At 64.4% G+C, this 55118-nt stretch carries 60 protein-coding genes (2 of these 60 cut by a window edge); 29 read left to right on the top strand and 31 right to left on the bottom strand.

From position 1 onward, the window contains the following. Positions 1-751, bottom strand: the 5' portion of a protein-coding gene (locus X739_RS158775; protein WP_023793501.1) for an amidohydrolase/deacetylase family metallohydrolase. 485 nt of this gene lie to the left of the window's left edge; only the first 751 of its 1236 coding nucleotides appear in the window; its start codon is at positions 749-751; its stop codon lies beyond the left edge, outside the window. A gap of 33 nt (positions 752-784) precedes the next feature. Then, positions 785-1150, bottom strand: a complete 366-nt coding sequence (locus X739_RS158780; RefSeq protein ID WP_023793499.1) for a RidA family protein — start codon at positions 1148-1150, stop codon at positions 785-787. A 220-nt stretch (positions 1151-1370) separates the two neighbouring features. Here X739_RS158780 and X739_RS158785 point away from each other — a divergent pair, with 220 nt between their 5' ends. Then, entirely contained in the window at positions 1371-1856 is a 486-nt protein-coding gene (locus X739_RS158785; protein WP_023793497.1) for a hypothetical protein, read from the top strand. Positions 1857-1928: 72 nt separating this feature from the next. Here the strand turns inward: X739_RS158785 and X739_RS158790 are convergent, their stop codons facing one another. Continuing rightward, on the bottom strand, positions 1929-2564 hold the full coding sequence (locus tag X739_RS158790; RefSeq protein ID WP_023782055.1) for an isoprenylcysteine carboxylmethyltransferase family protein: 636 nt from the start codon (positions 2562-2564) through the stop codon (positions 1929-1931). A 249-nt stretch (positions 2565-2813) separates the two neighbouring features. Here X739_RS158790 and X739_RS158795 point away from each other — a divergent pair, with 249 nt between their 5' ends. From X739_RS158795 to X739_RS158810, 4 genes are all read left to right on the top strand, one after another. Next, positions 2814-3071: a hypothetical protein gene (locus X739_RS158795; protein WP_023793495.1), complete on the top strand. Its 258-nt coding sequence runs from the start codon at positions 2814-2816 to the stop codon at positions 3069-3071. A 28-nt stretch (positions 3072-3099) separates the two neighbouring features. After that, a complete protein-coding gene (locus X739_RS158800; RefSeq protein ID WP_023771925.1) occupies positions 3100-3885 on the top strand; it encodes a membrane protein in 786 nt (261 codons plus the stop codon). A 78-nt stretch (positions 3886-3963) separates the two neighbouring features. Then, the gene (locus tag X739_RS158805; RefSeq protein ID WP_023793492.1) at positions 3964-4647 is read left to right on the top strand and encodes a winged helix-turn-helix domain-containing protein; all 684 of its coding nucleotides are present in this window, start codon (positions 3964-3966) and stop codon (positions 4645-4647) included. 10 nt (positions 4648-4657) lie between these two features. Beyond that, a complete protein-coding gene (locus tag X739_RS158810) occupies positions 4658-6028 on the top strand; it encodes an ATP-binding protein (RefSeq protein ID WP_023793490.1) in 1371 nt (456 codons plus the stop codon). A gap of 46 nt (positions 6029-6074) precedes the next feature. On the opposite strand, the gene X739_RS158815 is transcribed toward X739_RS158810, so the two are convergent. Beyond that, positions 6075-6503: an Lrp/AsnC family transcriptional regulator gene (locus X739_RS158815; RefSeq protein WP_023771928.1), complete on the bottom strand. Its 429-nt coding sequence runs from the start codon at positions 6501-6503 to the stop codon at positions 6075-6077. Positions 6504-6624: 121 nt separating this feature from the next. Between X739_RS158815 and X739_RS158820 the strand changes: the two genes are divergently transcribed. Next, entirely contained in the window at positions 6625-7728 is a 1104-nt protein-coding gene (locus X739_RS158820) for a saccharopine dehydrogenase family protein (RefSeq protein WP_023793487.1), read from the top strand. Between the two features lie 52 nt (positions 7729-7780). On the opposite strand, the gene lpdA is transcribed toward X739_RS158820, so the two are convergent. The 4 genes from lpdA to X739_RS158840 all read right to left on the bottom strand — a co-directional run bounded on the left by lpdA (position 7781) and on the right by X739_RS158840 (position 13037). Then, the gene (gene lpdA, locus X739_RS158825) at positions 7781-9178 is read right to left on the bottom strand and encodes a dihydrolipoyl dehydrogenase (protein ID WP_023793484.1); all 1398 of its coding nucleotides are present in this window, start codon (positions 9176-9178) and stop codon (positions 7781-7783) included. 282 nt (positions 9179-9460) lie between these two features. Further along, the gene (locus X739_RS158830) at positions 9461-10786 is read right to left on the bottom strand and encodes a dihydrolipoamide acetyltransferase family protein (RefSeq protein ID WP_023793482.1); all 1326 of its coding nucleotides are present in this window, start codon (positions 10784-10786) and stop codon (positions 9461-9463) included. Position 10787: 1 nt separating this feature from the next. Further along, positions 10788-11801: an alpha-ketoacid dehydrogenase subunit beta gene (locus tag X739_RS158835; RefSeq protein WP_023793480.1), complete on the bottom strand. Its 1014-nt coding sequence runs from the start codon at positions 11799-11801 to the stop codon at positions 10788-10790. A 3-nt stretch (positions 11802-11804) separates the two neighbouring features. Beyond that, positions 11805-13037 carry a 3-methyl-2-oxobutanoate dehydrogenase (2-methylpropanoyl-transferring) subunit alpha gene (locus tag X739_RS158840; protein WP_023793478.1) on the bottom strand — a complete coding sequence of 411 codons (1233 nt, stop codon included), beginning with the start codon at positions 13035-13037 and terminating at the stop codon, positions 11805-11807. Between the two features lie 297 nt (positions 13038-13334). On the opposite strand from X739_RS158840, the gene holA reads away from it, so the two are divergent. Continuing rightward, positions 13335-14378 (top strand): DNA polymerase III subunit delta, encoded by a 1044-nt coding sequence (gene holA, locus X739_RS158845; protein WP_023793476.1) that lies wholly within the window; start codon positions 13335-13337, stop codon positions 14376-14378. 407 nt (positions 14379-14785) lie between these two features. Here the strand turns inward: holA and X739_RS158850 are convergent, their stop codons facing one another. The 5 genes from X739_RS158850 to mnmE all read right to left on the bottom strand — a co-directional run bounded on the left by X739_RS158850 (position 14786) and on the right by mnmE (position 20614). Continuing rightward, on the bottom strand, positions 14786-15667 hold the full coding sequence (locus X739_RS158850; RefSeq protein ID WP_023793474.1) for a ParB/RepB/Spo0J family partition protein: 882 nt from the start codon (positions 15665-15667) through the stop codon (positions 14786-14788). 66 nt (positions 15668-15733) lie between these two features. Further along, positions 15734-16534, bottom strand: coding sequence for a ParA family protein (locus X739_RS158855; protein ID WP_031251964.1), 801 nt, complete (start codon positions 16532-16534; stop codon positions 15734-15736). 55 nt (positions 16535-16589) lie between these two features. Further along, positions 16590-17222, bottom strand: a complete 633-nt coding sequence (rsmG, locus tag X739_RS158860; protein WP_023793470.1) for a 16S rRNA (guanine(527)-N(7))-methyltransferase RsmG — start codon at positions 17220-17222, stop codon at positions 16590-16592. Next, complete coding sequence (mnmG, locus tag X739_RS158865; RefSeq protein WP_023793467.1) at positions 17219-19102, bottom strand: tRNA uridine-5-carboxymethylaminomethyl(34) synthesis enzyme MnmG; 1884 nt, start codon at positions 19100-19102, stop codon at positions 17219-17221. Before mnmG ends, rsmG begins: the two co-directional genes overlap by 4 nt. Positions 19103-19285: 183 nt before the next feature. Next, complete coding sequence (mnmE, locus tag X739_RS158870) at positions 19286-20614, bottom strand: tRNA uridine-5-carboxymethylaminomethyl(34) synthesis GTPase MnmE (protein WP_023793464.1); 1329 nt, start codon at positions 20612-20614, stop codon at positions 19286-19288. A gap of 72 nt (positions 20615-20686) precedes the next feature. On the opposite strand from mnmE, the gene X739_RS158875 reads away from it, so the two are divergent. Beyond that, a complete protein-coding gene (locus X739_RS158875; RefSeq protein WP_023771940.1) occupies positions 20687-22705 on the top strand; it encodes a thioredoxin domain-containing protein in 2019 nt (672 codons plus the stop codon). 58 nt (positions 22706-22763) lie between these two features. Here the strand turns inward: X739_RS158875 and rho are convergent, their stop codons facing one another. The 3 genes from rho to hemE form a co-directional block, all read right to left on the bottom strand. Continuing rightward, positions 22764-24029 carry a transcription termination factor Rho gene (rho, locus tag X739_RS158880; protein WP_015314810.1) on the bottom strand — a complete coding sequence of 422 codons (1266 nt, stop codon included), beginning with the start codon at positions 24027-24029 and terminating at the stop codon, positions 22764-22766. A gap of 165 nt (positions 24030-24194) precedes the next feature. After that, positions 24195-24731: a protoporphyrinogen oxidase HemJ gene (hemJ, locus tag X739_RS158885; RefSeq protein WP_023771941.1), complete on the bottom strand. Its 537-nt coding sequence runs from the start codon at positions 24729-24731 to the stop codon at positions 24195-24197. Next, positions 24731-25762: a uroporphyrinogen decarboxylase gene (gene hemE, locus X739_RS158890; protein ID WP_023771942.1), complete on the bottom strand. Its 1032-nt coding sequence runs from the start codon at positions 25760-25762 to the stop codon at positions 24731-24733. Before hemE ends, hemJ begins: the two co-directional genes overlap by 1 nt. Before the next feature lie 404 nt (positions 25763-26166). Here hemE and X739_RS158895 point away from each other — a divergent pair, with 404 nt between their 5' ends. The 5 genes from X739_RS158895 to dnaQ all read left to right on the top strand — a co-directional run bounded on the left by X739_RS158895 (position 26167) and on the right by dnaQ (position 30112). Beyond that, complete coding sequence (locus tag X739_RS158895; RefSeq protein WP_023771943.1) at positions 26167-26988, top strand: pyruvate, water dikinase regulatory protein; 822 nt, start codon at positions 26167-26169, stop codon at positions 26986-26988. A 281-nt stretch (positions 26989-27269) separates the two neighbouring features. After that, positions 27270-27869: a Maf-like protein gene (locus X739_RS158900; RefSeq protein ID WP_023771944.1), complete on the top strand. Its 600-nt coding sequence runs from the start codon at positions 27270-27272 to the stop codon at positions 27867-27869. Then, the gene (locus X739_RS158905) at positions 27862-28719 is read left to right on the top strand and encodes a shikimate dehydrogenase (RefSeq protein WP_023771945.1); all 858 of its coding nucleotides are present in this window, start codon (positions 27862-27864) and stop codon (positions 28717-28719) included. The genes X739_RS158900 and X739_RS158905 overlap by 8 nt, the downstream gene beginning before the upstream one ends. Further along, positions 28716-29297 (top strand): dephospho-CoA kinase, encoded by a 582-nt coding sequence (gene coaE / locus X739_RS158910; protein WP_023771946.1) that lies wholly within the window; start codon positions 28716-28718, stop codon positions 29295-29297. Before X739_RS158905 ends, coaE begins: the two co-directional genes overlap by 4 nt. An 86-nt stretch (positions 29298-29383) precedes the next feature. Further along, the gene (gene dnaQ / locus X739_RS158915) at positions 29384-30112 is read left to right on the top strand and encodes a DNA polymerase III subunit epsilon (RefSeq protein ID WP_023771947.1); all 729 of its coding nucleotides are present in this window, start codon (positions 29384-29386) and stop codon (positions 30110-30112) included. Between the two features lie 19 nt (positions 30113-30131). Here dnaQ and X739_RS158920 read toward each other — a convergent pair whose 3' ends face one another. The 9 genes from X739_RS158920 to rph all read right to left on the bottom strand — a co-directional run bounded on the left by X739_RS158920 (position 30132) and on the right by rph (position 38133). Next, positions 30132-31082 (bottom strand): alpha/beta hydrolase, encoded by a 951-nt coding sequence (locus X739_RS158920; protein ID WP_023771948.1) that lies wholly within the window; start codon positions 31080-31082, stop codon positions 30132-30134. 18 nt (positions 31083-31100) lie between these two features. Beyond that, a complete protein-coding gene (locus X739_RS158925; RefSeq protein ID WP_023771949.1) occupies positions 31101-31781 on the bottom strand; it encodes an isochorismatase family protein in 681 nt (226 codons plus the stop codon). Between the two features lie 325 nt (positions 31782-32106). Then, positions 32107-33411: a Xaa-Pro peptidase family protein gene (locus X739_RS158930; protein ID WP_023771950.1), complete on the bottom strand. Its 1305-nt coding sequence runs from the start codon at positions 33409-33411 to the stop codon at positions 32107-32109. Between the two features lie 101 nt (positions 33412-33512). Further along, positions 33513-34484 (bottom strand): GlxA family transcriptional regulator, encoded by a 972-nt coding sequence (locus X739_RS158935; RefSeq protein ID WP_031251963.1) that lies wholly within the window; start codon positions 34482-34484, stop codon positions 33513-33515. Positions 34485-34581: 97 nt separating this feature from the next. After that, entirely contained in the window at positions 34582-34905 is a 324-nt protein-coding gene (locus X739_RS158940) for a low molecular weight protein tyrosine phosphatase family protein (RefSeq protein WP_023771952.1), read from the bottom strand. Positions 34906-34970: 65 nt separating this feature from the next. Next, positions 34971-36149 carry a radical SAM family heme chaperone HemW gene (hemW, locus tag X739_RS158945; protein WP_023793455.1) on the bottom strand — a complete coding sequence of 393 codons (1179 nt, stop codon included), beginning with the start codon at positions 36147-36149 and terminating at the stop codon, positions 34971-34973. Next, positions 36146-36823: an RdgB/HAM1 family non-canonical purine NTP pyrophosphatase gene (rdgB, locus tag X739_RS158950; RefSeq protein WP_023771954.1), complete on the bottom strand. Its 678-nt coding sequence runs from the start codon at positions 36821-36823 to the stop codon at positions 36146-36148. Before rdgB ends, hemW begins: the two co-directional genes overlap by 4 nt. Next, positions 36823-37233 (bottom strand): VOC family protein, encoded by a 411-nt coding sequence (locus X739_RS158955; protein ID WP_023771955.1) that lies wholly within the window; start codon positions 37231-37233, stop codon positions 36823-36825. The genes rdgB and X739_RS158955 overlap by 1 nt, the downstream gene beginning before the upstream one ends. A 183-nt stretch (positions 37234-37416) precedes the next feature. After that, positions 37417-38133, bottom strand: a complete 717-nt coding sequence (rph, locus tag X739_RS158960) for a ribonuclease PH (protein ID WP_015314794.1) — start codon at positions 38131-38133, stop codon at positions 37417-37419. A 154-nt stretch (positions 38134-38287) separates the two neighbouring features. Between rph and hrcA the strand changes: the two genes are divergently transcribed. From hrcA to X739_RS158990, 6 genes are all read left to right on the top strand, one after another. Then, the gene (hrcA, locus tag X739_RS158965) at positions 38288-39370 is read left to right on the top strand and encodes a heat-inducible transcriptional repressor HrcA (RefSeq protein WP_023771957.1); all 1083 of its coding nucleotides are present in this window, start codon (positions 38288-38290) and stop codon (positions 39368-39370) included. A 111-nt stretch (positions 39371-39481) separates the two neighbouring features. Beyond that, the gene (locus tag X739_RS158970; protein ID WP_015314792.1) at positions 39482-39679 is read left to right on the top strand and encodes a hypothetical protein; all 198 of its coding nucleotides are present in this window, start codon (positions 39482-39484) and stop codon (positions 39677-39679) included. Positions 39680-39768: 89 nt separating this feature from the next. Continuing rightward, entirely contained in the window at positions 39769-41133 is a 1365-nt protein-coding gene (locus tag X739_RS158975; RefSeq protein WP_031251962.1) for a sorbosone dehydrogenase family protein, read from the top strand. A 113-nt stretch (positions 41134-41246) separates the two neighbouring features. Continuing rightward, positions 41247-41864, top strand: a complete 618-nt coding sequence (locus tag X739_RS158980) for a LysE family translocator (protein ID WP_023771959.1) — start codon at positions 41247-41249, stop codon at positions 41862-41864. 179 nt (positions 41865-42043) lie between these two features. After that, positions 42044-43024, top strand: coding sequence for a cysteine synthase A (gene cysK / locus X739_RS158985; protein ID WP_023782025.1), 981 nt, complete (start codon positions 42044-42046; stop codon positions 43022-43024). 169 nt (positions 43025-43193) lie between these two features. Further along, positions 43194-43820: a glutathione S-transferase family protein gene (locus tag X739_RS158990; RefSeq protein ID WP_023782024.1), complete on the top strand. Its 627-nt coding sequence runs from the start codon at positions 43194-43196 to the stop codon at positions 43818-43820. Positions 43821-43829: 9 nt separating this feature from the next. On the opposite strand, the gene X739_RS158995 is transcribed toward X739_RS158990, so the two are convergent. Together X739_RS158995 and X739_RS159000 are read right to left on the bottom strand one after the other, a co-directional pair. Beyond that, a complete protein-coding gene (locus X739_RS158995) occupies positions 43830-45074 on the bottom strand; it encodes an RNA polymerase sigma factor (RefSeq protein ID WP_023793448.1) in 1245 nt (414 codons plus the stop codon). Positions 45075-45081: 7 nt separating this feature from the next. After that, positions 45082-45450: a YciI family protein gene (locus tag X739_RS159000; protein WP_023771963.1), complete on the bottom strand. Its 369-nt coding sequence runs from the start codon at positions 45448-45450 to the stop codon at positions 45082-45084. Positions 45451-45683: 233 nt separating this feature from the next. Here X739_RS159000 and X739_RS159005 point away from each other — a divergent pair, with 233 nt between their 5' ends. Together X739_RS159005 and X739_RS22675 are read left to right on the top strand one after the other, a co-directional pair. Beyond that, positions 45684-46145 (top strand): RidA family protein, encoded by a 462-nt coding sequence (locus tag X739_RS159005; RefSeq protein ID WP_023793444.1) that lies wholly within the window; start codon positions 45684-45686, stop codon positions 46143-46145. Positions 46146-46213: 68 nt separating this feature from the next. Next, positions 46214-46372, top strand: a complete 159-nt coding sequence (locus tag X739_RS22675) for a hypothetical protein (RefSeq protein WP_245273788.1) — start codon at positions 46214-46216, stop codon at positions 46370-46372. A 123-nt stretch (positions 46373-46495) separates the two neighbouring features. Here X739_RS22675 and X739_RS1000000171125 read toward each other — a convergent pair whose 3' ends face one another. Both X739_RS1000000171125 and X739_RS1000000167700 read right to left on the bottom strand, forming a co-directional pair. Then, the gene (locus tag X739_RS1000000171125; protein WP_023771965.1) at positions 46496-46621 is read right to left on the bottom strand and encodes a hypothetical protein; all 126 of its coding nucleotides are present in this window, start codon (positions 46619-46621) and stop codon (positions 46496-46498) included. A 2-nt stretch (positions 46622-46623) separates the two neighbouring features. Further along, entirely contained in the window at positions 46624-46764 is a 141-nt protein-coding gene (locus X739_RS1000000167700; RefSeq protein WP_015314782.1) for a hypothetical protein, read from the bottom strand. 400 nt (positions 46765-47164) lie between these two features. On the opposite strand from X739_RS1000000167700, the gene X739_RS159010 reads away from it, so the two are divergent. From X739_RS159010 to ligD, 3 genes are all read left to right on the top strand, one after another. Beyond that, complete coding sequence (locus X739_RS159010; protein ID WP_015314781.1) at positions 47165-47671, top strand: ferritin-like domain-containing protein; 507 nt, start codon at positions 47165-47167, stop codon at positions 47669-47671. Between the two features lie 108 nt (positions 47672-47779). Continuing rightward, positions 47780-48649 carry a Ku protein gene (locus X739_RS159015; protein ID WP_023793438.1) on the top strand — a complete coding sequence of 290 codons (870 nt, stop codon included), beginning with the start codon at positions 47780-47782 and terminating at the stop codon, positions 48647-48649. Between the two features lie 9 nt (positions 48650-48658). Then, positions 48659-51199, top strand: a complete 2541-nt coding sequence (gene ligD / locus X739_RS159020; RefSeq protein ID WP_023793436.1) for a DNA ligase D — start codon at positions 48659-48661, stop codon at positions 51197-51199. A 25-nt stretch (positions 51200-51224) separates the two neighbouring features. On the opposite strand, the gene X739_RS159025 is transcribed toward ligD, so the two are convergent. Beyond that, entirely contained in the window at positions 51225-51899 is a 675-nt protein-coding gene (locus tag X739_RS159025) for a winged helix-turn-helix domain-containing protein (RefSeq protein ID WP_023793434.1), read from the bottom strand. A 68-nt stretch (positions 51900-51967) separates the two neighbouring features. Here X739_RS159025 and X739_RS159030 point away from each other — a divergent pair, with 68 nt between their 5' ends. From X739_RS159030 to X739_RS159040, 3 genes are all read left to right on the top strand, one after another. Continuing rightward, the gene (locus tag X739_RS159030) at positions 51968-52183 is read left to right on the top strand and encodes a DUF1127 domain-containing protein (protein ID WP_023782019.1); all 216 of its coding nucleotides are present in this window, start codon (positions 51968-51970) and stop codon (positions 52181-52183) included. A 91-nt stretch (positions 52184-52274) separates the two neighbouring features. After that, positions 52275-52607 (top strand): NIPSNAP family protein, encoded by a 333-nt coding sequence (locus tag X739_RS159035; protein WP_023782018.1) that lies wholly within the window; start codon positions 52275-52277, stop codon positions 52605-52607. Then, the gene (locus tag X739_RS159040; protein WP_023793431.1) at positions 52604-52948 is read left to right on the top strand and encodes an antibiotic biosynthesis monooxygenase; all 345 of its coding nucleotides are present in this window, start codon (positions 52604-52606) and stop codon (positions 52946-52948) included. The genes X739_RS159035 and X739_RS159040 overlap by 4 nt, the downstream gene beginning before the upstream one ends. Positions 52949-52966: 18 nt before the next feature. Here X739_RS159040 and mbfA read toward each other — a convergent pair whose 3' ends face one another. Further along, positions 52967-53959, bottom strand: coding sequence for an iron exporter MbfA (gene mbfA / locus X739_RS159045; protein WP_023793428.1), 993 nt, complete (start codon positions 53957-53959; stop codon positions 52967-52969). 170 nt (positions 53960-54129) lie between these two features. On the opposite strand from mbfA, the gene X739_RS159050 reads away from it, so the two are divergent. Next, positions 54130-54453, top strand: coding sequence for a hypothetical protein (locus X739_RS159050; RefSeq protein WP_023771974.1), 324 nt, complete (start codon positions 54130-54132; stop codon positions 54451-54453). Positions 54454-54603: 150 nt separating this feature from the next. Continuing rightward, positions 54604-55118, top strand: the 5' portion of a protein-coding gene (locus tag X739_RS159055) for a threonine/serine dehydratase (protein WP_023793426.1). Its footprint extends 460 nt past the window's final position; the window shows 515 of its 975 coding nt (coding positions 1-515); its start codon is at positions 54604-54606; its stop codon lies beyond the right edge, outside the window.

Here is a 55118-nt window from a genome sequence, read left to right as displayed (position 1 = left end):
CGAAGATAACGCCGCGCTCGCGCGCCAGCCGCATTTCGGGCCGCACCATGCCGGAGGCGAACACCGGCGCATTGGGGAAGGGCCGAAAACAATGTGTGAGGATGTCGCCCCGGCGCAGGCGCGGTAGCACTTCGGAGCGGCCGGGCGGCGGCTCGTCTATATGCGCCATCAGCGGCAGGCCGGCCTTGTCGGCGGCCTCCAGCGCCAGATCCACCGGCGCGATGCCGCTGGTGCCGCCGGCATGCTTGCCCGAGCGGACTTTCACGCCGACGACGACATCGGCGTGCTCGCGCACCGCCGCCACCACCTCGCGCGGCTCGCAGAGACGGAGATCGCTGCATTCGCCGACCGACACCGTCTGCGAGAATCCGAAGATGCCGGCAAAGGAAATGTTGACATAGGCCAGGATGCGCACCTTCGAACGCTCCATGACATGGCGGCGGAAGCCGAGGAAATTGCCCGCGCCCGCGCTGCCGGCGTCGATGAAAGTGGTGGTGCCGCTCTTGGCGGCGAGCCTGTCGGCGTCGACACCGAGCGAAGTGCCGCCCCAATAGACGTGGCTGTGCAGGTCGACCAGACCGGGCGCCACGATGCAACCCGTGGCGTCGATCACCTGGGCGGCGCTGGTCGCTGGAATGTCGGCGTCGATCGCGGCGACCCGGCCATTGGCGATGGCGACATCGCGCGGCGCATCGACGCCGGGCGCCGGGTCGATCAGCCGTCCGCCCTTCACCAGGAGGTCGAATTGCATTTGTTGGAACCTCCGATTGGCCCAATTATCGTTTCAGGCCGGTCTGTAGGCGACGGCCTCGACTTCGATCTTGATGTCGATCATCAGCCGCGATTCGACCGTGGTGCGTGCCGGCGGATTTTTCGGGAAATGCCTGGCATAGACCGCGTTGAAAGCGCCGAAGTCGCGCGCGTCCTCGAGCCAGACGGTGGTCTTGACCACGTCGTCCAGGGTGCAGCCGGCGAGCGCCAATGCGGCCTTCACATTGGCGAGCACCTGCTCGGTCTGCTCCGTGATGCCGCCCTTGACCACGATGCCGTCGCCGCCGACCGGAACCTGGCCCGAGGCAAAGACAAAATCGCCGGCCCGCACGGCGGGCGACAGCGGCACATGGGACGTTCCGAAAGTCTGCTTGGGCAAGGGACGGCCTCCTCCGATGACATGGCCGGACACCGAGGTGGCGGCTTGGGGACGAGATTTACCGCGATCGCGGCGTTCCCGATAGAGCCCCTTGTTGGAAAGCAACATTGTTGGAAGTCCGTGTTGCTTTATTACAGAAGCGCTTGCATCGTGCGCGTTTGCCGGACGGGCTCGACGCCACGACGGATAGACGACCTTGCGAAACCGGAGACCCTCGACAATGACCTTCGACAGGAACCCGTTCCCTTCCGGCGACGCCGACCGTCACGCGCTGTGGGAGATGCTGGTGCGGCGCGACATCGATGCCTTCATCGGCCAGGACTGGGCCATGGTCGAAAACGATTTCATCGCCGAAAGCTTCTTCGGCATGCATGCGCATTTCCTGGCCAATGCCGATGCCTGGCGGCTGCAATTCCCGCGGCTGGAGATTTACCGCGACGAGTGGCTGCGCCAGGCAAAGGAAACGGCGGCGACCAAATTCGCCGAGCCGCTGCGCGAGGCGCTGTTTCGCGTCACCAATCTGCGCGACATCGATGTCGACGGCGACCGCGCCGTGCTGCACAAGAAGTTCGACGGCAGCGTCGCCAAGGCGGATGGCAGCGTCGATCGGCTGAAGTGGCAGACATTGTACTTCTGCCGAAAGGTCGGCGCGAGCTGGAAGATAGCCGGCTTCGTCGGCTACATGCCTTATCCGCTGGGAAGCTAGTTTCGATTCCCATGAACGACGATCGACATTCGTGATGGCCGATCAGCCGCGCAAATTCCCGTGGCGAACTGCTCAGTACAGCGTGATGAAGGCCGGGAACAGCACGCCTGTCTCCCTGAAATACTCGATCAGTTCGATGGCTGGGAAGATGGCGAGGAAATAGAGCCCGTCGAAAAAGGTGCGCCTCAGTGCCCGGGTCGAGAACTGCAGCTCGTCATTGTCGTGGTAGAGTAGCGGGTTTGGCCAGAACCGGGGCGTCGCCTTGATGTAGGCGCCATAGACCGGGCCGAACTTGCCCAGGAGATATTCCGCCTCCTTGCGCGCCGTGACACGGAAGATCAGGAAGCTGGCGGCGCCGAGCGCGGCGGCGGCCACCAGCGAGCCGTAGAGCAGGCCGATGCCGACCGCGCCGACCGTCGAGAAGAAGTAGAGCGGGTTCTGGCTCATCGAGAATGGTCCCGTCGAGACCAGCTCTTCATTTTTCTTGCCGCCGACATACAGGATGCTCCACAGCCGGCCGGCGACGCAGGCGAGCACCAGGCAGAAGCCGAAGAATTCGAGCGTTTCGTGGCCGTTGGAGCCTTCGCTGAGCGCCGGTTTGGTCAGGAACAGCAGCAGCACCGCCAGCGCCGCCGCGACCCGGATGAATATCAGCCGCTTGCGCTGGTCGAAAGCCTGTGAAACCGGCTTGAGGGAAGCGTAGGTCATTTTCGTGTTTTCCTGGGCACTCTGGTGCAGGCCCGGCCATTGGGGCACGCCATTGATGGCGGATACAAGGCGCTTATCCTCTATCAGCGCATCGCGAGGCATTCGTAAAGGCCTTTTGCGTCGGCCACCGCATCCTTACGAATTTGTATGGCGCCGGACAGGCTGGTGAGAAGTCACTTCCCTATGGTTGGAATACCGGCCCGCCACCTCGGCGGCCGGCTTCGACCAGGTCAGGGAAAGGATGCTTTCATGAGAAAATTTGCACTTGCCGTCGCAGTGGGGACCCTCGCCGTCTCGGCGTCGATTTCCTCCGTTTTCGCGGCCACCGCGCCTTGCGAGGAGACGTTGAAGACCCTTCGCGCCGCCGAGGCGACAGCCAAGCTGAGCGCCGGCGACAAGGCCAAGGTTTCGGAACTGGAGACCAAGGGCATCGAGCGCTGCAATGCCGACGACGACAAGCGCGCCGACGACTTCTTCGCCCAGGCCATGAAGGTCATGGGCAAGTAACCTGACCCGGCCATCGAGGACATCAGCCATGCTCGCACCCCACACACACCCGAGCCGAAACAGGGTGCCGGACGTCACCCTCGACTTCTGGCTGGTCAAGCTGATGGCGGTGACCATGGGCGAGACGGCGGCCGACTATCTCGCCGTCAACCTCGGCCTCGGCCTGACCGTCACCTCGCTGATCATGACCGGCGTGCTGATCGTCGCCCTCGCCCTGCAATTCGCGCAAAAACCTTACGTGCCCTGGGCCTACTGGCTGGCGGTGGTGCTGATCAGCGTCGTCGGCACGCTGGTCACCGATAATCTCGTCGACAATTTCGGCGTGCGCCTGCAGACCACCACGATTGCCTTCTCGGTGGTGCTCGCGGCGACATTCGCGGTCTGGTACGCAAGCGAACGGACGCTCTCGATCCACACCATCTTCACCACCAGGCGCGAAATCTTCTACTGGCTGGCGATCCTGTTCACCTTCTCGCTCGGCACCGCCGCCGGCGACCTCGTCGCCGAGACCTTCGACCTGGGCTATCTGACCACGGGGCTGCTGTTCGGCGGCGTCATAGCGCTCATCGCGCTCGCCTGGTATCTCTTCCATCTGGACGCCATCCTGGCGTTCTGGCTCGCCTATATACTGACGCGTCCGCTTGGCGCCTCTTTCGGCGATTGGCTGTCACAGCCAGCCGAATATGGCGGCCTCGGTTTCGGCACCATTTTCACCAGCCTGATCTTCCTCGGCTGCATCATCGCGCTCGTTCTCTACATGACGCTGAAGACCACCCCCGACGATGCCGACGAGATTCTGCTGGAATCGGACTGAGCCGCCGGCGCGACCATCCTAGGAACGAACCCGAGCCGGTGATAGCCTGTCGCCGATACCGGCAGCCAGGGAACAGCGATGCGGCTACTTCTCGTCGAGGATGACCACAGGACGGCGGACTATATCGTGCGCGGCCTGACCGAGGCCGGCCATGTCTGCGACCTCCTGCGCAATGGCCATGACGGGCTTTTCGCCGCGACCAGCGGCGGCTACGACGTGATCGTCGCCGACCGGATGATCCCGGGCCTCGACGGTCTTTCGATGGTCAAGGCTGTCCGCGCCGCCGGCGTGCGCACGCCGGCGATCTTCCTCACTTCGGTCGGCGGCATAGACGACCGCGTCGAGGGGCTCGAGGCCGGCGGCGACGACTATCTGGTCAAGCCCTTCGCCTTTTCCGAGCTGCTTGCCCGCATCAACGCGCTCGGCCGACGGCCGGCCGCGCAGGAACAGAAGACCGTTCTGCGGGTCTCCGACCTCGAAATGGACCTCATCATGCGGCGCGTCGTCAGGCAGGGCCAGCCGATCGACCTGCAGCCGAGGGAGTTCAGCCTGCTCGAGGTGCTGATGCGCGGCGAAGGCCGCGTCATCACCCGCACCATGCTGCTGGAACGCGTCTGGGATTTCCATTTCGATCCCAAGACCAGTGTCGTCGAAACCCATATCAGCCGGTTGCGGACCAAGGTCGACAAGCCGTTCGGCACCCAGCTCATCCACACCATCCGCAACACCGGCTACAGCCTGCACGCACCGCTCTCCCAGTGATCGCGACCCGATGACCGCGACCCGGACCCGCCTGCTGCGCAGCACGCCATTCCGGCTTGCCCTGACGTTCGCCTTCCTGTTCATGCTGGCCTTCGTGCTGTCCGGCGCCATCGTCTACCAGATGATGAGCGCCGACCTTGCCGAGCAGCTCGACGACACCATCAGCGAGACCTTTGCCGTCATCGCCGCGACCTATGCCGACAAGGATCTCAGGGAGTTGGTGGAGACGGTCGAAAACCACTCCGCGCGCAGCCCCAGGAAGGAGCAGCTCTTTTCGCTGACCGACGCGGCCGGCAGCCGTATTGCCGGGAACTTCACCGCGGCCGGGCTTCCCGATGGTTTCTCGATGTTCGGCGCCGAAATGCCGGGCCTGCCGCCGGACACCGAATATCGCGCCTATTCCGGCTCGGTCGGCGCCAACACGCTGACCATCGCCTTCAGCCTCTCCGAGACCGAGGAACTGGAAACGATCATGCTGATGAGCTTCGGTTGGGCGACGCTGATCATCACCGGCCTGGCTGTCGCCGGCGGCGCCCTGCTCGCCTCGCGCGTCCAGCGCCGTCTCGACGGCATTGCCGCCACGATGGTCGACGTTTCGCATGGCCGCCTCGACACCCGCATCCCACTGACCGGCAAGGACGACGACATCGACATCGTCTCCGGCCAGATCAACGCGGCGCTCGACCGCCTGTCGGCGCTGGTCGAGGGCATGAAGCAGGTCAGCGCCGACATCGCGCATGATTTGAAGACGCCGCTGAACCGCCTGCAGATGATCCTGGAGAGCGCCGCCGACAAGGCCGCGCGGCGCCAGGACGTCTCCAACGATCTGGCTGACGCGCGCGGCGAGGGCCATCAGATCAATGAGACCTTCGACGCGCTGCTGCGCATCGCGCAGATCGAGGCCGGCGCGCGCAAGGCGCGCTTCACCGATGTCGCTCTCGGCGAGATCCTCGAGACCATCGCCGAAATCTACGCCGGTGTGGCCGAGGATGACGGCAAGGTGCTGTCATCGGTCGAGCTGCGTCAGACCGCCGACCGCATCCATGGCGATCCGGAACTGCTGACGCAGATGTTCGCCAACCTGGTCGAGAATGCGCTGCGCCATTGCCCGCCCGGCACATCCATCCAACTCTCGGTGACGCGCCGGGACGACCGCGTGCTTGCTGGCGTCGCCGACAATGGCCCCGGCATTCCCGCCGACGAGCGCGAAAAAGTGTTTCAGCGTCTCTACCGGCTGGACCACAGCCGATCGACGCCAGGCAGCGGCCTCGGCCTCAGCCTAGTCAGGGCCATTGCCGACCTGCACGGCGCGACTATCGCGCTCGAGGACTGCCGGCCCGGGCTGGGCGTGGTGGTGAGTTTTCCCTTGGCGATGGATTAGCCGACAAAATTACCGGTACTAACCAATACCGGCTTGAGAATCCGATTCACCTGTCGATGCGGGTCGACAAAATAATCGACGACGATGTCCGCTCCACGCCCTCCATGGCGCCGATCTGGTCGAGCAGCGTGTCGAGGTCGCGGATCGACGGCGCGTCGACGATGACGATCATGTCGAAATTGCCGCTGACGGAGTGCAGCGTTCTGACCGGCGGCAGCGCCTGCAGGCTGCGCACCACCTTGTCAGCCAGCTTGGGCGTTACGGTGAGCAGCACATGCGCCCTGACCAGCCCCTGCTCATAGTCCGGCGCCAGCCGTGCGCCATAGCCGGTGATGATGCCGCGCTGCTCCAGCCGCTCGATTCGGCTTTGCACCGTAGTGCGCGACACGCCGAGCCGCCGCGCCAGTTCGGCCGTCGAGGCGCGCGCGTTGGCGCGCAGCAGCGAGAGCAGGGCCTGTTCGGCATCACTGAGCATTTCGACGAAATCCTTCGGCGAATCGGCAAAAGATTGGGTTCAGTTTGCAGAATTCCATGCTTCCTTTCGACAGGCAAGTTGCGATGATTTCCGCGAACACGGATCGCAGGGGAATTTGATCATGAACAAGATCGTTATCGTCGGGGCCGGCAAGATCGGCTCGACCATCGCCGAAATGCTTGCCGCGACGGGAGACTATCAGGTCACCCTCCTCGACCGCTCGGCGGCGCAGCTCGCCGCAGCGGAAGTCCCAGCCGGCGTCGAGACGCTGGAACTCGACATCGCGGCGCCCGGTGCGCTTGAAGCAGCGCTCGCCGGCAAGTTCGCGGTGCTGAGCGCCGCCCCCTTCCATCTCACCACGCGCATCGCCGAGGCGGCGGCAAGTGCTGGCGTGCACTATCTCGACCTCACCGAGGATGTCGTCTCGACCCGCCGCGTCAAGGAACTGGCGCGCGACGCCAAGAGCGCCTTCATCCCGCAATGCGGGTTGGCGCCTGGCTTCATCTCGATCGTCGCCAATGATCTCGCCAGCCGCTTCGACACGCTGGAAAGCGTGCGCATGCGCGTCGGCGCGCTGCCGCAATACCCGTCCAACGCGCTGAACTACAATCTGACTTGGAGCACCGACGGTGTCATCAACGAATATTGCGAGCCTTGCGAGGCGATCGTCGAGGGTGAGCTGGTCGAAGTGCCGCCGCTGGAGGAGCGCGAGGAGTTTTCGCTCGACGGTGTCACCTACGAGGCGTTCAACACCTCCGGCGGCCTCGGCACGCTGGCCGAGACGCTGAAGGGCAAGGTACGCACGCTGAACTACCGCACCATCCGCTATCCCGGCCACGCAGCGATCATGAAGGCGCTGCTCAACGACCTTGGCCTGCGTCATCGCCGCGACGTGCTGAAGGATATTTTCGAAAGCGCCCTGCCGGCGACGCTGCAGGACGTGGTCATCGTCTTCGTCACCGTCTCCGGCCGCAGGAACGGCCGTCTGCTGCAGGAGACCTACGCCAACAAGATCTATTCCCGGCGCATCGGTCAAGCGGTGCGCAGCGCCATCCAGATCACCACCGCGTCTGGCATCTGCGCCGTGCTCGACATGCTGGCGGACGGATCGCTGCCGGCGACCGGCTTCGTCAAGCAGGAGGACATCGCACTCGATGCCTTCCTCGCCAACCGCTTCGGCCGGGCCTATGCCCAGCATGACATGGTGAGCCGGCTTGCGGGGTGAGCGGCGTAGGGGCGCCGCCGTATCCTTCCAAGGGGTAGGCCCCACCGCCCGCTCAAATATGCAGGGCGTGCCCGAGCGCCTTGAGCGCAGCTTCCTGGAAACCTTCGCCTTGCGTCGGATGGGCATGGATGGTGCCAGCGACATCTTCCAGTCGTGCCCCCATTTCCAGCGCCAGCCCAAACACCGCCGACAGTTCCGACACGCCTTGCCCGACCGCCTGGATGCCGAGCACCAGGTGATTGTCGGCGCGCGCCACGACGCGGACGAAGCCGTCTTCGCCGAGCTTCGTCATGGCGCGGCCATTGGCGGCGAAGGGAAACAGGCCGATCTTGATCTCGCCGCCCTGCGCCTTGGCCTCTTCGGGCGACAGACCCGCCGTCACCAGCTCGGGATCGGTAAAGCAGACGGCCGGGATCGAGCGCTTGTCCCAGCTGCGCTTGTGGCCGGCGACGATCTCCGCGACCATTTCGCCTTGCGCCATCGCCCGGTGCGCCAGCATCGGCTCGCCGGTGACGTCGCCGATGGCGAAGATGCCGCGCATCGAGGTCCGGCACTGGTCGTCGATACGGATGAACTTTCCGGCCCTGTCGAGATCGATCTGGTCGAGCCCCCAGCCTTCCGCCACCGGCTTGCGGCCGACCGTCACCAGCACCTTGTCCGCGGCGACCTTGGTGCTCTTGCCGTCCGATGTCTCGACCAGCAGGGCATCGCCGTCTGTCGATAGCCCTTTGGCCTTGGCGCCCAGCATCACCTCGACGCCGAGCGCGGCAAGCCGCTTGACGACAGGTCGGGTCAGCTCCGCGTCATACTGCGCCAGCACGCGCGGCAAGGCTTCAACCACGGTGACCCCGGAGCCCATCTTGGCAAAGGCCATGCCGAGTTCGAGCCCGATATAGCCGCCACCGACGACAGCGAGTTTCTTGGGAACCTCACTCAGGGCCAGCGCGTCCGTGGACGAGATCACAGGCCCGCCAAAGGGAAGAAAAGACAATTCGACCGGCGCCGAGCCGGTGGCGATCACGATCGTCTCGGCCCGGATCACCTGGCTTCCGGTCTCGGTCTCGACCTCGACGGTCTTGCCGTCGCGAAACCTCGCCCAGCCATGCACGGTCTTCACCCCGGCCTTCTTCAGCAGGCCGGCGACACCGCTGTTGAGCCGGCTGACGATGCCGTCCTTCCAGGCGATGGTCCTGGCCAGATCGAGCACCGGTGCGGTGACCGAAATGCCGAGCGGGCTGTTGCCGCCGGCCATGTGCGACACCTTCTCGAATTCCTCCGCCGCGTGGATCAGCGCCTTGGACGGGATGCAGCCGACGTTGAGGCAGGTGCCGCCGGGCTTCGCAACCTCGACGATGACTGTATCGACGCCGAGCTGTCCGGCACGAATGGCGCAGACATAGCCGCCCGGACCGGCGCCGATGACGAGCAGCTTGCAGGAGATTTCCTTCATGTTGGCAGCGTCCTTCTGGTGAAAACTGCCGGTGACGCCCTCCCATCCGGCCTAGCGCTGCCCCTCATCCGCCTACCTTCTCCCCGTATAGAGACGGGGAGAAGCGAGCTGGCCGCAACGCCGGCCTTCTCTTTGCAACGCTGGTGACTGGCGACACCGTCGATGACAACGTCTTTCTCCTCGTCACTATACGAGGAGAAATGCCCGGCGGGGCGATGAGGGGCAGCGCGGCGCTCAATGTAAAGCGACTGGGAAACACGCTGAGAACGCATTAAATAATCCTCAATCCACGAATATCAGCGCCGGCGTCTCCAGCAGCGCCTTGATCCGCTGGATGAACACCGCCGCGTCCCAGCCGTCGATGACGCGGTGGTCGAAGCTCGACGACAGGTTCATCATCTTGCGCGGAATGAACCCCGTGCCGTCCCAAACCGGCCGCACCATCATCTTGTTGACGCCGACGATCGCCACTTCGGGGTGGTTGATCACGGGCGTCGTCGCCATACCCCCCATGGCGCCGAGCGAGGTGATGGTGATGGTCGAGCCGGACAGCTCGTCACGTGTCGCCGTTCCCGACTTCGCAGCCTCGGCCAGCCTGGCGACCTCGGCGGCACAGTCCCAAACGTCGCGCGCCTCGGCATGCTTGACGACAGGCACCACCAGTCCCGACGGTGTCTGCGCGGCAATGCCGATATGGATGCCGCCATGCTGGTGGATGATGCCGGCCTCGTCGTCGAACAGGGAATTGAGCTGGGGCTGGTCCGCGATCGCCTTGACCATGGCCCGCATCAGGAACGGCAGCAAGGTCAGCTTCGGCCTCTCCGCGCCTCCCTTGGCACGCTTTTCCTTGTTGAGCGCGGCGCGCAGTTCCTCGAGCGCCGTGACGTCGATCTCCTCGACATAGGTGATGTGCGGGATACGCGACTTCGACAGCGTCATCTTCTCGGCGATCTTGCGCCGCAAGCCGACCAGTTTCATGTCCTCGACCGCATCGTTGCGGGCGAGGCCCGGCGCCCTGGCCGCTTGCGGCCCGCGCGCCAGGAAGGCCTCGATGTCTTCATGGCCGATGCGACCGGCCGGGCCGCTGCCTGAAACTTGTCTGAGGTCGATGCCCGTCTCTTTCGCCCGCAGGCGAACGGCGGGCGAGGCCAGCGGCTTTTCGCCTTCTGGACGCGGCGCGCCCGAAGCCGAGGAGCGTGTCACGGTTTTCGGCGCCGACGACGACGATGCGGGTTTCGCCGGTGTCTCGGCGGGTTTTGCCGGCGTGGGCGGCGAGGCGGCTTCGGGCTTCGGGCTCGGCAGCCTGGCGGGCGGCTCCACCCCGGTCGCCGGTTCAGCCACTTTGCCGGCTTTCATATTGCCCTCGCCCGCTACTTTCAACCGCACGATGGGCGAACCGATCGCCACCGTGTCGCCGATCTCGGCGCCGAGCCACAGGATCTCGCCATCGACGGGCGACGGGATTTCGACCGTCGCCTTGTCGGTCATCACGGCGGCGAGCACGGTGTCCTCGCGCACGATGTCGCCGATCTTCACATGCCATTCGACGAGCTCGGCCTCGGCGACACCCTCGCCGACATCGGGCAGCTTGATGATGTGCTCGCCCATGTCAGGCCTCCATGGTTTCAAGCAAGGCGCGGCCGACACGCGCGGGACCGGGAAAATACTCCCACTCCTGCGCATGTGGATAGGGCGTGTCCCAGCCGGCGACGCGGGCCACAGGCGCCTCCAGGTGGTAAAAGCAGTTTTCCTGAACCAGCGCCGAAAGCTCGGCGCCGAAACCCGAGGTCAGCGTCGCCTCGTGCACGACGACGCAGCGGCCGGTCTTCTTGACCGAAGCCACGATCGTGTCGAGATCGAGCGGCAGCAGCGTCCTGAGATCGATGATTTCGGCGTCGATGCCGGTCTCCTCGGCCGCCGCCTGGGCGACATAGACCATGGTGCCGTAGGCGAGCACCGTGACCGCCCCGCCCGCCCTGCGGATGGCGGCCTTGCCGAGCGGCACGGTGTAATGGCCGTCGGCGACTTCGCCGAGCTGATGCTTCGACCACGGCGTCACCGGCCGGTCATGATGGCCGTCGAACGGGCCGTTGTAGAGCCGCTTCGGCTCCAGGAAGATCACCGGGTCGGGGTCCTCGATCGCCGCGATCAAAAGCCCCTTGGCGTCATGCGGGTTGGACGGCACCACCGTCTTCAGGCCCGACACATGGGTGAACAAGGCTTCCGGGCTCTGGCTATGCGTCTGGCCCCCGAAAATGCCGCCGCCGGTCGGCATGCGGACCACGATCGGGCAGGTGAAATCGCCGTTCGAACGGTAGCGCAGCCTCGCCGCTTCCTGCGTCAGCTGGTCGTAGGCCGGATACATGTAGTCGGCAAACTGAATTTCCACGCAAGGCTTCAAACCATAGGCGGCCATGCCGATGGCCGAGCCGACAATGCCGGATTCGTTGATCGGCGCGTCGAAGCAACGGCTCTTGCCGTATTTGGCCTGCAGCCCGTGCGTGACGCGAAAAACGCCGCCGAAGAAGCCGACATCCTCGCCGAACACGACGACTTTGTCGTCGCGCTCCATCGACACGTCCATGGCGTCGCGAATGGCCTCGATCATGGTCCGTCTTGGCATGGCTCAGACTCCCGCCTGCTGGCGCTGGCGCCTGAGATGCGGCGGCATCTCGGCAAACACACCTTCGAACATCTCGCGTGTCGACGGCTTGCCGCCGGCATGCAGCGTGCCGTGGCTTTCCGCTTCCTTCTGCGCCGCGATCACCGTGTCGAGGATTTCGGCCTCGGCCTGCGCATGCCGTTCGTTCGACCAGACACCGAGCTTGATGAGATGGTTCTTCAGCCGCACGATCGGGTCACCCAGCGGCCAGGCGTCGGACTCGGTCTTCGGCCGGTAGGCGGAGGGATCGTCCGAGCTCGAATGCGCGCCGGCGCGGTAGGTGACGTATTCGACCAACGTCGGCCCAAGATTCTCCCGCGCCCTTGTCGCCGCCCATTTGGCCACCGCGTGTACCGCCAGATAGTCATTGCCGTCGACGCGCAGAGACGGGATGCCGAAGCCGAGCCCCCGGGCCGCGAAGGTGCCGGAACCGCCGCGCGCGATGCCTTGAAAAGTCGAGATCGCCCACTGGTTGTTGACGACGTTGAGCACCACCGGCGCCTTGTAGGTGGAGGCGAACACCAGCGCCGAATGGAAATCGGATTCCGCCGTCGAGCCGTCGCCGATCCAGGCCGCGGCGATCCTGGAATCGTTGGAGATCGCCGACGCCATCGCCCAGCCGACCGCCTGGATGTACTGCGTCGCCAGATTGCCCGAGATCGAGAAGAAGCCGTGCTCCTTCGACGAATACATTATCGGCAGCTGCCGGCCCTTCAGCGGATCGGCCTCGTTGGAATAGATCTGGTTCATCATCGTGACCATCGGATAGCCGTCGGCGATGAGCAGGCCGGCCTGGCGATAGGTCGGGAAATTCATGTCGCCGGGGCTGAGCGCCTTGCGGAAGGCGCAGCTCACCGCTTCCTCGCCCAGATGCTGCATGTAGAAGGAGGTCTTGCCCTGGCGCTGCGCCATCTGCATGCGCGCATCGAACGTCCGCAGCGTCATCATGTTGCGCAGGCCTTCCAGCAATTCCTCGCTGGAAAGCAGCCCGGCCCATGGCCCGACGGCCTCGCCATTGCGGTTCAGCACCCGGATGATCGAAAACGCCATGTCGCGGATGATGCGCGGATCGACATCGATGTCGGGGCGTGGCACGGAGCCGGCCTCGGCGATGGTCACGTTGGAGAAATCAGGCGTCCCGCCCGGCCGCACTTCCGGCTCCGGAACGTGAAACCGCAACATCCCAGCATCGGCCATGACCTCGAGTCCTCCAATGTTGCCTGGGTGGGATATTTGCATATCCGCGCCGCCAGTGCGAATGCGTCGGGGAGGCGGTTCCAGCCGCGCCGGCCGATCCGGCTTCCCGCGTTCAAGATGAAGATATGTCCGCGAAATTTCTTGTCGATGTTGGGCGGCCGCGCGCAATTTGGCGTATGGTTCCGCGCTGGTTGCCGCAAGAGAAGGTGATTGGTGCTGGACTTTGCGGTTCGCCGACGTTGGCGATCCGAGCAGGAAGACGTTCACTCCCTCCCAGCATCATGCTAACCACCCTCCATGGCACAGAAGAAGGCATATGAGGTCGACGGTTGGCTGGCGCGGCCTGATCCGCGCATCTCGATCGTCCTGCTTTATGGCCCCGATCGCGGCCTTGTCTCCGAGCGGGCCAAGGCCTTTGCCGGAAAGACCGGCCTTCCGCTCGACGACCCATTCTCGGTGGTCAGGCTCGAGGGTTCCGAGGTCGATCGCGACGAGGGCCGCCTGCTCGACGAGGCCCGCACCGTGCCAATGTTTTCCGACCGGCGGCTGCTCTGGGTGCGCAATGCCAGCGGCCAGAAGGCACTGGCCGACGACGTCAAGGCGCTGACGGCGGAGCCGGTGCGGGACGCCATCATTCTCATTGAAGCCGGTGATTTGAAGAAAGGCGTCGGGCTGCGCGCCGTGGTCGAGGGCGCCGACAATGCCATGGCGCTTCCTTGCTACGCCGACGAGGCGAGGGACATCGACACCGTCATCGACGACGAACTGCGCAAGGCCGGCATGTCGATGACGCTGGAGGCGCGGCAGGCGCTGCGCCGCAATCTCGGTGGCGACCGGCTGGCCTCGCGCGGCGAGATCGAAAAACTCGTCCTCTACGCCCACGGCCAGAAGGAGATCGGGCTGGAAGAGGTGAGAGCCATGTCCGGCGACGTGTCCGGCGCCTCTTACGACGACGCTGTCGACGCGCTGCTCGAAGGCAAGGTCGGCGATTTCGACACCGCTTTCACGCGCCACTGCCAGGGCGGCGGGCAGCCCTTCCAGGTCCTGTCCTCGGCGATGCGGCAGTTACAGCAGATCCAGGTCATGCGCGGCCAAATGGAGACCGGCGGCCGCAACGCCGCTTCCGTCGTTGCCGCCGCGCGCCCGCCGGTCTTTTTCTCCAGGCGCAAGCTGGTGGAGAAGACCCTGGAGCGCTGGAACAGCGAAGCGCTCGGCCGCGCGCTGACCCGGTTGCATCAGGCCGTGCTGCAGACGCGGCGACGCCCGGACCTGTCGGTCGCGCTGGCAAGGCAGGCGCTGCTGGGAATCGCGGTGGAGAGCGCTAGGCTGGGACAGCGGTAGAAAGCGGCCAGTCTCCCCCTTGTGGGGGTTCGGAGTGATCCGCGTCGCGGACGGGAAGCCAATTGCTTGGCTTTCCGAAACGACGAACGCCCGGAGCGACCAGCGAAGGGCCGGGTCCAGCAAGGCAGAGGGGCGCCGTCCCGCCGGCCTATCTCAATTGGGCCCACGCCCCGCGCCAAGCTGATTTCCGCCGACGCTGACCTCACCTGCCTGCCCGCATCCTCTCCCCGTAAACGGCGAGGGATGCTCTTCTCGCTGCTTTTGCCAAATCGCCAGCGCCACAGAAGGCGCCGGCGTCGCAGCCAGCCTCTTCTCCCCGTCTCTATACGCGGAGAAGGTCCCGGTAGGGGGATGAGGGCTGCACCGATCGCGGGGAATAAAGCCGCATAATTTGCCGGCTAAACATTTTAATCCTGCTTCAGCCGCCTGCACAGCTCGTCCAGCTGTTCCAGGCTCCGATAGGCGACCCGCAGCACCCCGCCCTTGCCCTTGTGGTCGATCGACACAATCATGCCGGTCGTGTCGGTGAGCAGCTTTTCCAGCGCCAGCGTGTCGGCGTCCTTTTCGGCTGGCGCGGCTGGCTTGGTGCCGTTGGAACTGGCGACGGCCGGCATTTGCGCCAGCGCTTCGGCCTGGCGCACCGAAAGTCCCTCCTCGACGATGCGCTTGGCGAGGCCGGCCGGATCTTCCGCCGTCACCAGCGTGCGGGCGTGGCCCGCCGACAGCGCGCCGTCGACCAGCATGTCGCGGATCACGTCGGGCAGCTTCAACAGTCTCAACGTGTTGGCGACATGGCTGCGGCTCTTGCCGATGACCTGGCCGAGATCGGCCTGGGTGTAGCCATGGTCGTCGATGAGTTGCTGGTAACCCTGCGCTTCTTCGACCGCGTTGAGGTCGGCGCGCTGGACGTTCTCGATGATCGCCAGCTCGAGCGCGGTGCGGTCGTTGACGTCGCGGATGATGACCGGAATCTCGGTCAGCCCGGCGCGCTGCGCGGCCCGCCAGCGCCTCTCGCCGGCAATGATCTCGTAGCGGCCGGCCTGCGTCGGCGAGGGCCGTGCCACGACCGGCTGCACCACGCCATGTTCGCGGATCGACTGGGCAAGATCGGTCAGTTCGGCATCGCCGAAATGCCGGCGCGGATTTTTCGGGTTGGCGCTGATGAACTCGATCGGCACCTTGCCGTCCGCGCTCATGCCGGGCTTTTCCGGGGCAGCCGGCCGATCGATCTCGCCGATCAGTGCTGCCAGTCCGCGACCCAGTCTTTTCCTCGAGAGATCTTCGTTCATCTTTATTCCACGTCTATTTCAGATCGTTTCGGTATCGAATCGGCTCTTAGTATGCACTGGATCTGGTCAAGCCGCGCGCAATTTGCGCTCGCGGCGGATCACTTCGGAGGCCAATTGCAGATAGGCCTGGCTGCCCGAGCATTTCAGGTCATAGAGAATCGCCGGCTTGCCATAGGAGGGGGCTTCCGACACCCGCACATTGCGCGGAATGATCGTCTCATAGACTTTGTCGCCCATATGCTCGCGCACGTCCTGCACCACCTGGTTGGCGAGATTGTTGCGACCATCATACATGGTCAGCACAATGCCCTGGATAGTAAGATCGGGATTGATCGAGCGGCGAACCTGCTCGACGGTTTCGAGCAACTGGCTGAGACCCTCCAGCGCGAAGAACTCGCATTGCAGCGGCACGAGAACAGAGTCGGCTGCCGCCATTGAATTCAAAGTCAAAAGATTGAGCGAGGGCGGACAATCGATCAGCACATAGCCGAAGGGCGCCCCGCGCTCGGTCGCGGCACGCAGCGCATTGCGCAGCTTGAGCACCCGGTCCGGCGCCGAGGCGATCTCCATCTCGATGCCGAGCAGGTCCAGCGTCGAAGGCACGATGGAAAGGCCGGGCACCGCGGTCGGAATGGCGGCGGCCTCCAGGTCCAGTTCGCCCGTCAGCACGTCATAGGACGAAACCGTCCGGTCCTTGCGGTCGATGCCGAGGCCGGTGCTGGCATTGCCTTGCGGGTCGAGGTCTACGATCAGCACTTTCTCACCGATTGCCGCCAGCGCGGTGGCCAGGTTGATGGCGGTGGTGGTCTTGCCGACACCGCCTTTCTGGTTGGCTACGGTGATGATTCGAGGGCCGTTCTTCATCATGGATCTATGCCAGAGATTCATCTTTGGGTCGCCAAACAATCAGACCGGTCTGGGTTCAGACAGGCCGCACATTGGACAATTCGAGAATGACGCCGCTGGCGTCGGTCACGCTTGGATGTTCTACCAGATCGAAGGTCCACCGGTTAACGCTTTCTTGCACTTCGGCGCGGTAATCCCGGCCTTTGTGGAACAGCGCCCGCGCGCCCGAGGTCAGCCATGGCGCCGACAGGTCCAGCAGCACCGAAAGCGGTGCAAGCGCCCGCGCCGTGACGATTTCCGGCTTCGAAACAACAACATGGCTATCCTCGATTCGTCGCGCCACGACCCGTGCCGGCAAGCCGAACTGGCCGACGACCGTCTGCAGGAACGAAGCTTTCTTGCGATTGCTTTCGACCAGATCGATGCTGGCGCCCGGGCGGTCGCCAAGCAGAAAGGCCATGACAAGCCCGGGAAATCCGCCACCAGAACCGATGTCGGCCCAGTGCGTGGCATGGGGCTCTATCCCAGCAAGTTGCGCGCTGTCCACGATGTGGCGCTGCCAGACATCGCCCGAGGTCGACTGCGCCACGAGATTGATGCTGCGGTTCCATTTCTGGAACATCGCTTCAAACGCCACCAGGCGATCGAATGTTTCACGTGAAACCGGGCCGGCGGCCTCCTGGAGGCTCTCACGGGAGAAAGAACTCACGCAACATCCCTCTGCTCGGCATTCTCCACCGATTCCCAATGCCGGACATGCGCGACGATGATCGCCAACGCCGCCGGTGTCATGCCTTCCATGCGCTGCGCCTCCGCGATGGAGCGCGGCCGCCGCGCCTGCATCTTCTGCTTCAGCTCATTGGACAGACCGGGAACGCCGGCAAAGTCGACGGTGTCCGGGATCAGCCGGGCCTCTTCACGTCGGATCTGCGCCACATCCGTGCTCTGGCGATCGAGATAAACCGAATATTTCGCTTCCGTTTCAAGACGTTCTGCAGTCTTGGCATCGACGTCGTGAAATTTCGGCTCGACCCCGGCGAGCCAAGCCACATCGACACCGGGATATGCCAGCAATTCAAAGCCGGACCGGCGCACGCCATCGTGATTGATCTCCAAACCGTGCCGTGCCGCCTCGTTCGGCGTCATGGTCAGCGAAAGCGCCATCCGGCGCGCTTCATCCAGCCGCTGCATGACATCGTCATAGCGCTGCATCCGCCGCGCCGAGGCGATTCCCAGCGTCTGCGCCAGCGGCGTCAGCCGCTCATCGGCGTTGTCGGCGCGCAGCGAGAGTCGAAACTCGGCCCGCGAAGTGAACATCCGATAGGGTTCGCTGATGCCGCGACTGGTCAAGTCGTCGACCATCACGCCGATATAGGCCTCGGTACGGCTGAGCACGATCGGTGCGCCGCCCGCCGCCCGCCGCGCTGCATTGAGGCCGGCGAGCAGGCCCTGCCCGGCGGCCTCTTCGTAGCCCGTCGTGCCGTTGATCTGCCCGGCGAGAAAAAGTCCGGCAACGCGCAGGGTCTCAAGTGTGGGATGCAGTTCGCGCGGATCGACATGATCATATTCGATGGCATAGCCAGGCTGCAGCATGACCGCATGCTCCAAACCAGGAATGGTCTTCAGTATGTCCAGCTGAACGTCTTCCGGCAGCGAAGTCGAAATGCCGTTGGGATAGACGGTGTGGTCGTCGAGCCCTTCCGGCTCCAGAAAGATCTGATGTCCGTCCCGGTCGCCGAACTTGACGATCTTATCCTCGATCGACGGGCAATAACGCGGCCCAACCCCTTCGATCGAGCCGGAATACATGGCCGACCGGCCAAGATTGGCGCGGATCAAATCATGCGTGGCTGGCGTGGTGCGGGTGATGCCGCAATCGATCTGCGGCGTCACGATACGGTCGGTCATCAGTGAGAACGGTACGGGATTCTCGTCCGCCGCCTGGCTTCCCAGCGACACCCACTCGATGGTTCGTCCGTCCAGTCGCGGCGGCGTGCCGGTCTTCAGTCGCCCGAGCTTGAAGCCGGCGCGGTGCATGGTCTCCGACAGGCCCATGCTGGCCTTCTCGTTCATGCGGCCAGCGACAATCTTCTTTTCACCGATATGAATGAGTCCGCGCAGGAAGGTTCCCGTCGTCAGCACCACGGCGCCGCAGACAAGCCGCCGCCCGTTGGCCAGGAGAACCGCGGCGATCTTTCCATCGGAGATCTCGAAATCGAGAACCTCACCCTCCACAACCTCCAGATCGTTCTGCTGCCGAATCGCTTCGTGCATGGCAAGGCGATAAAGTTTTCTGTCGGCCTGCGTGCGAGGGCCGCGCACCGCCGGGCCTTTGCGGCGGTTGAGCAGGCGGAACTGGATGCCGGCGGCGTCCGCCACGCGGCCCATCAGCCCGTCCATGGCGTCAATCTCGCGCACAAGATGCCCCTTGCCGAGCCCGCCGATGGCAGGGTTGCACGACATCACGCCGATCGTCTCGAAACGCAGCGTCACCAGCGCGGTCCTGGCGCCAGCGCGCGCGGCGGCGCTGGCCGCCTCGCAACCCGCATGGCCGCCGCCCACCACAACCACATCATAGTGATCGGTCATTCTATATTGGTCCCGAACTCAAAGAAGATGAGCGACACATGTCCCCGCGACGCGGGACTGTCAAGAAAACTCCGCGCGGCGTTTCACGTGAAACAGCGAAACCCGCCTCTCTATCTGCGTTTCACGTGAATCGCCGCCTACTTGTTTCACGTGAATCAGCAGAAGCATCATGTTTCACGTGAGTCATTTGCCGATGCAGAACTGGGAAAAGATCACGTCGAGCAAGTCTTCTACGTCCACCGCGCCCACGATGCGTCCCAGGCGTTCCGCTGCCAGGCGCAGCTCTTCGGCGCGCAATTCCTGGGCCATGCGTTCATCGGCGGCACGGTGCAGATGCCGGTTCGCCGCATCGAGCAACTCGACATGGCGGAGCCGCGACGGCAAGATATCGCCGGCCTCGCCGGCCGCCTCGGCAGCGCGGCGACCGATCTCCGCCAGCAATCCCTCCACGCCCGTTCCGTCGATCACGGATATGCCGAACTCGTACCGCCCAGCTAAATAGTGGGGCGCTCTCTTATCGAGCAAGTCGAGCTTGGTGCCGACGCGCAATGATGGGGCAGACATCGACAGTGGGCCGGTGTCCTTGGGGTTCGCGGCATCCTCGAGCAGCAGCAGCAGATCGGCGCGATCCGCCTTCGCTCTTGCCTTCTCGATGCCGATCGTCTCGATCTTGCCGGGCGCTTCTCGCAGGCCGGCGGTGTCGGTCAGTCGGACACGCAGGCCCCGGAGATCTAGAACAACCTCCAGCAAATCTCGGGTCGTGCCGGGTTCATCCGTTACAATAGCGGCATCGCGCCGCGCCAAGGCATTGAACAGGCTGGACTTGCCGGCATTGGGCGCACCGAGAATGACGACTTCGAAGCCGTCCCGGATGATCTCGGCGGCATGGAAGCCGGCAATGTGGCGGTCGATCTCCGATATCATCGACCTTGCGTCAGACCAAACCGCGTCCGAAACGGAACCCGGTACATCGTCTTCATCGGCGAAGTCGATCTCGGCCTCGATCATGGCCCGCGCATGGATCAGCCGCCGCCGCCAGCCGAGATAGAGTGCGCTCTGTGCGCCCCCGGCGTTCAGGATGGCGAAACGCCGCTGCGCTTCGGTCTCCGCATTGACGAGGTCGACCAGCGCCTCCGTCTCGACCAGATCGACCTTGCCGTTGAAGAAGGCGCGGCGCGTGAATTCTCCGGGCTCGGCATGCCTGACGCCGTCGAATCCAGCGATCGTTTCCAGCATCCTGGCCACCACGGCGCGCCCGCCATGAACATGGAACTCGGCGACATCCTCGCCGGTGAAGCTCGCCGGACCGGGAAAGAACAGAACCAAGCCGTTATCGAGCACGGTTCCATCTGGAGCCCTGAACCTGCGCAGGACCGCGGACCGCGCCTTAACCATGCCGCCGGCAATCGTTTCGACCACGAATCGAGTATTGGGGCCGGATATGCGCAACACCGCAACGCCGGCCGGAAGCCTGCCGCTCGACAGCGCCACGATCGAATCGCCTGAAATCATTTGCCCGCTCTACCGAACCGCCCTAGCTTTCGCCTCGTCACCGCCCCGTATCGCTCCTGAAAGTTGGCCATTGTGACATTGCCCGCGCAAAACCTGCTTGCCGAAGAGGCCAGCCCCTATCTGCAGCAGCACAGCGGCAACCCCGTGCATTGGCGCGGATGGTCACCGGCGTCGCTGGCGGAGGCAAAAGCGCTGGACAGGCCTATCCTGCTCTCCATCGGCTATGCCGCCTGCCACTGGTGCCATGTCATGGCCCATGAAAGCTTCGAGAATGACGACGTAGCCGCCGTCATGAACCGTCTGTTCGTCAATATCAAGGTCGACCGCGAGGAGCGACCCGACATCGACCAGATCTATATGGCGGCCCTCTCCTCGATGGGCGAGCAAGGTGGCTGGCCGCTGACCATGTTCCTGACCCCCGAGGGCAAGCCGTTCTGGGGCGGCACCTATTTCCCCCGCCAGCCGCGCTATGGCCGTCCCGGGTTCATCCAGGTGATGGAAGCGGTCGACAAGGCCTGGCGGGAAAAAAGGGCAAGCCTGCACCAGAGCGCCGACGGCCTGACCTCGCATGTCGAGGCGCGGCTCTCGGCCACGCATTCCAAGGCGGTTCTCGATCGCGATACGCTGTCCGACCTCGCCGGCCGCGTCGGTGGCATGATCGACCGCGATCGCGGCGGCCTCGCCGGCGCGCCGAAATTCCCGAACGCGCCGTTCATGCAGACGCTGTGGCTGTCCTGGCTGCGCGACGGCAATACCGCACATCGCGACGATGTCCTCGTCAGCCTCGAACATATGCTCAGCGGCGGCATCCACGATCACATTGGCGGTGGGCTCAGCCGCTACTCGACGGACGCCGAATGGCTGGTGCCGCATTTCGAGAAAATGCTCTACGACAACGCGCAGCTCATCCGCTTCTGCAACTGGGCTCTCGCGGCGACCGGCAACGATTTGTTCCGGTTCCGAATCGAGGATACGGTCGGCTGGCTTCTGCGCGAAATGCGCGTCGAAGGCGGCGCCTTTGCCGCCAGTCTCGATGCCGACAGCGATGGTGAGGAAGGTCTGTTCTACACCTGGAGCAGGGAGGAGATCGAATCCGTTCTGGGGGACGAATCAGTCTGGTTTTTCAAGTACTTCACTCTCTCCAGCCCGCCCGGTTGGGAAGGTAAGCCGGTGATCCATCAGACCCTCTCCCAGCAGGCGCTTGGTGTTGCCGACCGGGAACGGCTTGTCCCGCTCAAGGCAAGGCTTCTCGCTGTCCGCGAACAACGCGTCAGGCCGGGCCTGGACGCAAAGACCCTTACCGACTGGAACGGCCTGATGATCTCCGCCATCGCCGAGGCGGGTCGTTCGCTGGCGCGGCCGGATTGGATCGAGGCCGCGGCCAAGGCCTTTGCCCATATCGGCAAAGCCGGCCGCGACGGTCGCTTGCCGCACTCCATGCTTGGCGTCCGGAAGCTGTTTCCCGCACTGTCGAGCGACTATGCCGCCATGACCAACGCGGCGATCTCGCTGTTCGAAGCCACTGATGACTGGAGCTATGTCGACCAGGCCGGCCGGTTCCTTGAACAGCTCGACCGTTGGCACGCCGACACGGAAGGCAAAGGCTACTATCTGACCGCCTCGGACACCACCGATGTGCCGATCCGCATCAGGGGCGATGTCGACGAGGCCATCCCCTCAGCCACCAGCCAGATCATCGAGGCCCAGGTCCGGCTCGCTTCTATTATTGGCAGTCTCGCCTTGCAGGAGAAGGCGTGGAAAACCGCCGAGCATGCCGCCGGCCGCGCCGCGCAGCAGGCCTATGGCCAGGCGGGTATCGTCAATGCCTGTGCGCTTGCCGTCGAGCCGTTGAAACTGGTCATCGTGGACGAGCTGGAGGATCCGAAGCTCGTTCCGGTGGCGAATCGAAACCCGGATCCGCGCCGCGTCGATATCGCCGTGCCAATCGGTACGGCGGCGAATCGACCGTTGCTGCCCGGCGGAATCCTGCCGCCGACCAACCGGCGCGGCGCTTGGCTGTGCACCGGTCAGGTCTGCCTGCCGATGGTGACGGATGCCGATGAATTGGAAGGATTGTTGCGGCGAAAGTGATCCCGTCATCCCCGGCTTGACCCGAGGATGACGAGGAGAAGGCCCTGCCGCGCCTCGATTACGTGTTCATCGAATCGAAGAAATCGCCGTTGGTCTTGGTCTGCTTCAGCTTGTCGATCAGGAACTCGATCGCGTCGGTGGTTCCCATCGGCGCCAGAATGCGGCGCAGCACGAAGATCTTCTGCAGGTCCTGGCGCGACACCAGCAGGTCTTCCTTGCGGGTGCCGGACTTGAGGATGTCGATGGCCGGATAGATACGCTTGTCGGCCACCTTGCGGTCGAGCTGGATTTCACAGTTGCCGGTGCCCTTGAACTCTTCGAAGATGACTTCGTCCATGCGGCTGCCTGTGTCGATCAGCGCGGTGGCGATGATGGTCAGCGAGCCGCCTTCCTCGATGTTGCGCGCGGCGCCGAAGAAACGCTTCGGGCGCTGCAGCGCGTTGGCGTCGACACCACCGGTCAGCACCTTGCCGGAGGACGGCACGACGGTGTTGTAGGCGCGGCCCAGCCGAGTGATCGAATCAAGAAGGATCACTACATCGCGGCCGTGCTCGACCAGCCGCTTGGCCTTCTCGATGACCATTTCGGCGACCTGGACGTGGCGCACCGCAGGCTCGTCGAAGGTCGAGGAGATGACTTCGCCCTTGACCGAACGCTGCATGTCGGTGACTTCCTCGGGACGCTCGTCGATCAGCAGCACGATCAGGTAGCATTCCGGATGATTGGCGGTAATCGAGTGCGCGATGTTCTGCAACAGCACCGTCTTGCCGGTACGCGGCTGTGCGTTGATCAGCGCGCGCTGGCCCTTGCCGATCGGCGCCACCAGGTCGATCACGCGAGGCGATATGTCCTTGCCGGGCGGATTGTCGACCTCCATCTTCAGCCGCGAGGTCGGATAGAGCGGCGTCAGATTGTCGAAGTGTATCTTGTGGCGGATCTTTTCGGGATCGTCGAAATTGATCGTGTTGACCTTGAGCAGCGCGAAATAGCGCTCGCCCTCCTTCGGGCTGCGGATCGGTCCTTCGACCGTATCGCCGGTCTTCAGCGAAAAGCGCCGGATCTGCGACGGCGAAATGTAGATGTCGTCGGGCCCTGGCAGATAGTTGGCATTGGCGGAGCGCAGGAAGCCGAAACCGTCCTGCAGCACCTCGACCACGCCGTCACCGATGATCTCGATGTCCTGGGCGGCGAGCTTCTTCAGGATAGCGAACATCAGTTCCTGCTTGCGCATGACGCTGGCGTTCTCGACCTCGAGCGATTCGGCATAAGCGATCAGCTCTGGCGGCTTCTTGTTCTTGAACTCGGTGAGTTTCATTTCTTGCATTAGACGGACTCTGGGTAGGCTTTGGGGGAAAGATCGGCGGGATGCGACAAATGCCGGGCGCGGCCGAAAGCAATGACGGGCGGCGCATGACGGGAAGGAAGACCCGTCTTGTATCGTCGGTCGGCTGAAAGAGCAAGCCGCCTTTTGAGCGGGTCCGATGAAGCCTCAGAAGGGCTTCACGACGACCAGGATCACGATTGCGATCATCAGCAATGTGGGGATCTCGTTGACGATCCGCCAGTGTCTTGCTGGTTTTTCGTTGCGGTCCTCGGCGAATTTACGCACCGCGGCCGCCAGATAACCATGAACACCGGACAAAATCAGCACAAGGCCGATCTTGGCATGCAGCCAGCCGCCCTGGAACGCAAAGATCTTCCAGGCCAGCCACAGCCCGAAGACCCAGGTGAGGATCATCGCCGGATTGATGATGCCGCGCAGCAGACGCCGCTCCATCACCTTGAAAGTCTCCGACTGCACGGAGCCTTTCGGCGCATCGACGTGATAGACAAACAGCCGCGGCAGATAAAGCATCCCAGCCATCCAGGAGATGACGGCGAGGATATGGATCGCCTTTGCCCAGGGGTAGAAGCTTTCCGGCGCGAAGAAAAACAAAAGCGCGGTGAGAACGATCAGGACAGCAATGCCAACGACCATGCGCTTCATCGCTTGGCCGGCGCTGTTGGTGTTATCTCTGTCAGCCATCAGCGTGCCGCGCTCCGAACCTGTTTTACCATCGCCTCGACATGCGCCACCGGCGTCTCCGGCGTGATGCCGTGGCCGAGATTGAAGATCAGCGGCCCATTCCCCAGCGCCTGGAGGATCGCTTCGACGCCATCCGCCAACGCTTGCCCGCCGGCGACCAGCCGCAAGGGGTCAAGATTGCCCTGGACGGCGCCTTGCCGCTGCAACGCCTTCGCGGCCTCCAGCGGCACCGTCCAGTCGATGCCCAGCCCCGTCGCGCCGGTCTTCTCGCGATAGCTCTGATAGCGGGCGCCGGCGCCCTTGGGAAAACCGATGATCGGCACGTCGGGATGGACCGCCCGAACCTGCCTGACGATCTCGGCCACCGGCTCGACGCAGAAGCGTTCGAAGGACGCATCGTCGAGCACGCCCGACCAGGAATCGAAAATCTGCACAACGTCCGCGCCGGCCTCGATCTGCCGGATCAGGTAGGACGCCGAATGGTCGGCGAGCACTTTCAGCAACTGCCTAAACGCCGCCGGCTCGCGGTAGGCGAACAGCCTCGCCGGCGCCTGGTCGGGGGTGCCGTGGCCGGCGATCATATAGGTCGCGACCGTCCACGGGGCGCCGCAGAAGCCGATCAGCGTCGTCTCGTCGGGCAATTTCACCCGCAGCCGGCGAAGCGTCTCGTAGACCGGTTCGAGATTCACGTGAAACATGTCGCTTCCCAGCGCCGGAATCTCGGCCGCCGAAATCGGCGTCAGCAACGGCCCACGCCCTTCCTCGAAGCGCACATCGCGACCAAGCGCATGGGGAACGACAAGGATGTCCGAAAACACGATCGAAGCGTCGAAGCCAAAGCGCTCGATCGGCTGCAGCGTCACTTCCACGGCAAGGTCGGGGTCGTAGCAGAGATCAAGGAACGAGCCGGCCCGTCTTCGCGTCTCACGATATTCCGGCAGATAGCGCCCGGCCTGTCGCATCATCCAGAGCGGAGGAGGAAACACCGCCTCGCCTTTCAGCACATCCAGCATGATCCGTCTTGCACGCATCGAGCGCTCGCCTCTCCCGGCTTCCTCTTAATCAAATATCTTATTTTAAAAGAGTCTTCTGATTCTAAGAGTCTGTTGGTTGTGGTGGTTGTCACCTGTCCCGCTTTGGCCGCCAAAACGCCAGCAAGCATATTGTCGCGCATTCCCTACCGCGACTGGCAGGGTTCTGGGGACAATCAGGAATCCGCCATTGGAGTCAATGCGCTAGGTCAGATGCCCTCGAGGCCTGCCCTGTGGACAGTCAAACGGCAAAACTCCTCGTCCACGGACTTGTCCCCAGCCGCCCGGAGAAGCTGACAGCGCATCGAATTGTGGACAAACCGGCATCTGATACAGTCGCCTCCGGCCGGCATGCCTGCCGGTCCGATCTTATCCACATCCGCCCACAGCCCCAGGTGATCCCTGTGAACAAACCCCAGAGCTTCTTCCACCTGCATCTGATTTCCGATGCCACGGGCGAAACCCTGCTCGCCGCCGGCCGCGCGGCGTCAGCGCAATACAAGGATGCACGCGCCATCGAACACATCTACCCGCTCATCCGCACCGAAAAGCAGATAGCCAAGGTCTTCGAGGACATAGAGGAGGAGCCGGGCATCATCCTCTACACGGTGGTCGACCAGAAGCTGGCGCATGGCATCGACGAACGCTGCGCGGCCATGGGCCTGCCCTGCGTGTCCGTGCTGGAGCCCGTGCTGACTGTCTTCCAGTCCTATCTCGGAACGCCGGCCGGCCGCCGCGTCGGCGCCCAGCATGTTCTCGACGCCGAATATTTCCGGCGCATCGATGCGCTCAACTTCACCATGGACCATGATGATGGCCAGCTGCCGGCAAACATGGATGACGCCGATGTGGTGCTGATCGGCATTTCACGCACCTCGAAAACGCCGACCAGCATCTATCTCGCCAATCGCGGCATCAAGACCGCCAACATCCCGATCGTGCTCGGCGTGCCGGTGCCCGAAAGCCTTGTCAACGCCAGGGCGCCGCTGGTCGTCGGTCTGATCGCCACCGCCGAGCGCATCTCGCATGTGCGCCAGAACCGCATCCTTGGCAATTCGAGCACCTATGTGCCGACCGAGTATGTCGACCGCGCCGCCATCAACGAGGAACTCGCCTATGCCCGCCAGATCTGCACCCGACACGGCTGGCCGATGATCGACGTCAGCCGCCGCTCGATCGAGGAAACGGCGGCGGCGATCGTTGCCCTGCGGGGAAAGACGCGATAGATCAGCCAAGAGGTTTTCCGAGGCTTGCCGCGGAGGGTCGGCGCCGCCCCTCACCTGCCTGCCGGCATCCTCCCCCGTATAGAGACGGGGAGAGGGGCCATGTCGTCGATGGTTTCGCCAATCACCAGCGTGGCCGAAGAGAGAGCCCACGTTGAAGCTGCCCCTTCTCCCTGTCTCTATGCGGGGAGAAATGTCCGGCAGGACAATGAGGGCGGCGCTAACTTTAACGAGTAAAACAGCTCACACTCCAACCGCGCCTATGTCTGTGCCCGAGTGCAAAAATGACGGAAAAAATCATCCTCGCTTCAGGCAGCCCGTTCCGCAAGGCGATGCTGGTCCATGCCGGCGTCGACATCGAGCCGGTTCCCGCGACGCTGGACGAGCGGGCGCTGGAAGCACCCTTGCAGGACAGCGGCGCCTCGCCCGAGGACGTCGCCCTGGTGCTCGCCGAAGCAAAGGCCACCGACGTCAGCGAGCGCAGGCCCGGGGCACTGGTGCTTGGCTGCGACCAGACCTTGTCGCTCGGTGACGAGGTGTTCCACAAGCCGGCCGACATGGAGGGCGCGCGCCGCCATCTCCTGGCGTTGTCGGGCAAGACCCATCAGCTCAACAGCGCCGCCGTGCTGGTGCGCGACGGCAAGGTGCTGTGGCGCCATGTCGGCATCGCCTCGATGACCATGCGCAAGCTCGACCCCGCCTTCGTCGGCCGGCATCTGGCCCGTGTCGGCGTCAAGGCGTTGTCGAGTGTCGGCGCCTACCAGGTCGAGGGAGAAGCCATCCAGCTGTTCGAAAAAATCGAAGGCGACCATTTTACCATTGTCGGCCTGCCGCTGCTGCCGTTGCTGGCGGAGCTGCGCGCACTGGGAGCCATCGATGGCTGAAACCTCGAAAAAGGCCTTCGTCACCGGCCACCCCATAAAACATTCGCGCTCGCCGATGATCCACGGTCACTGGCTGGTCAAGCATGGCATTGAAGGCAGTTATCGGGCGATCGATGTCGCGCCCGAATACTTCGCCGAATTCCTGGCGACCCTGCAGGCGAACGGTTATCGCGGCGGCAACGTCACCATCCCGCACAAGGAGGCGGCTTTTGCCAGGGTCGCGCGCCGCGACCATGCGGCCGACGAGATCGGCGCCGTCAACACGCTGTGGTTCGAGGACGGCACTTTGTGGGGCGGCAACACCGACGGCCATGGCTTTGCCGCCAATCTCGACGACCACGCTCCGGGCTGGGCGTCCAACGGCCCGGCCGTGGTGCTGGGTGCCGGCGGCGCCTCCCGTGCCGTCATCCATGCGCTGAAGGAGCGCGGCGTCGGCGACATCCGCATCGTCAATCGCACGCTCGCCCGGGCAATGGAGTTGCGCGACCGCTTTGGCGGCGGGGTGTCGGCGCATCCCCTGGCCGCGACCGGCGAATTGCTGCGCGACGCCGGCCTGCTGGTCAACACAACTGCGCTGGGCATGCAGGGCAATGAGGGTCTGCCCGCCGACCCCAGACTGCTGCCCGACCACGCGGTGGTCAACGACATCGTCTATGTGCCGCTCGAGACCCCCCTGCTCGCCGCCGCACGGGCACGAGGGCTGAAGACGGTCGACGGGCTCGGCATGCTGCTCAACCAGGCGGTGCCCGGCTTCGAACGCTGGTTCGGCGTCAGGCCGAAGGTGACGGCTGAACTGCGCTCACTCATCGTTGCCGATCTGGTGCCCAAATCTCCGGCGCCGAAACCATGATCGTGCTCGGCCTCACCGGATCGATCGGCATGGGCAAGTCGACCACGGCCGGGATGTTCGCCGAAGCAGGCGTGCCGGTGCATGATTCCGACGAGACGGTGCACCGCCTCTATGCCGGCAAGGCGGCCCCCCTGGTCGAGGCCGCCTTTCCAGGCACCACGGTTCACGGAAGCGTCGACCGCGCGAAGCTCGGCGCCCGTGTGCTCGGCGATGCGGCATCCATGAAAAAACTCGAGGCCATTGTCCACCCGCTGGTCCGTGCCGATGCCGATGCCTTCCTGGCCAGGCATCTCGACGCAGGCGAATCGCTCGTGGTCCTCGACATCCCGCTGCTGTTCGAAACGGGCGGCCGTGGCCGCGTCGACAAGGTCGTCGTGGTGACGGCGCCGGCCGAAGTCCAGCGCCGGCGCGTGCTGGCGCGGCCTGGCATGAGCGAGGAAAAACTGGCGTCGATTCTGGCCAAGCAGGTGCCGGATGCCGAAAAGCGCCGGCTGGCCGATTTCGTCATCGACACCGGCGAGGGGCTGGACGCCGCGCGTGCGGCGGTTGCTTCGGTCATTGCCGAAATCAAGGGATAAGTCGGCTCCTGACGCAGGCCGTCAGCATTGCCCATTGCCATTTTGTTCCGGCCTGACGATTCTGCTCCCAGGAGCAACCTGATTCGATGCGCGAGATTATTTTCGATACGGAAACCACCGGCCTCGATTCGCGCGACGACCGCGTCATCGAGCTTGGCGGCGTCGAGCTGGTCAATCGCTTTCCGACCGGCAGGACCTTCCATCATTATATTAACCCGCAAGGCCGCGCGATCCATGCCGAGGCGCAGTCCGTGCACGGCATCAGCGCGGCCGATCTCGCGGGCATGCCGAGCTTCGCCGAAATCGCCGAGGAATGGCTGAAATTCACGGAAGGCGCCAAGCTGGTCGCCCACAACGCCACCTTCGATATCGGCTTCCTCAATGTCGAATTTGGCCGGCTCGGTCATCCGCCTGTCGATAACGGGCTTGTCGTCGATACGCTGGCTCTGGCGCGCCGCAAGCACCCGATGGGACCCAATTCGCTCGACGCGCTGTGCCGGCGCTACGGCATCGACAATACCAAGCGGACCAAGCACGGCGCCCTGCTCGATTCCGAATTGCTGGCAGAGGTCTATATCGAGCTGATCGGCGGCAAGCAGGCCGCACTGATCCTCGACAGCGCCACCGCGCCGGCCCAGGGCGGCAACAATGTCAGGCATATCGAGATCATCGTTGCCGAGCGCCCGGCGCCGCTTGTGCCGCGCCTGACCGAAGCGGAGCGCATGGCGCACGCCGCCATGGTCGCGACGCTCGGCGAAAAGGCGCTGTGGCTGAAAGCCTCCCCCCAGCAAGCAGCCCAGGCGCTGTCCTCGTAAAACCATCCGAGGAGCGGCCTCAGTAGGGCCACTCCCTCCGGCCCAGCGCGGCAACCGCCGCAATGATACGCGCAAAAGCCTCCGCCGCGGCCGGCACGGTCGTGCGGGCGCGCAGGAAACTGTGCACGAGGCGGGGCTCCTCATGCCACCAGGCCTTGCCGCCGGCCTCCAGGACAAGGTCGCGATAGACTTCGCCGTCCGACGACAGCGGATCGCATTCGGCCGTGACGATCACCGTTGGCGGCAGGTCGGAAAAGCCGCGGTCGCGCAGCGGCGAGAAGGTCGGATCGTCGGGCGATTGCTTTCTGGCTGAGCGCAGGTCCCGGTAGAAGGCGGCGTCGCTCGTCGACAGCAACGGCGCATCGGCGTGTTCGACGTAGGAGCCGATCGCCTCGTTGCCGCCGAGATCGGGATAGATCAGCACCTGGCCGATCGCGGCGCGCGGATGGTGACGCGTGGCCTGTGCCACCGCCGCCGCCAGATTGCCGCCCGCACTTTCACCGCAGAGCAAGAGCGGCAACTCGCTGGTCGCTGCCGCCCATTCGAAAGCCACCAGCGCATCGTCGAAGGCGGCCGGGTGGAGATGCTCGGGTGCCAGCCGGTAACCGACCGACAGCACGTCGAAGCCGGTGCCGGCGCAGATTTCGGCGCAGATGTCGTCATGGCTTTCGAGCCCGCCGAGGATGAAACCGCCGCCGTGGAAATAGAGCACCGTCGCGCGCGGTGTGGCGCCGGCGTGCCGGTAGCGGCGAACCGGGATATCATGGCTCGAAGCGGCGACCAGGCTGTCCGTGGCCATGACTCCGGGCGGGCGGCCTTGGTGGAAGGCCCGGCACATCCTGGCATAGACCGCGCGCTGCTTGTCGATCGGCAGGCCGACGATCTCGGGCGGGTACCAGGCGTTGACGCTGTCGATATAGGCCCAGAGCGCCGGGTCGAGCCATGGTCCGTATTTGCCGCGGCTGGTCATTTCAGTCCGAGGGGCACGTCAAAGCTCGGCATAGAGATGGGCGGCGTTTTCAAAAGTGAAGCGCAGGGGTACCGAGCCTTCGACCTGCCAGACGGTGACCATCTCGCCGGCCAGCAGCCGGCAGGCGCCGCCGGTGTCGGTAACCGCGCCGCCATAGAGCCGGTTGGCTAGGTTGAGGATGCCGGTCTGGTGCATGGCCATGCTGCCGCTGCCGCAGGCATCCTTGACCAAAAGCACGCGAAAGCCCCTTGCCACGGCATCCCTGACCGACGCGTCGATACAGGCCTCGGTCCACACGCCAGCTATGACAAGCCATTCGATGCCGGAAGCCTTGAGCCGGTCGCCAGCCGGACCGGAGCGGAAGGCGCTGGCCTCGGCCTTGATCAGCACCGCCTCGCCATTGCCTGGCGCCACCTCGTGGCAGATCTCGGTCAGCGGGTCGCTCTTGTCGGAAAAGGCCGACTTGCCGTCTTCGCCGACCGGATGAAAGGGCCGGTCCTGGCTGTCGAGATCGACGATATAGGCCCAGTGATGAAGCGGCACATGGTTTTGCCGCGCCGCCGCCTGTAGGCGCTGCACGTTGGCGAGGATTCTTTCGTAGCCCTCGACAAGGTAGCGCTTGTCCTGCCGGTGCTCTTCCTGCAGGTCGATGAACACGGCGGCCACCGTGCCGCGCTTGAGGGAGATAGGGCTTTTCATGCGAGTGGTCTCATGCGAGCGCGCCTGGTTCGAAAGCCAACGCCTTTCCGTCCCGTGGGCTGTCGGAACTCTTGCAGGCCGGCCGAAGCCTCCCCGACTTCGTCATCCACGGGCGGAGCGGGAGCGAAGCGGACGCGCAGACCCGAGGATCCATGCGGTGACCTCGACCGTCGCGTGCATTGGAGCAGATCCGCACCGTTGCCGGCGCGCTGAAGTCGCGGCTTGGATCCTAGGGTCCGCGCCGCGTCGCAACGCTCCTTGCTTCGCCCTGGGATGACGAAGCGAGGGGTGTTTCGCCCGTTTACGGTGAGGTGGCCAACCCACATCAAACCTGCGTCTCCAGAAACTCATCCTCATAGGGAAAGCGCGACAGGAGCTCGGTGCCGGTCTCGGTGATCAGGATTTCGTCCTCCAGCTTGACGCCTTCGCGGCCGCCCTTCTCGCCAATATAGCTTTCCACGCTCACCACCATGCCTGGCACGATATGGCCGTCGCGGCCATAGGTCTCGTAATCCATGGCATGCGCGATGAACGGCGTCTCGCCATGCATGCCGACGCCGTGCATGACCGAGGTGTAGCGCTGGTCGACGAAGCGGTCCGGAATTTTCCACGCCTTCTCCGCGATCTCGCGGAACGCCATGCCGGGCTTCACGATGGAAATATTATGCTGAACCTGATCGTGCGCCATGCGGTAGAGCGACTTCTGATAAGGCGTCGGCTTGCCCGGCCCGCAGCGGAAGGTGCGGGAAAAATCCGAATAATAGCCGTAACAGCCGATCGTGTCGGTATCGAGCGCCAGCAATTCGCCGGGCCTGATCTTGCGGCCGCTGGCCTCGTTGAACCACGGATTGGTGCGCTGGCCCGAGGTCAGCAGCCGGGTCTCGATGAATTCGCCACCCTGGCGGATGACCTCGCCATACATGATGGCGAACAGATCGTTTTCGGAGACGCCGGGCTTGATCGCCTCGCGCACCGCATAGACGGCGGCCTCGGCGCCGGCCATCGACACCTGCAGGCATTTCACCTCCTCCGGCGTCTTCACGGCGCGCACGGCCAGGATTTCGCCCTGGCAATCGCGAACCTCGCAGCCGCGCTTTTCAAGCGCCAAGGCCTGCAAATGGCTGCAGCGGTCGAGCCCGAGTTTCATCGAGCCGCCGCCGTGCCTTCTCAGCAGTTCGGCGATCTCGTCCGCGAAGGGCCCGGCGGTCTCGTCGTCGCGGCCGGAGACCGAAGACCAGACCAGCTTGGAAGGACGCGCCTCGTCGATCGTGTCGAGCACCATCGAGACATGGTAGCTCTGCGGATATTCGAACAACACGATCGGCCCGTCGGTCGGAATGAAGAAATAGCGGGTCGAGTTGCGCAGGAAATAACCGAACATGTTGCGCGAGCCGGTGGCATAGCGCTGGTTGTAGGGATCGAACAGCACGACGCCGCCATAGCCAGCGTCACGCATCCAGCCGCGCAGTTTGTTGAGCCGGCCTTTGCGCAAGGCGTCGGCATCGATGAAGGACGGCTCGGTGTCTGACAGCCACATGCCGCCGGCCGGATCGGCCGCGGCCGGGTGGCGCATGCGATCCTTGAAGTCGACGTCCTCGGTGCTGTCTGGGTCGAATACGACGATGCTCATGGGGTGCCTGGCCTTGGCTGGATTGCAAGGCGAGACCATGGCGCAGAAGGTGAGAAAACATTGTGCGAAAAACCGCGTTTGTTATGCGGTATGCCGCTGAGCTAATGCCGCCGCGCCAGCTTCGGCGGATGGCCGTGCTCCTCGCGAAAGGCACGGGCAAAGCTCGACATAGAGGCAAAACCGCAGGCCAGCGCCACGTCGCGCACAGCCAGCGTCGAGTGCGCCAAGAGGTCGGCGGCGCGTTTCAGCCTGAGCCGCCGATAATAGCCATTGGGCGAGATGGCGAGTTCGGAGCGGAAGGAGCGCTCGAGCTTGTCGGAGGAAACGCCGAGCCTTGCCGTCAGCTCGGCCATGCCGAGCCGCTCCTCCACCGCGTCCTCCATGATGGCGATGGCCGACAGCACCAGTTCGTTTTGCACGCCGGTGCGCAGGCGCAAGGGCATCAGCTTGCGGTCGACGCTGGAGCGCAACTGGCTGTGCACGAACCACTCGGCGACGCCCGCGGCAAGTTCGGCGCCGTAATCCCGGGTGATGATCTCCAGCATCATGTCGAGGCTGCCGACGCCGCCGGCCGAGGTGAAACGCTTGCGGTCGATCACATAGAGATCGCGCCGCAGCTCGATGTTGGGAAAGGCCTCGGTGAAGGCGGCCTGGCTGGTCCAGTGCAAGGTGCAGGCATGGCCGTCGAGCAGGCCCGCACGGGCCAGGAAGAACGCCGCATCCGCGACCGCGCCGATATGAGCGCCGGCGCGCAGGCTGCGGCGGATCCAGCTCGCGGCGTCCTCGGCGACGAGATGATCGGCGTCGCCGCCAGAGCAGACCACGATGCGGTCGACCTTGGGCGCTGCCTCGGCGTAAAAGCCTGGCTGGATGACGACGCCGTTCGAGGCCTCGACCGGACCCTGGGTCGCCCCGACGATGATCCAGCGGTAGCATTGCCGCTTCGCCAGTAGGTTGGCGGCGCGCAGTGGCTCGATGACCGAGCTGAACGCCATCATCGGAAAGCCGGGGAACACCAGCACCGCGAAGGTGAGCGGGGGGTCCGAGGGTTTGGGTGGTTCGCGCGTGGCCATGGCGTCCGGAGCCGGGAGGATCGGGGGCTACAATTCGGGCAGATGGGCTTCGGGGTCAACGGTGTTCGGCCGAAGGCAAAGGGGCGAACGCAAGCGCTCAGTCCAGATACCGGGACACGCGCGCCTTCAGAAGCGCGATCAGCTCCGGGTCCATGAATTCATAGTCGTCGGGGATGTCGAGGCAGATCACCTTGGCCGCCTTCAGGCCAGCACTGAATTGCTTCCGCAGTTTCGTCCGGTGGGTTTTCTCCATGACAAAGATGATGTCCGCCCAGCCGACGAGTTCGTGCGTCAGCGGCGCGTCGGCATCATGATTGGTGCCGGCCGAGGCGACTTCGATGTCGCGCCGCGTGGAAAACACCTGCTCGGCGGTCGGGCTGCGCAAGCGGTTCTGGCTGCAGACGAAAAGGACGTTTTTCAACGTTACTGTCTCTTGGTGAGCATGATCTCGTCCGAAAACCGGTTCCTATTTTTCGGGATCATGCTCTACCGCGCCAGATCGGCCACAACGGCGTCGAGCACGATCATACCGGCCGGCGTGGCGCGCAGGCGGGAATTGCCGATCGGCGCCACCAGGCCTTCGCCCTGCAGCACCGACAGCCGCGCGCTCGACAGGCCGCGCCCGGAGAAGGCCTCGTAGCGGGAGAGGTCGATGCCTTCGGCGAGCCTGAGCCCCATCAAAAGAAACTCGTCCGCCTCTTCGGAGCGCGTCAGGAGCTCGCCGCCAGTGATGCCATGGCCCTTGGCCTCGACCAGATTGGCCCAGGTTTCCGGCATCCGTTCGGCGATGGTCACCACACGATGGCCGTTCTCGACGAAGCGGCCATGCGCGCCGGGGCCGACGCCGACATATTCGCCGTAGCGCCAGTAGGTCAGATTGTGCCGGCTTTCGGCCCCCGGCCTGGCGTGGTTGGAGATCTCGTAGGCCGGGAGGCCGTGCGCCGACGTGATCTCCTGCGTCAGTGCATAGAGATCGGCGGCGTGGTCGTTATCGGGAACGACGAATTTCTTCGCCGCGTGCAGCGCATGGAAGGGCGTGCCTTCCTCGATGGTCAGCTGGTACAGCGATAGGTGGTCGGCGGCATGGCCGATCGCCTGTTCGAGTTCCGCCTGCCAATCCTCTGGCGTCTGCCCGGGACGCGCATAGATCAGGTCGAAGGACAGGCGCGGAAAGATGTCGCGCGCGAGCCCGATGGCGTGCAAGGCTTCCCTTACGTTGTGCAGCCGGCCGAGAAAACGCAAATCCTTGTCGTTCAGCGCCTGCACGCCGAGCGAGACGCGGTTGACGCCCGCCGCCCGGTAACCGCGAAACCGCTCCGCCTCGACCGAGGACGGGTTGGCCTCGAGCGTTACCTCGATGCCGTCAGGCACCGTCCAGTTCCTGGCCACGGAGTCCAGGACCCTGGCCACGGTTTCCGGCTTCATCAGCGACGGCGTGCCGCCGCCGAGGAAGATGCTGGTCACTTCGCGTGGCCCGGTGCGCTGGCGCATCGTTGCCAACTCGGCCTCGAAGGCCGCGGCAAAGCGCTCCTGGTCGACCGGCTGGTGGCGGACATGGCTGTTGAAGTCGCAATAGGGGCACTTGGCCGCGCAGAACGGCCAATGCACGTAGACGCCGAAGCCGGGACCGCGGTCGAGAGCCATGGTGGTGCCGGATCCGATCATGCCGAGCCAAGCCTCACCGAACCAAGCCGGGCTTGGGCGAATTTCTGGAAGGCGCGGGCGCGGTGCGACAGCGCCGTCGCCTGGCCGGGTTTCCAGCCGTGCTTTTCCTCCGCGCTCATTTCGCCGAAGGTCTTGTCGAAGCCATTGGGCAGGAACACCGGATCATAGCCGAAGCCGAGCTCGCCGCGCGGCGGCCAGACCAGCGTGCCCTCGGCCTCACCGCGATAATATTCGGCCTCGCCGTCGGGAAAGGCGAGGCAGATGACGGCGACAAAGCGGCCCGTGCGCCGTTCGGGCGTGGCCGCGCCAACTTCCTGCATCGCCACTTCGGTGCGCTGCATGGCCATGGCGAAATCGCGCGATCCGTCCGGAGTCTCGGCCCAGTTCGCTGTATAGACGCCGGGCGCGCCGTCGAGCGCGTCGACACACAGGCCAGAATCGTCCGACAGTGCCGGCAGCCCGGTCGCCTTTGCGGCGGCAAAGGCCTTGATGTAGGCGTTTTCCTCGAAGGTGGTGCCGGTTTCGTCCGGCTCGGGCAGGCCATACGCCTTGGCCGATTTCGCCTCGAAGCCGAACGGCCCCATCAGCTCGGCGAATTCGCGCAGCTTGCCTTCATTGTGGCTGGCGACGACGATCTTCTTGCCATCAAGCGCATGGAGGTTTGGCGAATGCATCAAAGGCCCCAGATTCTCGGCTCGGCGAACTCGATCGAATTGCCCGAAGGGTCGCGTATATAGATCGAACGGCCACCTTGCGGCCATTCGAATTCGCTTTCGATGGCGATTTTCTTCGCCATGAGATGGGCTTTCCAAAGCTCAATTTCATCGGCGGTCGCGGCAAAGCACAGATGGCCCTCGCCGACCGCGCCATGCGGCGGCACTTTCAGCCTTGCATCGGGTGCGGGCGGAATTTTGGTCGCCTCGGCGTTGAAGACGAGCAGCACGCCCACGCCACAGCGGAAGAACAGGTGGCGGCCGTCGACCTTGCCGAGGGGAGTGAGGCCGAGAATGTCGGTGTAGAAGACTTCTGCTTCAGCGAGGTCGGTGACGTAGAGGGCCGATTCCAGGATTGCGGAGGGTGTCACGAGGCGCCCCCCTCTGCCCTGCCGGGCATCTCCCCCTCAAGTGGGGAGATTGGCGGTTTCAGCTCCGCCGCACATCCTGCGCCGTTGATAGATGTCGAAAGCCGATCGAACATCCGATCTCCCCCCTTGAGGGGGAGATAGCCGGCAGGCCAGAGGGGGGCGCCCAGGCTCGGCATCGAAAACTCAGGCCACCGCCATCTGCTGCAGGCTGACCAACCGGGAAATGCCCTTCTTGGCCAGGCCCATCAAGGCCGCGAATTGCTCTTCGGAGAAAGGCTCGCCTTCGGCGGTGCCCTGGATCTCGACGATGCCGCCCTTGCCGGTCATGACGAAATTGGCGTCGGTGCCGGCCGAGGAATCCTCGATATAATCGAGATCGATGACCGGCTGGCCGTCATGGATGCCGCAGGAAATCGCCGCGACATGATCCTTCAGCACTTTCGAAACGCTCGCCATCTGCCGCGCTTCCATCCAGCGCAGGCAGTCATACAACGCCACCCAGCCGCCGGTGATCGAAGCGGTGCGAGTGCCGCCATCGGCCTGGATGACGTCGCAGTCGACGGTGATCTGCTGTTCGCCCAGCGCCTGCAGGTCGACCACGGCGCGCAGCGAACGGCCGATCAGCCGCTGGATTTCCAGCGTGCGGCCGCCCTGCTTGCCGGCTGAGGCCTCGCGGCGCATGCGCTCGCCGGTCGAGCGTGGCAGCATGCCATATTCGGCCGTCACCCAGCCCTTGCCGGAATTGCGCATCCAGCCAGGCACCTTTTCCTCGAGGCTCGCGGTGCACAGGACATGCGTGTCGCCGAACTTCACCAGGCACGAGCCTTCGGCATGCTTGGAGACGCCGCGCTCGAAGGATATGGCGCGCATTTCGTCGAATTGGCGTTTGGAGGGGCGCATTCGGCCTGCTTTCTTGTCATTTTTGAATTGTGGCCGGCTTGTAGCCCCACCAAGCCCGTGGTGCAAAGGAAAATGGCCGAGCGATCCGGCACAGACACCGGGTTGCGCGCGGCGCACCGAAGTCTATATCCTTGAACCGGAGGTTTTTGGCCGAATGACCAAGGCAGTCGATCCCGTTTCGCAGTCGTTGGCTCTTCAGTCACTCGACATGCGCTCGCGCGACATCTTCCGGCGCATCGTCGATTCCTACCTGCGGGACGGCGAACCCGTGGGCTCGCGCAGCCTGTCGCGCATCCTGCCGTCCTCGCTGTCGCCCGCCACCATCCGCAACGTGATGAGCGACCTCGAGCATCTCGGGCTGATTTATGCGCCGCACATCTCGGCCGGGCGCCTGCCGACCCAGGCTGGCCTGCGTTTCTTCGTCGACGCCTTCATGGAGCTTGGCGACCTCTCCGACGAGGAGCGCCGCACCATCGAGGCACAGGTGCGGGCCTCCGGCTCGGGCGCGACGCTTGAGCATATGCTGACCGAGGCCAGCCAGATGCTGTCGGGCATGTCGCGCGGCGCCGGCCTGGTGCTGGCGGCCAAGAACGAGGTGGCGCTCAAGCATATCGAATTCATCCAGCTGGAGCCGACCAAGGCGCTTGCCGTGCTGGTCTCGCAGAATGGCGATGTCGAGAACCGCGTCGTCGAACTGCCCGCCGGCATCACCGTCTCGCAACTGCACGAGGCCTCGAACTTCCTCAACGCGCATATTCGCGGCCGCACGCTGGCCGAGGCGCGCACCGAGATCGCCCGCATCAAGGAAGAGACGAGAGCCGCCCTCGACACGCTGTCGCAGGACCTCGTCGAGAAGGGACTTGCGGTGTGGGCCGGCGCCGAAAGCGGCCTGCCGGCGCGGCTCATCGTGCGCGGCCGCGCAAATCTGCTGGAAAACGTCACCGCCCAGGCCGACATCGAACTCTTGCGCCACCTGTTCGAGGACATGGAGACGCAGGACGGGCTGATCCAGCTGCTCGACCTCGCCGAGCAGGGATCGGGCGTGCGCATCTTCATCGGCTCGGAGAACAAGCTGTTCTCGCTGTCGGGCTCGTCGCTGGTGGTGGCGCCCTATCGCGACAAGGACGCCCGCGTCGTCGGTGCGCTCGGCGTCATCGGCCCGACCCGGCTCAACTATGCCCGCATCGTGCCGATGGTGGATTATACGGCGCAGCTGATTTCCCGCATGCTGAGGTAAGAGAGCCGAGGAATTATCGCTTTGGGTTCCATGCCGGAATTCGACCGCGTCCCGAGGACGATGACTTTCCTGGCGGGACCCAATCCAAACGGGCTGCAAAGGAGAAAAAGAATGGCGCTCGAATCGTTCAAGGCCCAGATCAGTCTGCTGCTCGAAGAGATGGTCAACCAGCCGGAGGACCAGCACGAAATTCAGGAACAGCTGCGCGAAAAACTGCGGGAAATGCGCGCCATGGGCCTGCCGTTGCCGGCCGATCTCGTTGAATTGGAAAAACGCCTGGACGACGATTTTTACGCTGCCGGGACCTGATTCCAGGAGGTTGCTTCAAGTCATTGTGCGTCACGGAACCCACGGGCAAACCGATCGTTGATTTCCCTCACGACTGATTGGAGGAAGTGATGCGACTGGCTGGACTGGCGATGTCCGCACTGTTTATCACGACCGCGGCGCTCGCCCAGCAAGCGGACCAGCCTCTGCTCAAAGGTACGGCCGCCTTCGGCGACTGGCGGGCGGACAGGCCCGGCATACGCCGGCTGATCAAGCCGGAAGACCTGCCGAAGCCCTATGTCACCGAATCCGCCTCCAATAGCGCCGGCGTAATCGACATGCCGGCGGATGCAAAGCCGCATCTGCCGCCGGGATTTTCGGCCGAGTTGATCGCCTCGGGGATCGACAATCCGCGCGTCGTGCGCATCGCACCCAATGGCGACCTGTTCGTTGCCGACAGCAAGGCCAACCAGGTCCGCGTCTATCGCCTGGCGAAGGGCAGCGCGAAAGCCGCTGAGAAAAGTATCTTTGCCGGCGGTCTCAACCGGCCCTATGGCATTGCCTTCTATCCCCCGGGCAAGGACCCGCAATGGGTCTACGTCGCCAATAGCGACAGCATCGTGCGTTTTGCCTATGGCAATGGCGACCTGAAGGCCTCGGGCGAGCCGCAAACCATCGTCGGTGACATCCCCTCGACCCACCACTGGACCCGCGACATCGCCTTCTCGCCCGACGGCAAGACACTTTACCTCTCCGTCGGCTCCGGCTCGAATGTCGCCGAGGACATGGGCAAGAGGCCCAGGGGCGGGCTCGACGCCTGGGCCAAGGCTGAGCCGCTCGGCGCCAGTTGGGGTTCCGAGGCGGGCCGGGCCGAGGTCCGGGCCTTCGATCCCGACGGCAAGAATGGCCGCACAGTCGCCACCGGCTTGCGCAACTGTTCGGGCATGACCGTCCAGCCGGCGACCGGCGCGCTATGGTGTGTCGTCAACGAGCGTGACGGGCTCGGCGACGATGTGCCCGCCGAATACGCGACATCGGTCAGGGAAGGCGCCTTCTATGGCTGGCCCTGGTATTATATCGGCGACAATGAGGACCCGCGTCACAAGGGCGAGCGGTCCGATCTCGCCGGCAAGGCTGACAATCCCGACGTGCTGATGCAGGCGCATTCCGCGCCGCTCAACATCGCCTTCTACGATGGCAAGGATTTGCCCGCCGACGCCGGCTTTCCCCAGGCGTATCGAGGCGACGCCTTCGTTGCCCTGCACGGCTCTTGGAACCGCGGCAGCAGGACCGGCTACAAGGTGGTCCGGCTCAAGTTCAAGGACGGCAAGCCGACCGGCGAATACGAGGATTTCATGACCGGCTTCGTCGTTTCCAATGGCGAAGTGTGGGGCCGCCCGGTCGGCGTTGCGGTGGCCAGCGACGGATCCTTGATCGTCTCCGAGGACGGCAACGGCACGATCTGGCGCGTGACTTACAATGGCGACCGCTCCTGATCTTCTTGCGAACCGGTCCAATGCCGTCTGGTGCAAGCGAATCCCGCGCTCAGGGCGTTCTCCTGGAGGCCGTCCCGTGCGACAAGGCCGCGACCGCCCTTGGACGCCACGCCATGACCCTCACCGGATTCCTCGCCTACAGTGCCGCTCTCGGTATCGCCGCCGCCATTCCTGGCCCCGGCGTCACCGCGCTGGTCGCGCGTGCGCTGGGCTCGGGCTTTCGCTCGTCGCTGGCCATGTCCTTTGGCCTCATGCTTGGCGATCTCACCTACCTGACCGCCGTGGTGCTGGGTCTCGCTTTCGTCGCGCAGGAGTTCGGCATGGTATTCCTGGCCATCAAATGGGCCGGCGTCGCCTACCTGGCTTTTCTCGGCTGGCGCTTCTGGACCGCCGGCATCAGACCCGAAACCGTCGAAGCCCGGAAGGGCAAGGGCGGATTGCTGTCGAGCTTCGTCGCCGGCCTCACCGTGACGCTCGGCAATCCGAAGACGATGATCTTCTACCTCGCCATCACGCCGACCATCGTCGACCTGAAGACGATCACGCTTGCCGATTACGGCATTCTCGTCGCGCTGACGGTCATCGTCCTGTTCGTCGTGCTGCTGCCTTACCTGGTGCTGGCGGCCAAGGCGCGCTGGTTCCTGAAGTCGCCGCGCGCGCTGAGGGTGCTGAACCGCACCGCCGGCGCCTTCATGGTTGGCGCGGCGGCGGCGATCGCCGCCCGCCAGTAGGTCGTTTCAGCCAAACCATTCCCCGGCCTGGGCTGTTTCGAGAAATGCGTTTCCGAGGGCCAGGCGTTTTCAGCACGCGCTCCCACTCGGATATTTTCCAGCTGCGGCCTATCTTGCGCGGTTGAAAGCCCTATTCTGTCGGCGACTGCCAATTGCCTGAAATCCAGGGAGCGAAACCAATGAACAAGCCCGTCACTTCAGCCCGTGTGCCCGGCCGCGGCCGCATCTACAATTCCATCACCGACACGATCGGCGACACGCCCCTGGTACGGCTCGACAAGTTCGCCAAGGAGAAGGGCATCGTCGCCAATCTGGTCGCCAAGCTCGAATTCTTCAATCCGATCGCCTCGGTCAAGGACCGTATCGGCGTGGCGATGATCGAGGCGCTGGAAGCGGCGGGCAAGATTGCCCCAGGCAAGACCACGCTGATCGAGCCGACATCCGGCAACACCGGCATCGCGCTCGCCTTCGCCGCCGCCGCCAAGGGCTACAAGCTGATCCTGACCATGCCGGAGACGATGTCGGTAGAGCGCCGCAAGATGCTGGCGCTGCTCGGCGCCGAACTGGTGCTGACCGAAGGTCCGAAAGGCATGAAGGGCGCCATCGCCAAGGCTGACGAACTGGCCGCGACGATCCCCAACGCCATCATTCCGCAGCAGTTCGAAAACCCCGCCAATCCGGAAATCCATCGCACGACGACGGCCGAGGAAATCTGGAACGACACGCAGGGCGAAGTCGACATCTTCGTCGCCGGCATCGGCACCGGCGGCACCATCACCGGCGTCGGCCAGGTGCTGAAGAAGCGCAAGCCCTCGGTCCAGATCGTCGCGGTCGAACCGGAGGCCTCGCCGGTGTTGTCGGGCGGCCAGCCCGGCCCGCACAAGATCCAGGGCATCGGCGCTGGCTTCGCGCCAAAGATCCTCGACACAACGATCTATGACGAGATCGTCAAGGTCTCGAACGAGGATTCGGTCGCCAATGCGCGCCTCATCGCCCGCCTCGAAGGCGTGCCGGTCGGCATCTCGTCGGGTGCCGCCCTGCAGGCAGCAATCGTCGTCGGCTCGCGGCCCGAGAACAAGGGCAAGACCCTGGTGGTGATCATCCCGTCCTTCGCCGAGCGGTATCTGTCGACGATCCTGTTCGAGGGGCTGGGGGCTTAGGGCTTCGATACCCAGGAACAGCAGCGCTGGCCCGCTAGCGTGGTTTGTATTGCGCGTGAGCCTGGCCCGCAGAAAAACTCCCCTTGGCGCCGCCGCGCCGCTTGAGCCGACCACTGCTTCCGGTTCATATCACCCCCGGCTCGCGAGAAGACGGGCCGGGGAGGATTTCATGTACAAGCTCTACACGCGTCCGGGCAGCGGCGGCTTTGTCGTCGAGGCAGCGCTAGCGCTGATCGATGCGCCTTTCCAGCAGATCGACGTGCCGAAAAGCGAGGCGCCCAATCCTGCCTTCCTCGCCATCAGCCCGTTGAACCAGGTGCCGGTGCTGACCTTGCCGGACGGACGCTCGATCACCGAATCGGCGGCGATCTGCATCCTGCTCGCCGAGCGCCACCCGCAAGCCCGCCTGGCGCCCACCGCCGACGAACCGGCGCGCGCGGAGTTCCTGCGCTGGATGGCGTTCATGTCCTCGGTGCTCTACCCGGCGGTGCTGCGGCTCTACTACGCCCATCGCTACACGACGGATGCCGAGGGGTCGAAGGCGGTGAAACAGGCGGCGGTCGCCGAGATGGACCGCGGGTTTGCCGTCGTCGACGCAGCCTTGCGCGACCGCGACTGGCTCGCCGGCGATCAGATGTCGCTGGCCGACATCTATCTCGTCATGCTGGTGGCCTGGCATCCCGACATCGAGATGGCGCGGGCGGTCTGGCCCGGTATCGAACGCCTGTGGGCGCGGTTGCGCGAGCATCCGCTGATGAAGACGCTCAACACGTCGCACGAGATGTGGCCGGCCTGAGCGGAAACCTCACTGTCCGAGCGCGGCGCGTTTGGCCTGCAGGAACCGGCGCACCGCCGGATCGCGCTCGAGGCCGATCGCCCGATCATAGGCTTCGACCGCCTGCGCTCCCTGGCCGAGCCTGGCCAGCAGGCCGGCACGCGCGGCCCAGTAGGGCTGGTAGTCATTGAGCCGCTTGTCGTCGCCCAGCACGTAAAGAGCCGCCAAACCCGCCACCGCGCCCTCGGTCTCGGCGATCGCCACCGCGCGGTTGATCGCCACGACCGGCGACCCGGCGATCGAAAACAGCGCTTCGTAGAGCCCGCGGATCGCCGCCCAGTCGGTGCGGCCACGAAGCCGTCGCGCGGCATGCGCCGACTGTACCGCCGCCTCGAGCTGATAACGGCCGATCGTGCCCATGGTGGCGGCGCGGCCGAGCAGGGCTTCCGCCTCGTCGACCAGGGCATGATCCCACAATGCATGGTCCTGCTCGGCGAGCGGCACATACTCTCCGGCCGTGTCGCGCCGCGCCGCGCGGCGCGCCTCGGCGAACAGCATCAGAGCCAGCAGGCCCAGCGCTTCCGGCTCCTCGGGCAGCAGCGAGGCCACCAGCCGGCCGAGCCAGATACCTTCGGTGGCGAGGTTCCGGCGCCGCGTCTCGGTACCGGCCGGATCGGACCAGCCCTCGGCGAAGGCGGCGTAGATCGCCTCCAGCACCGCGCCCAGCCTTTCGCCGAGTTCGGCCCGCTCCGGCACGCGGAACGGAATGCCGGTCTCGCGGATGCGGCTCTTGGCGCGCACCAGGCGCTGGCCCATCGTTGACGGCGAGAGCAGGAAAGCGGAAGCGATCGTCGCGGCATCGAAGCCGAGGATGGTCTGCAGGATCAGCGGTGCCCGCACGCCCGGTTCGATCGCCGGATGGGCGCAGGCAAACATCAGCCGCAATCGTTCGTCGGGCAGGTCGTCATCGATCATGCGCGCCTCCGCCTCCTCGGCAATCAACTTGAGATGCTCGCGGCCGGCTTCGCTGGTCAGCCGCCGCCGCACCGCATCGACACGCCGCCGCCTTGCCACCGCGAGCAACCAGGCTTCCGGCTTTTCCGGCACGCCGGTTCGCGGCCAGCGTTCAAGCGCCGCCGCAAAGGCGTCGGCCAGCGCATCCTCCGCCGCGGCCACGTCGCGCGTGCGCGCCGCCAGCCAGGCGACCAGCTTGCCATAGCTCTGCCGGGCGGCTGTCTCGGCCGCCGCCCGGGCAATTTCGGGTCGAGCGTCCATCACGCCGTCACTTCTTGGGCAGATAGTCGGCCATTTCCCAGATCGGTCGCACCTCGACGGTCCCGGTGCTGGCCGCCGGACAGCGCGCCGCCCAGGCGATCGCGGCGTCGGCGTCCTCGGCTTCGATCATGTAGAAGCCGGCAAGCTGCTCCTTGGTGTCGGCATAGGGGCCGTCGAGCACGCTGGTCTTGCCGTCAGTCATCCGGACCAGGGTGGTCGCCTGGCTCGGGCGCAGCCTGTCCCCGGCCAGCCAGGTGCCGGACTTCTTCAGCGCTTCCGTGTAGGCGTCGTAGGCGGCGCTCATCTGATAGGTCGCCTCGGTCGGCACGTTCGCCATCGCGGCTTCGTCGGCGTAGATCATAAGCATGTATCGCATGGGTCTCTCCCGTGGTTTGGAAGGCCGCTTCGTTGCGGGCCGAACGTATGTCGCGCGGCGGCGACCGATTTCGACAGGTCACGGAAAAACTTTCGGCTTCGTCGCGAAGTTTCGCAAGAACCGTATCTCACCTTCGGTGCCGGGCGACATCCACTGCCGCACTGGCGGTGATACCTGGCGGCCCTATCCTTGTCGCAGACAAGCAGACGAGGCGGAGCGACAGGAGTAAGACAATGGAACTCGTCACCCACAAGAAGTTCAAGAACGGCCGCTTGATGCCATGGGGGAAGGGCACGGTCGTCAGCGGCGCGAAGGGAACTGTCTATCTCTGTGGAAACACGGCGACATCGGACGATTACGATCCGGCCGGCAAAGCGGGCGGCGGCTTCGCCGGCGATGTGGCGGCGCAGTGGCGCGCGGTTCTCGGCTCCATCAAATCGGACCTGGAAGAGCTCGGCAGCGGGCTGGACCATCTCATCAGGCTGACCTTCTTCGTCAGAGGGCCCTTTCCCAACGGCGGTGTTCTCAGCTCTCCCAATTTTCGCCTCGACGTGCTGGACGCTTTCTTTGCCGAGCACTGCCCCAAGCACTGCAGTTACAACAATCCGCCGCCCTCGGAAGTAATTGGCGTCGCGGCGCTTGCCCAGGCAGACATCATGATTGAGATCGTCGCGGTCGCGGCGCTGCCGGATTGAAAGGCAATGCGGCCGCGACGTGCCGTGCCGCGGTTTTGCCCCTTAACCGTCGGTCTAATGCGCCCGGGGTGGGTGCTCAGCGTCGTGTCCTGCTCGCCGCGACCGGCGCGACCGGCGATGGCTGGACGCTGTGCACGGTTCAGGGTTGCCTGGAACTCGGCCAGGCGGCGGGCGGCGTTATCGTGCTCGAACCCTGTGTGCCGGACAGCGCGAGCGAGGCGCGGTAGATCAGCGGCTGCACCGAAGGATTCAGAGGGACGGCCTGCGTTGGGAGGGCTCGTCCGCGGACGGGCGGTCACACTGGCCTCGGCTGCTTATGTCCTATGACACTAAGCCAGCCGATGGCGGCATCAAAGACGCGGCGTTGCCGCACGGCGGCGGTCGGCCAGGGCAGGGCGTTCGGCGCGATAGGCGGTGGCGCGGCTGTCGGCGCCCGGCCTGCAGATGCGGCTGTTGTGGCGGCTTTCGAAGCTCATGGTCAGTGCGCGCCCAGCGACGTGCCGCGACGGGCGCAGGCCGGACCCGGTCCGCGCATGTAATAGCGCTCGGGCCGGTAGGTCGGCGCGACGAATTCGCGGATGGCGGCGGCATAGCCGATGAGTTGCGTGAGGAAGTTCATTTTATCTGGTCCCTGTCCCGATTTTCGGACGTCCCTTCCGAAGTGCGGGAACGATAGCATCGAGGCGTGAATACTCAGTGAACGTGATGTTAATTTTTGGTCGAAAACCCGCCGCTTCATGGCGGGATTGCGGCTCATTCGGGGTGTTTCGACGCCTTTTGTCACCATTTCGGTCCGTGTGACTTTTGCATCACATATGTTTCGTTTGTATGTCGCCTTGGCGCGCTTGTGTTTCAACTTTCGTGCCGCCCGGGAATTTCCTTGCCGCGCGGCCGCGAGCGTTCGGAACCCGCCCCACCAATGGACGTTGAGACGCAGGACCGGCATTGCCGGCTCACAGGCACTGCCCAGGCAGGCCGGAACCTCCCGAGCAAGCAAGAGCAATGGAAAGGCTGAAATCATGGGCTTCTTTTCGAAGGACATCAAAACGCTGGACGACCTCTTCGTGCACACGTTGCGCGACATCTATTACGCCGAAAAGCAGATCGAGAAGGCGTTGCCGAAGATGGTCGACAAGGCAACCGATCCGCAATTGAAGGCCGGCTTCGAAAAACACCTCGAGCAGACCAAGGGCCATATCGAACGCGTCGAGCAGGTGTTCGAGCTGCATGGCGTCAAGGCCAAGCAGGTGAACTGCCCGGCCATCGACGGCATTCTCGAGGAGGCCGACGACGTCAGCGGCGATGTCGACGACAAGGACGTTCTGGATGCCGCGCTGATCGCCTCCGCGCAGGCCGTCGAGCACTACGAAATGACCCGCTACGGCACCTTGATCGCCTGGGCCAAGCAGCTCGGCCGCAGCGACTGCGCCAATGTGCTGGCCAAGAATCTCAAGGAAGAGCAGGCAACGGATCGTAAGCTGACCGAAATCGCGGAAAGCAAGATCAACCTGCAGGCCGCCGAATAGGGGCTGAAAGCCGGGGCCGGCGGCAACCGCGCCGGCCCCGGCGGACCGGGTTGGAACCGAGCGGGGTGGTCGCCCGTTCCAGCTGATCTTTCTCACGGGGAAATCATCATGGCGCCGCGCCCGGCCTGGAAAGGCTATCTGAAGCTCTCGCTGGTCACCTGCGCCATCGAACTGACCAACGTGGTCACCCATGCCGACAAGGTCTCGTTCCATATCCTGAACCGCAAGACCGGCAATACGGTGAAGCGGATCTATGTCGACGCCGAGACCGGCAACCCGGTCGAGGACGGCGACGAGACCAAGGGATACGAGATCGAAAAGGGCGACTTCGTCCACATAGAGGAGGATGAGATCGAGGCGGTGCAGATCGAAACCTCGCACACGATGAGCCTCGACGGCTTCGTCGACAAATCCTCGATCCGGCAGATCTATCTCGACACACCCTACTATGTCGCGCCGGCCGACAAGGTTTCGGAAGAGGCCTTCGCCGTCATCCGGGATGCGATGGCGGGCAAGAAGATGGCCGGGCTGGCGCGCATCGTCCTTTATCGACGCGAGCGTCCCGTGGTCATCGAGCCGCTCGGCAAGGGCATGGTGCTGACCACGCTGCGCTACGACAACACGGTGCGCCAGCCGGAGACTGTCTTCGGCGACATCGAGGCGGTGAAGACCGACCAGGAGATGACCGATCTGGCCGAGCTCATCATCGACAAGAAGAAGACGAAGTTCGATCCCTCGAAATTCGACGACAAATATGAGGACGCCCTGCTCGAACTGATCCGCGCCAAGAAGGCGGGGCACAAGGCGCCCAAGGCCAAGGAGGCGCCCAAACCCTCCAATGTCGTCAACCTGTTCGACGCGCTGAAGAAGAGCCTGTCGTCGGATTCGGCGCCAACCAAGTCATCCCCGGCGAAAGCCAAGCCGGCGGCCAAACGTGCCAAGGCGAAAAGCGTTGCGCCGAAGCGCAAATCGGCCTGAGGATACGAGATGGCCAGCAGCCTCGAACAGTACCATTCGAAACGTGACTTCAAGAAGACCGCCGAGCCGGCGGGCAAGGTTGCGCGCGGCAAGCAGGACGGCGGCATCTTCGTCGTCCAGAAGCATGCCGCCACACGGCTGCATTACGATTTTCGACTTGAGTATGACGGCGTGCTGTGGAGCTGGGCGGTGACGCGCGGCCCGAGCCTCGATCCGCACGAAAAGCGGCTGGCCGTGCATGTCGAGGATCATCCCATCGACTATGCCGGCTTCGAGGGCACCATCCCCAAGGGCGAATATGGCGGTGGCTCGGTCCTCGTCTGGGACGAGGGCACCTGGACGCCCGAGGGCGATCCGGCCAAGATGATGGCGAAGGGCCACATCAACTTCGAACTCGATGGTCACAAGCTGCGTGGCAAATGGCATCTGGTGCGGCTGCGGCCGCGCCCCGGCGAAAAACGCGACAACTGGCTGCTGATCAAGTCGGACGATGCCGCCGCACGCCCCGGCGAGGATATTCTGCAAGACGAGCCGAAATCGGTGAAATCAGGCCTGACGATCGAGGAGGTCGGTGAAGGCAAGGCGGCCAAGGGTGAGAAGCCGAAGGTCTGGCATTCGAACAAGCCGGCCGCCGGCAAGGCCAGGACCGGCGGCAAGAAGCTCGATTTCATCGAGCCGCAGCTCGCCACGCTGGAGCGCGACGCACCCTCGGGCCAGGACTGGCTGCATGAGGTGAAGTTCGACGGCTATCGCATGCAGGCGCAGATCGCCGGCACCGACGTTCGGCTCCTGACCCGCACCGGCCTGGACTGGACGGAAAAATTCGGCGGCGAGATCGCGGCCGAACTCGCCGCGCTGAAATGCAGCGACGCCATCCTCGACGGCGAGATCGTCGTTCTGGCCGACAGCGGCGTGTCGTCCTTCGCGCTGCTGCAGCAGGATCTGTCGGCGAAGCGGACGAATCGCTTCATCTATTACGTCTTCGACCTGATGCGGCTCGACGGCAAGGATTTGCGCCGGGAGCCGCTTGTCGAGCGCAAGCAGGCCTTGCAGGCGCTGCTCGGCGAGCCTTCCGACGCCACGGCGGTGCGTTTTTCCGACCATTTTGCGGAACCCGGCAAGATCATGCTGGAACATGCCTGCCGAATGGGGCTGGAAGGCGTCGTCTCAAAACGCGCCGATGCGCTCTACCGCGGCGGGCGCGGTCCGACATGGGTCAAATCGAAATGCACGGCACGGCAGGAATTCGTCATTGGCGGCTATCTGCCGTCGGACAAGACCGGGCGCGGCCTGCGCTCGCTGCTGGTCGGCTATTTCGAAGACGGCGGCCTGCACTATGCCGGCCGTGTCGGCACCGGCTTCTCCACCAAGAGCGCCAACGACTTGCAGAAGAAGCTCGATGCGCTGAAGGCGGACGCCTCGCCCTTCGATGCGGCCGTACCGAAGGGTAAGGGCCTGGTCTGGGTCAAGCCGGAACTGGTCGGCGAAGTGGAGTTTCGCAGCTGGACGTCGGACCGTATAATACGCCATGCTTCGTTCCAGGGGTTGCGCGAGGACAAGCCGGCGGAGGAAGTCGTGCAGGAAAAGCCCAAGGCAACGGGAACAGGGGCCACGGGAACCAAGGCAGCGACAGGCAAGAGCCCCGCCAAGGCCAAGCCGGCGGCAGGCAACGCCAACACGGCAGCAACCGCGGCGAAAACCACCTTGAAGCTGTCCCACCCGGACAAGCTTCTGTGGCCCGACGAAAAGATCTCGAAGCAGGCCCTGCTCGATCATTACGCGCTGGTATGGCCGCGCATGAAGCAATTCGTGGTCGACCGCCCGCTCAGCCTGGTCAGGGCGCCCGATGGCGTCGGCGGCCAGCGCTTCTTCCAGAAGCATGCCTCGCCCGGCATGCATGCGAAAATCGAGAAGACCAAGGATCCCACGGATGGCGAGGAAATCCTGTTCATCCGCGATTTCGATGGCATCGCGGCGCTGGTCCAGCTCGGCGTGGTCGAGATCCACATCTGGGGCTGCACCATCGACAAGCTTGAACAGCCCGACCAGATCGTCTTCGACCTCGACCCCGACGAGGGCGTCGATGTGAAGGCGGTGCGCGAGGCGGCGCTCGACATCAGGGGCAAGCTCGACGAGCTGTCGCTGCCCAACTTCGTCAAGACATCGGGCGGCAAGGGCTTTCACGTCGTCGTTCCGCTGAAGCCGTCGGCGGATTGGGCCGAGGTCAAAAGCTTCGCCCATGATTTTGCCAGGGCGCTGGAGCAAGGCGCGCCGGACCGCTACACCGCGACGCTGTCGAAGAAGGCGCGCACGGGAAAGATCTTCGTCGACTATTTGCGCAACGGCAGCGGCGCGACCACCGTCGCGCCCTACTCCTCGCGCGCCAAGAAGGGCGCGACGGTGTCGATGCCGGTGACCTGGGCCGAGATCGAGGCCGGCCTGCCGCCGAACGCCTTCCCGATCGGCGACAAGACGACGCTGAAACGGCTTTCCGAAGCCGATCCCTGGGTGGATTTCTTCAAGAAGGGCAAGGTGCTGAAGCGGGGGTAGCTCGACTTTCAACGCTGCGGGACTCTCACCCCAAAAACACCCTCTCGAACGCCTGCTTGCCCTGCGGCGAGAAAATCACCGCGCGGCTCTCTTTCTCGCGGCGCGCCCATTTCTCGGCAAGGATCTTGTCAAGGATGGCGGCGCCCAGCGTCCCGGCGAGGTGCGAACGCCGCACGCTCCAGTCGAGGCAGGCGCGGCACACCGGCCGCCGCGGCTTGGTGTAGACATCGATGCCGATCGCCACGAAATGCGATGCGGCGGACGGCCCGAGCCTGATCTCCTTGTCGTCGCGGACCAGTATGTTTTTCTCGACAAAGCGGTCCAGCATCGCAACCGCCTGCTCTCCGGCGAGGTGATCGTAGCAGACGCGCGCGACGCGCATCGCGCTGTCGCGCGGGCCCGGCCGGACGCGCCTGGGGCCAACGGCTTCCGCCACGCCGGTGATGGCCTCGATCATGCCGGCCACTTGCGGGCCGGCCAGACCGTAATAGCGATGCCGGCCCTGGCTGGCCAAGGTCAGCAGCCCGCCCTCCATCAGCTTGGACAGATGCGAGGAGGCGGTCGGCAGCGACACGCCGGCCTCCAGCGCCAGTTCGCTCGCGGTCAATGCCGTGCCGCCCATCAGGGCGTTCAGCATGTTGGCGCGGGCCGGATCGCCGACCAGGCTGGCTATGCGGGCAATGTCGGGTCCTTCACGCATGGTTTGATCCTCATCGAAGCATTCTTGTCAGGTAACCATTATTCTCCGATGAGATCAAGGAGACGAGGATGGCCGCACGAACCGCTTTCACCCCCGAACCGGTCCCCCGCCGCCAATCGTTCCCGTTCGTCACCAGGGTCCGCTCACGGCTGCTGGCCCGCTGGTATGACCGCCACTCGCAGCGCCGCGACCTCTCGGAGATCGACGACCACCTGCTGCGTGACCTCGGCCTGACACGGGAGGACGTGCGCCGCGAATGCGCGAAATCCTTCTGGCAGGCGTGATCGCCAAGTCATCTGCCTAGCAGATCGGGTGGCACGACGTTTCGAGGCCGCTCGAACTATCGGCGCGAAAGCCATCAAGGAGAAAACGACCATGACCATCACTTGCTTCATCCGTTATGAGATCGACCCGTTCGGCAAGGCCGCCTTCGAGGAGTATGCCCGCAACTGGGGTCAGGCCATTCCACGCTGCGGCGCCGATCTGATCGGCTATTTCGCGCCGCATGAGGGCTCGGCCACGACGGCCTATGCCGCCTACAACATCGAAAGCCTTGCCGCCTACGAAGCCTACCGCGCCCGGCTTGCCGCGGACCCCGCCGGCAAGGCAAACTATGAGTTCGCCAGGCGCCAACGCTTTATCCTCAGGGAGGACCGCATGTTCCTGAAACTGGCTTCCGGCCCGCATGCGCCGCTGGTGAAGGCATGATCGCCGTCATCTTCGAGGTGCAGCCGGCGGAGGGCAAGCGCGATGCCTATCTTGGCATCGCCGCGAACTTGCGCCCGCTGCTCGACCGCATTGACGGGTTCATCTCCGTCGAGCGCTTCCACAGCCTGGCCGACCCGAACCGGGTGCTGTCGCTGTCGTTCTGGCGCGACGAGGAGGCGGTGAAGGCCTGGCGCAACACCGAAGAGCACCGGCAGGCGCAGCAGGCCGGGCGCGGCGGTATCTTTGCCGGCTATCGGTTGCGGATCGCGCACGTGGTGCGCGACTACGGACTGACCGAGAGGGACGAGGCGCCGGCGGACAGCCGCGCGACGAATGAATAGCGCCGTTCCTTCCCGCTGCTACGCATTCCCGATCAGCACGCCCGCCGCGAACACCAGGGCGCCGCCCAGCACCACCTGGAAGGCGGCGCGCAGGAACGGGGTCTGCATGTAGCGGTTCTGGACGAAGGCGATGGCCCACAGTTCGAAAAACACCACCACGGCGGCTACCGCCGTCGCGGTCCAGAAATGCGGGATAAGATAGGGCAGCGCGTGACCGAGGCCGCCCAGCGTCGTCATGATGCCGACGGTCAGGCCGCGCTTGATCGGCGAACCCCTGCCCGACAGCTTGCCGTCGTCGGAAGCGACCTCGGTGAAGCCCATCGAGATGCCGGCGCCGATCGAGGCGGCGAGACCNGCGAGACCGACGAGAAGCGTCTGCCAAGTGTCATGGGTGGCAAAGGCGGCGGCGAAGATCGGCGCCAGCGTCGACACCGACCCGTCCATCAGCCCGGCCAGGCCCGGTTGCACATAGGTGAGGATGAACTGGCGCTGCTCGGCGGTCGCCTCCTCGACCTTGACTTCGCCCGGCACATGTTTCTGCTCCAACGCATGCGCCGAGCTTTCATGGCCCTGTTCGGCCGCGGCCAGATCGTCAAGCAGCTTGCGGGTCGAGGCGTCAGTGGTGCGCTTGGCCGCCTCGACATAGAACAGGTAGGCCTGCCGCTCCATCGCCTCGGCCTGGCGGCGCACAGCCTCGATGCCGAGCGGCCGCACCAGCCAGTCGGGCTTGCGCTCGAAATAGCCCCTCACATGCTCACGGCGGACCAGCGGAATGCGCTCGCCGAAACGCTTGCGGAAGAGTTCGATCAGCGAGTCGCGATGGCCGTCTTCCTCCTCGGCCATGGCCTCGAAGAGTTTGGCCGATTGCGGAAAAGTCTCGGACAATCCGTCCGCATAGGCCCGGTAGATACGCCCGTCATCCTCCTCCGATGAAATGGCCAGCGCCAGGATCTCCGGTTCGGAGAGCGATTCGAAGGAGCGGCGGCCGAAGCCGAAAACACGGGAAAGCATGAGGAAATCACCCTAGTTTAGAATTGTTCTAAACTATGATTTGCAACGTCCATGGTCAATCGTGCGCTTAGCCACAGTCAAGAATAGTTGAAGCCGGGCACTGGGCGTCTCTCTTCATATCAGCGAATGTTCACCTATATATGGGGGCCAAGCAAAAAAGGAACGAGCTGATGACGGACAAGAAGCCTCCGCACGCCTACGACCCGAAACCGGTCCTCGATCTCATCGCCAGCATCGAGGCCGACCTGCAGCGCCTGAAGGGACTGGTCGAGCAGCAGGTCGAGAAATTCGACCCCGCCAACCCGCACAACAAGGCACCAGACGGCAAGCTGACCGAGGAAGGCGTCGAGTGCTGCTACCGCATGTTCGACGAAGGCAAGTCGCGCTATTCGGTGGCCCAGCAGATGAAGATCTCGTTTGCCGCCGCCACGCATCGGTTCAACAACTGGCGCAAGCTGGGCGGCAGCAAGCGGCAGCGGACATTGCTGGGGTGAATTGCGACATGCGGGCGTGACGGCCGCAACGCTGGATACATTTGTATCTTTGATCACAATCGCGAACTTTGTCCCGGTCACATCTTTTCGTTGGCATCGCGCGAGCCTTTGCGTGCACCATGGCCGGATTGCATCGCCACAGGACCCGCCATGACCACCCCTCCCGGCATCGCCGACATCCACGCCGCCGCCGCACGGCTCTCGGGCCTGATCGTCGAGACCCCCTTGATCGAATCGCAGGAGCTGAACAGGCGCTTCGGCGGCCGCATCCTGTTCAAGCCGGAGACGCTGCAGCGGACCGGCTCGTTCAAGTTCCGCGGTGCCTACAACAAGCTGTCGACGCTGAGCGAGGCGGAGCGTTCTCGTGGCGTCGTCGCTTTCTCCTCGGGCAATCACGCGCAAGGAGTGGCGGCTTCCGCCGCCATGTTCGGCGTCAAGGCGGTCATCGCCATGCCGGCGGACGCGCCTGACATGAAGATCGCCAATGTCCGCAAGATGGGCGCCGAAGTGGTGCCCTTCGACCGTTTCAAGGACGACCGCATGGCGGTCGTGCGCCCCTATCTCGACAGGGGCATGGCGTTGGTGCCGCCTTTCGACGATCCGGCCATCATTGCCGGCCAAGGCACGATCGGACTGGAGCTGGTGAGGCAGGCGCGGGCGCTGGG

This window comes from Mesorhizobium sp. LNHC209A00, from assembly GCF_000502915.1.
Classification (GTDB): Bacteria; Pseudomonadota; Alphaproteobacteria; order Rhizobiales; family Rhizobiaceae; genus Mesorhizobium.
The sequence above is the reverse complement of the archived record's forward strand: the minus strand, read 5'-3'. Positions and strand labels throughout refer to the sequence as shown.

Bases quoted from the DNA above. Each gene is read 5' to 3' on its own strand.
- X739_RS158935 (WP_031251963.1), bottom strand. From the start codon at position 34,484: ATGGCCACGCGCGAACCACCCAAACCCTCGGACCCCCCGCTCACCTTC.
- X739_RS158810 (WP_023793490.1), top strand. From the start codon at position 4,658: ATGACCGCGACCCGGACCCGCCTGCTGCGCAGCACGCCATTCCGGCTT.
- X739_RS158995 (WP_023793448.1), bottom strand. From the start codon at position 45,074: ATGGACGCTCGACCCGAAATTGCCCGGGCGGCGGCCGAGACAGCCGCC.
- X739_RS158800 (WP_023771925.1), top strand. From the start codon at position 3,100: ATGCTCGCACCCCACACACACCCGAGCCGAAACAGGGTGCCGGACGTC.
- X739_RS158920 (WP_023771948.1), bottom strand. From the start codon at position 31,082: ATGACCAGCCGCGGCAAATACGGACCATGGCTCGACCCGGCGCTCTGG.
- X739_RS158970 (WP_015314792.1), top strand. From the start codon at position 39,482: ATGGCGCTCGAATCGTTCAAGGCCCAGATCAGTCTGCTGCTCGAAGAG.
- hemW (WP_023793455.1), bottom strand. From the start codon at position 36,149: ATGATCGGATCCGGCACCACCATGGCTCTCGACCGCGGTCCCGGCTTC.
- cysK (WP_023782025.1), top strand. From the start codon at position 42,044: ATGAACAAGCCCGTCACTTCAGCCCGTGTGCCCGGCCGCGGCCGCATC.
- X739_RS158930 (WP_023771950.1), bottom strand. From the start codon at position 33,411: ATGAGCATCGTCGTATTCGACCCAGACAGCACCGAGGACGTCGACTTC.
- hrcA (WP_023771957.1), top strand. From the start codon at position 38,288: ATGACCAAGGCAGTCGATCCCGTTTCGCAGTCGTTGGCTCTTCAGTCA.
- X739_RS158980 (WP_023771959.1), top strand. From the start codon at position 41,247: ATGACCCTCACCGGATTCCTCGCCTACAGTGCCGCTCTCGGTATCGCC.
- X739_RS158905 (WP_023771945.1), top strand. From the start codon at position 27,862: ATGGCTGAAACCTCGAAAAAGGCCTTCGTCACCGGCCACCCCATAAAA.
- X739_RS159010 (WP_015314781.1), top strand. From the start codon at position 47,165: ATGGGCTTCTTTTCGAAGGACATCAAAACGCTGGACGACCTCTTCGTG.
- mnmG (WP_023793467.1), bottom strand. From the start codon at position 19,102: ATGACCGATCACTATGATGTGGTTGTGGTGGGCGGCGGCCATGCGGGT.
- coaE (WP_023771946.1), top strand. From the start codon at position 28,716: ATGATCGTGCTCGGCCTCACCGGATCGATCGGCATGGGCAAGTCGACC.
- X739_RS158990 (WP_023782024.1), top strand. From the start codon at position 43,194: ATGTACAAGCTCTACACGCGTCCGGGCAGCGGCGGCTTTGTCGTCGAG.
- X739_RS158790 (WP_023782055.1), bottom strand. From the start codon at position 2,564: ATGACCTACGCTTCCCTCAAGCCGGTTTCACAGGCTTTCGACCAGCGC.
- X739_RS158785 (WP_023793497.1), top strand. From the start codon at position 1,371: ATGACCTTCGACAGGAACCCGTTCCCTTCCGGCGACGCCGACCGTCAC.
- X739_RS158855 (WP_031251964.1), bottom strand. From the start codon at position 16,534: ATGATGAAGAACGGCCCTCGAATCATCACCGTAGCCAACCAGAAAGGC.
- X739_RS159000 (WP_023771963.1), bottom strand. From the start codon at position 45,450: ATGCGATACATGCTTATGATCTACGCCGACGAAGCCGCGATGGCGAAC.
- X739_RS159025 (WP_023793434.1), bottom strand. From the start codon at position 51,899: ATGCGTGAAGGACCCGACATTGCCCGCATAGCCAGCCTGGTCGGCGAT.
- X739_RS158975 (WP_031251962.1), top strand. From the start codon at position 39,769: ATGCGACTGGCTGGACTGGCGATGTCCGCACTGTTTATCACGACCGCG.
- X739_RS159035 (WP_023782018.1), top strand. From the start codon at position 52,275: ATGACCATCACTTGCTTCATCCGTTATGAGATCGACCCGTTCGGCAAG.
- rho (WP_015314810.1), bottom strand. From the start codon at position 24,029: ATGCAAGAAATGAAACTCACCGAGTTCAAGAACAAGAAGCCGCCAGAG.
- X739_RS158840 (WP_023793478.1), bottom strand. From the start codon at position 13,037: ATGGCCGATGCTGGGATGTTGCGGTTTCACGTTCCGGAGCCGGAAGTG.
- X739_RS159015 (WP_023793438.1), top strand. From the start codon at position 47,780: ATGGCGCCGCGCCCGGCCTGGAAAGGCTATCTGAAGCTCTCGCTGGTC.
- X739_RS159040 (WP_023793431.1), top strand. From the start codon at position 52,604: ATGATCGCCGTCATCTTCGAGGTGCAGCCGGCGGAGGGCAAGCGCGAT.
- X739_RS158820 (WP_023793487.1), top strand. From the start codon at position 6,625: ATGAACAAGATCGTTATCGTCGGGGCCGGCAAGATCGGCTCGACCATC.
- rdgB (WP_023771954.1), bottom strand. From the start codon at position 36,823: ATGCATTCGCCAAACCTCCATGCGCTTGATGGCAAGAAGATCGTCGTC.
- X739_RS158900 (WP_023771944.1), top strand. From the start codon at position 27,270: ATGACGGAAAAAATCATCCTCGCTTCAGGCAGCCCGTTCCGCAAGGCG.
- X739_RS158805 (WP_023793492.1), top strand. From the start codon at position 3,964: ATGCGGCTACTTCTCGTCGAGGATGACCACAGGACGGCGGACTATATC.
- hemE (WP_023771942.1), bottom strand. From the start codon at position 25,762: ATGCGTGCAAGACGGATCATGCTGGATGTGCTGAAAGGCGAGGCGGTG.
- hemJ (WP_023771941.1), bottom strand. From the start codon at position 24,731: ATGGCTGACAGAGATAACACCAACAGCGCCGGCCAAGCGATGAAGCGC.
- X739_RS159030 (WP_023782019.1), top strand. From the start codon at position 51,968: ATGGCCGCACGAACCGCTTTCACCCCCGAACCGGTCCCCCGCCGCCAA.
- X739_RS158830 (WP_023793482.1), bottom strand. From the start codon at position 10,786: ATGGGCGAGCACATCATCAAGCTGCCCGATGTCGGCGAGGGTGTCGCC.
- X739_RS159005 (WP_023793444.1), top strand. From the start codon at position 45,684: ATGGAACTCGTCACCCACAAGAAGTTCAAGAACGGCCGCTTGATGCCA.
- X739_RS1000000171125 (WP_023771965.1), bottom strand. From the start codon at position 46,621: ATGAGCTTCGAAAGCCGCCACAACAGCCGCATCTGCAGGCCGGGCGCC.
- X739_RS158815 (WP_023771928.1), bottom strand. From the start codon at position 6,503: ATGCTCAGTGATGCCGAACAGGCCCTGCTCTCGCTGCTGCGCGCCAAC.
- X739_RS158795 (WP_023793495.1), top strand. From the start codon at position 2,814: ATGAGAAAATTTGCACTTGCCGTCGCAGTGGGGACCCTCGCCGTCTCG.
- holA (WP_023793476.1), top strand. From the start codon at position 13,335: ATGGCACAGAAGAAGGCATATGAGGTCGACGGTTGGCTGGCGCGGCCT.
- X739_RS159050 (WP_023771974.1), top strand. From the start codon at position 54,130: ATGACGGACAAGAAGCCTCCGCACGCCTACGACCCGAAACCGGTCCTC.
- X739_RS158835 (WP_023793480.1), bottom strand. From the start codon at position 11,801: ATGCCAAGACGGACCATGATCGAGGCCATTCGCGACGCCATGGACGTG.
- lpdA (WP_023793484.1), bottom strand. From the start codon at position 9,178: ATGAAGGAAATCTCCTGCAAGCTGCTCGTCATCGGCGCCGGTCCGGGC.
- rph (WP_015314794.1), bottom strand. From the start codon at position 38,133: ATGCGCCCCTCCAAACGCCAATTCGACGAAATGCGCGCCATATCCTTC.
- mnmE (WP_023793464.1), bottom strand. From the start codon at position 20,614: ATGATTTCAGGCGATTCGATCGTGGCGCTGTCGAGCGGCAGGCTTCCG.
- X739_RS1000000167700 (WP_015314782.1), bottom strand. From the start codon at position 46,764: ATGAACTTCCTCACGCAACTCATCGGCTATGCCGCCGCCATCCGCGAA.
- ligD (WP_023793436.1), top strand. From the start codon at position 48,659: ATGGCCAGCAGCCTCGAACAGTACCATTCGAAACGTGACTTCAAGAAG.
- dnaQ (WP_023771947.1), top strand. From the start codon at position 29,384: ATGCGCGAGATTATTTTCGATACGGAAACCACCGGCCTCGATTCGCGC.
- X739_RS158850 (WP_023793474.1), bottom strand. From the start codon at position 15,667: ATGAACGAAGATCTCTCGAGGAAAAGACTGGGTCGCGGACTGGCAGCA.
- X739_RS158925 (WP_023771949.1), bottom strand. From the start codon at position 31,781: ATGAAAAGCCCTATCTCCCTCAAGCGCGGCACGGTGGCCGCCGTGTTC.